56 protein-coding genes (1 of these 56 running past the window's edge) are annotated in these 57671 nt (G+C 35.7%); 23 read left to right on the top strand and 33 right to left on the bottom strand.

Annotated features, from left to right (window positions below):
* The 5 genes from asnB to EV197_RS14615 all read left to right on the top strand — a co-directional run.
* On the top strand, positions 1-1611 hold the 3' portion of the coding sequence (asnB, locus tag EV197_RS14635; RefSeq protein ID WP_130287548.1) for an asparagine synthase B. The gene continues 78 nt to the left of window position 1, outside the view; only the last 1611 of its 1689 coding nucleotides appear in the window; its start codon lies off the left edge, out of view; its stop codon occupies positions 1609-1611.
* Positions 1612-1936: 325 nt separating this feature from the next.
* Positions 1937-3877: a DNA topoisomerase (ATP-hydrolyzing) subunit B gene (gyrB, locus tag EV197_RS14630; RefSeq protein WP_130287547.1), complete on the top strand. Its 1941-nt coding sequence runs from the start codon at positions 1937-1939 to the stop codon at positions 3875-3877.
* Between the two features lie 92 nt (positions 3878-3969).
* Positions 3970-4971, top strand: coding sequence for a DUF6588 family protein (locus EV197_RS14625; RefSeq protein ID WP_130287546.1), 1002 nt, complete (start codon positions 3970-3972; stop codon positions 4969-4971).
* 117 nt (positions 4972-5088) lie between these two features.
* On the top strand, positions 5089-6015 hold the full coding sequence (gene mdh / locus EV197_RS14620; RefSeq protein ID WP_130287545.1) for a malate dehydrogenase: 927 nt from the start codon (positions 5089-5091) through the stop codon (positions 6013-6015).
* Between the two features lie 78 nt (positions 6016-6093).
* Entirely contained in the window at positions 6094-7023 is a 930-nt protein-coding gene (locus tag EV197_RS14615) for a SecDF P1 head subdomain-containing protein (RefSeq protein ID WP_130287544.1), read from the top strand.
* Positions 7024-7100: 77 nt separating this feature from the next.
* Here the strand turns inward: EV197_RS14615 and EV197_RS14610 are convergent, their stop codons facing one another.
* Entirely contained in the window at positions 7101-7598 is a 498-nt protein-coding gene (locus tag EV197_RS14610; protein ID WP_130287543.1) for a TlpA family protein disulfide reductase, read from the bottom strand.
* 119 nt (positions 7599-7717) lie between these two features.
* Here EV197_RS14610 and EV197_RS14605 point away from each other — a divergent pair, with 119 nt between their 5' ends.
* Together EV197_RS14605 and secDF are read left to right on the top strand one after the other, a co-directional pair.
* Positions 7718-8347: a hypothetical protein gene (locus tag EV197_RS14605; RefSeq protein WP_130287542.1), complete on the top strand. Its 630-nt coding sequence runs from the start codon at positions 7718-7720 to the stop codon at positions 8345-8347.
* Positions 8348-8506: 159 nt separating this feature from the next.
* The gene (secDF, locus tag EV197_RS14600; RefSeq protein ID WP_130287541.1) at positions 8507-11539 is read left to right on the top strand and encodes a protein translocase subunit SecDF; all 3033 of its coding nucleotides are present in this window, start codon (positions 8507-8509) and stop codon (positions 11537-11539) included.
* A gap of 75 nt (positions 11540-11614) precedes the next feature.
* Here secDF and EV197_RS14595 read toward each other — a convergent pair whose 3' ends face one another.
* From EV197_RS14595 to EV197_RS14565, 7 genes are all read right to left on the bottom strand, one after another.
* The gene (locus tag EV197_RS14595; RefSeq protein WP_130287540.1) at positions 11615-12115 is read right to left on the bottom strand and encodes a DUF192 domain-containing protein; all 501 of its coding nucleotides are present in this window, start codon (positions 12113-12115) and stop codon (positions 11615-11617) included.
* Between the two features lie 281 nt (positions 12116-12396).
* The gene (gene creD, locus EV197_RS14590) at positions 12397-13752 is read right to left on the bottom strand and encodes a cell envelope integrity protein CreD (protein ID WP_130287539.1); all 1356 of its coding nucleotides are present in this window, start codon (positions 13750-13752) and stop codon (positions 12397-12399) included.
* Positions 13753-13756: 4 nt separating this feature from the next.
* On the bottom strand, positions 13757-14419 hold the full coding sequence (locus tag EV197_RS14585) for a DUF1361 domain-containing protein (RefSeq protein ID WP_130287538.1): 663 nt from the start codon (positions 14417-14419) through the stop codon (positions 13757-13759).
* A complete protein-coding gene (locus EV197_RS14580) occupies positions 14416-14718 on the bottom strand; it encodes a hypothetical protein (RefSeq protein ID WP_130287537.1) in 303 nt (100 codons plus the stop codon). Before EV197_RS14580 ends, EV197_RS14585 begins: the two co-directional genes overlap by 4 nt.
* Positions 14715-15179, bottom strand: a complete 465-nt coding sequence (locus EV197_RS14575) for a Coq4 family protein (RefSeq protein WP_242610748.1) — start codon at positions 15177-15179, stop codon at positions 14715-14717. The genes EV197_RS14580 and EV197_RS14575 overlap by 4 nt, the downstream gene beginning before the upstream one ends.
* 39 nt (positions 15180-15218) lie before the next feature.
* Positions 15219-15512, bottom strand: coding sequence for a winged helix-turn-helix domain-containing protein (locus EV197_RS14570; protein ID WP_130287536.1), 294 nt, complete (start codon positions 15510-15512; stop codon positions 15219-15221).
* Between the two features lie 49 nt (positions 15513-15561).
* Positions 15562-16164 (bottom strand): hypothetical protein, encoded by a 603-nt coding sequence (locus EV197_RS14565; protein ID WP_130287535.1) that lies wholly within the window; start codon positions 16162-16164, stop codon positions 15562-15564.
* An 87-nt stretch (positions 16165-16251) separates the two neighbouring features.
* On the opposite strand from EV197_RS14565, the gene EV197_RS14560 reads away from it, so the two are divergent.
* A complete protein-coding gene (locus EV197_RS14560) occupies positions 16252-16620 on the top strand; it encodes a DUF1801 domain-containing protein (RefSeq protein ID WP_130287534.1) in 369 nt (122 codons plus the stop codon).
* On the opposite strand, the gene EV197_RS14555 is transcribed toward EV197_RS14560, so the two are convergent.
* From EV197_RS14555 to kdsA, 5 genes are all read right to left on the bottom strand, one after another.
* Positions 16617-17054 carry a hypothetical protein gene (locus EV197_RS14555; RefSeq protein WP_130287533.1) on the bottom strand — a complete coding sequence of 146 codons (438 nt, stop codon included), beginning with the start codon at positions 17052-17054 and terminating at the stop codon, positions 16617-16619. The two genes, EV197_RS14560 and EV197_RS14555, sit on opposite strands and share 4 nt — an antisense overlap.
* A 69-nt stretch (positions 17055-17123) precedes the next feature.
* The gene (locus EV197_RS14550) at positions 17124-17522 is read right to left on the bottom strand and encodes a DUF4395 domain-containing protein (protein WP_130287532.1); all 399 of its coding nucleotides are present in this window, start codon (positions 17520-17522) and stop codon (positions 17124-17126) included.
* A 49-nt stretch (positions 17523-17571) separates the two neighbouring features.
* Complete coding sequence (locus tag EV197_RS14545) at positions 17572-18090, bottom strand: UbiA prenyltransferase family protein (RefSeq protein ID WP_130287531.1); 519 nt, start codon at positions 18088-18090, stop codon at positions 17572-17574.
* 54 nt (positions 18091-18144) lie between these two features.
* A complete protein-coding gene (locus EV197_RS14540) occupies positions 18145-18627 on the bottom strand; it encodes a hypothetical protein (RefSeq protein ID WP_130287530.1) in 483 nt (160 codons plus the stop codon).
* Between the two features lie 32 nt (positions 18628-18659).
* Positions 18660-19484 carry a 3-deoxy-8-phosphooctulonate synthase gene (gene kdsA, locus EV197_RS14535; RefSeq protein WP_130287529.1) on the bottom strand — a complete coding sequence of 275 codons (825 nt, stop codon included), beginning with the start codon at positions 19482-19484 and terminating at the stop codon, positions 18660-18662.
* 283 nt (positions 19485-19767) lie between these two features.
* On the opposite strand from kdsA, the gene typA reads away from it, so the two are divergent.
* From typA to EV197_RS14520, 3 genes are all read left to right on the top strand, one after another.
* The gene (typA, locus tag EV197_RS14530; RefSeq protein ID WP_207224221.1) at positions 19768-21567 is read left to right on the top strand and encodes a translational GTPase TypA; all 1800 of its coding nucleotides are present in this window, start codon (positions 19768-19770) and stop codon (positions 21565-21567) included.
* Between the two features lie 234 nt (positions 21568-21801).
* Positions 21802-22035, top strand: coding sequence for a uroporphyrinogen decarboxylase (locus EV197_RS14525; protein ID WP_130287527.1), 234 nt, complete (start codon positions 21802-21804; stop codon positions 22033-22035).
* A 48-nt stretch (positions 22036-22083) separates the two neighbouring features.
* Entirely contained in the window at positions 22084-23013 is a 930-nt protein-coding gene (locus EV197_RS14520; RefSeq protein WP_130287526.1) for a GNAT family N-acetyltransferase, read from the top strand.
* On the opposite strand, the gene EV197_RS14515 is transcribed toward EV197_RS14520, so the two are convergent.
* Positions 23010-24161, bottom strand: a complete 1152-nt coding sequence (locus tag EV197_RS14515) for a glycosyltransferase (protein WP_130287525.1) — start codon at positions 24159-24161, stop codon at positions 23010-23012. The genes EV197_RS14520 and EV197_RS14515 overlap by 4 nt on opposite strands.
* A 150-nt stretch (positions 24162-24311) precedes the next feature.
* Between EV197_RS14515 and EV197_RS14510 the strand changes: the two genes are divergently transcribed.
* From EV197_RS14510 to EV197_RS14495, 4 genes are read left to right on the top strand one after another with little or no spacing between them, the layout of a single operon-like run.
* A complete protein-coding gene (locus EV197_RS14510; RefSeq protein ID WP_130287524.1) occupies positions 24312-25427 on the top strand; it encodes a DegT/DnrJ/EryC1/StrS family aminotransferase in 1116 nt (371 codons plus the stop codon).
* Positions 25428-25460: 33 nt separating this feature from the next.
* On the top strand, positions 25461-26735 hold the full coding sequence (locus tag EV197_RS14505; RefSeq protein ID WP_130287523.1) for an O-antigen translocase: 1275 nt from the start codon (positions 25461-25463) through the stop codon (positions 26733-26735).
* Positions 26722-27816, top strand: a complete 1095-nt coding sequence (locus tag EV197_RS14500; RefSeq protein ID WP_130287522.1) for a glycosyltransferase — start codon at positions 26722-26724, stop codon at positions 27814-27816. The genes EV197_RS14505 and EV197_RS14500 overlap by 14 nt, the downstream gene beginning before the upstream one ends.
* 1 nt (position 27817) lies before the next feature.
* Positions 27818-28225 (top strand): sugar 3,4-ketoisomerase, encoded by a 408-nt coding sequence (locus tag EV197_RS14495; protein WP_130287521.1) that lies wholly within the window; start codon positions 27818-27820, stop codon positions 28223-28225.
* Here the strand turns inward: EV197_RS14495 and EV197_RS14490 are convergent, their stop codons facing one another.
* Both EV197_RS14490 and EV197_RS14485 read right to left on the bottom strand, forming a co-directional pair.
* On the bottom strand, positions 28226-29113 hold the full coding sequence (locus EV197_RS14490) for a glycosyltransferase family 2 protein (RefSeq protein WP_130287520.1): 888 nt from the start codon (positions 29111-29113) through the stop codon (positions 28226-28228).
* Between the two features lie 11 nt (positions 29114-29124).
* Positions 29125-29808, bottom strand: a complete 684-nt coding sequence (locus tag EV197_RS14485) for a cell division ATP-binding protein FtsE (RefSeq protein WP_130287519.1) — start codon at positions 29806-29808, stop codon at positions 29125-29127.
* A gap of 248 nt (positions 29809-30056) precedes the next feature.
* Between EV197_RS14485 and EV197_RS14480 the strand changes: the two genes are divergently transcribed.
* The 3 genes from EV197_RS14480 (at position 30057) to EV197_RS14470 (ending at position 35764) form a co-directional block, all read left to right on the top strand.
* Positions 30057-33080 carry a tetratricopeptide repeat protein gene (locus EV197_RS14480; RefSeq protein WP_130287518.1) on the top strand — a complete coding sequence of 1008 codons (3024 nt, stop codon included), beginning with the start codon at positions 30057-30059 and terminating at the stop codon, positions 33078-33080.
* A gap of 26 nt (positions 33081-33106) precedes the next feature.
* Positions 33107-34855, top strand: coding sequence for a TonB-dependent receptor domain-containing protein (locus tag EV197_RS14475; RefSeq protein ID WP_130287517.1), 1749 nt, complete (start codon positions 33107-33109; stop codon positions 34853-34855).
* Positions 34856-34951: 96 nt separating this feature from the next.
* Entirely contained in the window at positions 34952-35764 is an 813-nt protein-coding gene (locus EV197_RS14470; protein ID WP_130287516.1) for a M23 family metallopeptidase, read from the top strand.
* A 4-nt stretch (positions 35765-35768) separates the two neighbouring features.
* Here EV197_RS14470 and EV197_RS14465 read toward each other — a convergent pair whose 3' ends face one another.
* From EV197_RS14465 to EV197_RS14455, 3 genes are read right to left on the bottom strand one after another with little or no spacing between them, the layout of a single operon-like run.
* Positions 35769-37085, bottom strand: coding sequence for an MFS transporter (locus tag EV197_RS14465; RefSeq protein WP_130287515.1), 1317 nt, complete (start codon positions 37083-37085; stop codon positions 35769-35771).
* Between the two features lie 29 nt (positions 37086-37114).
* A complete protein-coding gene (locus EV197_RS14460) occupies positions 37115-37663 on the bottom strand; it encodes a pyridoxamine 5'-phosphate oxidase family protein (protein ID WP_130287514.1) in 549 nt (182 codons plus the stop codon).
* Positions 37663-38091, bottom strand: a complete 429-nt coding sequence (locus EV197_RS14455; protein WP_130287513.1) for a PH domain-containing protein — start codon at positions 38089-38091, stop codon at positions 37663-37665. The genes EV197_RS14460 and EV197_RS14455 overlap by 1 nt, the downstream gene beginning before the upstream one ends.
* 208 nt (positions 38092-38299) lie before the next feature.
* On the opposite strand from EV197_RS14455, the gene EV197_RS14450 reads away from it, so the two are divergent.
* The 5 genes from EV197_RS14450 to EV197_RS14430 all read left to right on the top strand — a co-directional run bounded on the left by EV197_RS14450 (position 38300) and on the right by EV197_RS14430 (position 42972).
* The gene (locus EV197_RS14450; RefSeq protein ID WP_207224220.1) at positions 38300-39139 is read left to right on the top strand and encodes a hypothetical protein; all 840 of its coding nucleotides are present in this window, start codon (positions 38300-38302) and stop codon (positions 39137-39139) included.
* A gap of 125 nt (positions 39140-39264) precedes the next feature.
* On the top strand, positions 39265-39816 hold the full coding sequence (locus EV197_RS14445) for a hypothetical protein (RefSeq protein WP_130287512.1): 552 nt from the start codon (positions 39265-39267) through the stop codon (positions 39814-39816).
* 16 nt (positions 39817-39832) lie between these two features.
* Entirely contained in the window at positions 39833-40489 is a 657-nt protein-coding gene (locus EV197_RS14440; protein ID WP_130287511.1) for a hypothetical protein, read from the top strand.
* A 6-nt stretch (positions 40490-40495) separates the two neighbouring features.
* Positions 40496-41509, top strand: coding sequence for a DUF481 domain-containing protein (locus EV197_RS14435; RefSeq protein ID WP_130287510.1), 1014 nt, complete (start codon positions 40496-40498; stop codon positions 41507-41509).
* 20 nt (positions 41510-41529) lie between these two features.
* Positions 41530-42972 (top strand): hypothetical protein, encoded by a 1443-nt coding sequence (locus EV197_RS14430; RefSeq protein ID WP_130287509.1) that lies wholly within the window; start codon positions 41530-41532, stop codon positions 42970-42972.
* A gap of 4 nt (positions 42973-42976) precedes the next feature.
* Here EV197_RS14430 and EV197_RS14425 read toward each other — a convergent pair whose 3' ends face one another.
* The 14 genes from EV197_RS14425 to EV197_RS14360 all read right to left on the bottom strand — a co-directional run bounded on the left by EV197_RS14425 (position 42977) and on the right by EV197_RS14360 (position 57450).
* Positions 42977-44176, bottom strand: coding sequence for a formylglycine-generating enzyme family protein (locus EV197_RS14425; protein WP_130287508.1), 1200 nt, complete (start codon positions 44174-44176; stop codon positions 42977-42979).
* A 160-nt stretch (positions 44177-44336) separates the two neighbouring features.
* Complete coding sequence (locus EV197_RS14420) at positions 44337-45896, bottom strand: arylsulfatase (RefSeq protein WP_130287507.1); 1560 nt, start codon at positions 45894-45896, stop codon at positions 44337-44339.
* Positions 45897-46377: 481 nt separating this feature from the next.
* On the bottom strand, positions 46378-46746 hold the full coding sequence (locus tag EV197_RS14415) for a DUF2200 domain-containing protein (protein WP_130287506.1): 369 nt from the start codon (positions 46744-46746) through the stop codon (positions 46378-46380).
* Positions 46747-46869: 123 nt separating this feature from the next.
* On the bottom strand, positions 46870-48717 hold the full coding sequence (locus EV197_RS14410; protein ID WP_130287505.1) for a PLP-dependent aminotransferase family protein: 1848 nt from the start codon (positions 48715-48717) through the stop codon (positions 46870-46872).
* Positions 48718-48934: 217 nt separating this feature from the next.
* A complete protein-coding gene (locus EV197_RS14405; protein ID WP_130287504.1) occupies positions 48935-49594 on the bottom strand; it encodes a hypothetical protein in 660 nt (219 codons plus the stop codon).
* 146 nt (positions 49595-49740) lie between these two features.
* Positions 49741-50514 (bottom strand): hypothetical protein, encoded by a 774-nt coding sequence (locus EV197_RS14400; protein WP_130287503.1) that lies wholly within the window; start codon positions 50512-50514, stop codon positions 49741-49743.
* 162 nt (positions 50515-50676) lie between these two features.
* The gene (locus EV197_RS14395) at positions 50677-51255 is read right to left on the bottom strand and encodes a hypothetical protein (protein WP_130287502.1); all 579 of its coding nucleotides are present in this window, start codon (positions 51253-51255) and stop codon (positions 50677-50679) included.
* A gap of 1038 nt (positions 51256-52293) precedes the next feature.
* Complete coding sequence (locus EV197_RS14390; RefSeq protein ID WP_130287501.1) at positions 52294-52926, bottom strand: dioxygenase family protein; 633 nt, start codon at positions 52924-52926, stop codon at positions 52294-52296.
* A 139-nt stretch (positions 52927-53065) separates the two neighbouring features.
* A complete protein-coding gene (locus EV197_RS14385) occupies positions 53066-53563 on the bottom strand; it encodes a hypothetical protein (RefSeq protein ID WP_130287500.1) in 498 nt (165 codons plus the stop codon).
* 179 nt (positions 53564-53742) lie between these two features.
* Positions 53743-54210: a hypothetical protein gene (locus EV197_RS14380; protein WP_130287499.1), complete on the bottom strand. Its 468-nt coding sequence runs from the start codon at positions 54208-54210 to the stop codon at positions 53743-53745.
* Positions 54211-54362: 152 nt separating this feature from the next.
* Positions 54363-54980: a hypothetical protein gene (locus tag EV197_RS14375; protein WP_130287498.1), complete on the bottom strand. Its 618-nt coding sequence runs from the start codon at positions 54978-54980 to the stop codon at positions 54363-54365.
* A gap of 143 nt (positions 54981-55123) precedes the next feature.
* Entirely contained in the window at positions 55124-55600 is a 477-nt protein-coding gene (locus EV197_RS14370) for a hypothetical protein (RefSeq protein ID WP_130287497.1), read from the bottom strand.
* Between the two features lie 202 nt (positions 55601-55802).
* Positions 55803-56654, bottom strand: a complete 852-nt coding sequence (locus tag EV197_RS14365) for a DUF2199 domain-containing protein (protein ID WP_242610747.1) — start codon at positions 56652-56654, stop codon at positions 55803-55805.
* Positions 56655-56841: 187 nt separating this feature from the next.
* Positions 56842-57450, bottom strand: coding sequence for a hypothetical protein (locus tag EV197_RS14360; RefSeq protein ID WP_130287496.1), 609 nt, complete (start codon positions 57448-57450; stop codon positions 56842-56844).
* Positions 57451-57671 lie beyond the last annotated feature (221 nt).

Genomic DNA, 57671 nt, shown 5'->3' with positions numbered 1-57671 from the left:
AAGGTAAGGCATAGAGGTCCAGATTGGAGTGGAATATATGCGGATGAAAAAGCAATCCTGGCTCATGAGCGATTAGCAATTGTTGATCCAGCTTCAGGAAAACAACCTTTATTTAGTGAAGATAAAAAACTGGTGTTAGCCGCGAATGGCGAAATATATAATCACAGAGCTATTAGAAAAACAATTGGTGATACTTACAATTTCTTAACAGAATCGGATTGTGAAGTTATCTTAGCTTTATATAGAGCGAAAGGAAGCGATTTTATAGATGAATTGAATGGTATTTTTGGATTTGCCTTATATGATGCTGAAAATGATGCCTATTTAATAGCCAGAGATCATATGGGTATTATTCCCTTATATATGGGCTGGGATCAAAATGGAACATTTTATGTTGCGTCAGAGTTAAAAGCATTAGAGGGGTATTGTACTAAAATTGAACTTTTTCCTCCTGGTCACTACTTGTACAGTAAAGAGGGCGAGCTTAAAAAATGGTATGTCCGCGATTGGCAAGAGTATGATGCCGTACAAGAAAATGAAACTAGCATTGCAGCCTTGAGAGAAGCATTAGAAGCTGCTGTGCACAGGCAATTAATGTCTGATGTACCTTACGGTGTCTTATTATCGGGTGGATTAGATTCATCGGTGACCTCTGCAATTGCTAAAAAATATGCAGAAAAAAGAATTGAATCCGATGATACTACTGCTGCCTGGTGGCCTCAATTACACTCTTTTTCTGTAGGGCTAGAAGGGTCTCCTGATTTAGCCGCAGCTAAAAAAGTAGCAGATCACATTGGAACTGTTCATCACGAAATTAAATTCACTATCCAAGAAGGTTTAGATGCTATTAAGGATGTGATTTATAACCTGGAGACTTATGATATTACAACAATACGCGCTTCTACACCTATGTATTTGATGGCACGAGTGATTAAATCCATGGGTGTAAAGATGGTGCTATCCGGAGAGGGTGCTGATGAATTGTTTGGCGGATATCTTTATTTTCATAAAGCGCCGAGTGCTAAGGATTTTCACGAGGAAACCGTTCGTAAATTAGATAAATTACATATGTATGACTGTTTGCGAGCTAACAAATCTTTAGCAGCCTGGGGTATAGAAGGTAGGGTTCCGTTTTTGGATAAAGAATTTATGGATGTTGCTATGCGTATCAATCCGCAAGACAAAATGATTAATGGAGAGCGTATGGAGAAGTGGGTGATCCGCAAAGCATTTGAGTCATACTTGCCAGAAAGCGTGGCTTGGCGTCAAAAGGAGCAATTTTCGGATGGTGTTGGCTATAGTTGGATTGATACCTTAAAAGAGGTCGTTGAAAAAGAAGTTACGGATGAACAAATGGCGAACGCCCATTTTAGGTTCCCGATTCAGACACCTCAAAACAAAGAAGAGTTTTATTATCGTTCTATTTTTGAAAGTCATTTTCCTAGTGATGCTGCAGCCTTGAGCGTACCACAAGAAGCATCTGTTGCCTGTAGTACTAAAATAGCATTAGAGTGGGATGAAGCTTTTAAAAACATGAATGATCCAAGCGGTAGAGCAGTAGCCAATGTGCATACCGATGCTTATCAAAAAAAACAGGAATTGGTCGTATGAAGAGTTGCAACAAGAGCTTAGTTGCAAGTTGAGTTAATTGAGTTGAACACCTTTAGGCCACTAAAGGTGTTCTTTGCGTTGAAATACACCTAAAACAAAACGATTAGAGCACTTATTTATAGCGTCCGCATTTTGTTAGATTTATCTTAAATTCAATTTAAGCTGTTTTTTAGCCTTTTTAAGCCGTTATTTTTAAAATACAGTAGTCAATCTTAATTAATTGTTGATAACTCTTTAAATCATCTTTAATAAATTACTTTTAAGAGTTAACTGTTTTTTTATCTTTGTTCGTTGACCAAAATTATAGAAAAATAAAGCTGGTTTTATGAGCGAAGAAAATAAGAAAAAGGGATACTCCGCAGATAGTATTCAGGCATTAGAGGGAATGGAGCATGTACGTATGCGTCCATCCATGTATATTGGAGATGTAGGTGTACGAGGTTTGCATCATCTGGTATATGAAGTAGTAGATAACTCTATTGATGAAGCCTTAGCGGGTTATTGTGATACTATAGGGGTTATTATTAATGAGGATAACTCTATTACCGTAAAGGATAATGGTCGAGGTATTCCTGTAGAATTACACAAAAAAGAAGGCGTCTCTGCTCTAGAAGTGGTAATGACCAAAATCGGAGCAGGTGGTAAGTTTGATAAAGATTCTTATAAAGTATCTGGTGGATTACACGGGGTAGGGGTATCTTGTGTAAATGCATTATCAGAGCACTTACACGCCAAAGTTTACAGAGATGGTAAAGTTTGGGAACAAGAATATGAGCGTGGAAAAACCCTATATCCTGTGAAGTCAACTGGTGACTCTGATGACAGAGGTACTTTAGTTACTTTTAAGCCAGATACCACTATATTTCAACAAACTACAGAGTATAACTATGATACTTTAGCAAGCCGTATGCGAGAGCTTGCTTATCTAAATAAAGGAATTCGGATTACGTTGACTGACATGCGTCATAAGGACGATGATGGAAATGTAGTTTCAGAAGAGTTCCATTCTGAAGAAGGATTGAAGGAATTTGTTAAGTTTTTAGACTCAAGTCGAAATCCGATCATCAGTGCTGTAATTTCTATGGAAGGAGAAAAGAATGATATTCCTGTTGAGGTGGCAATGGTGTATAACGACTCTTATGCGGAGAATTTACATTCCTACGTAAACAATATAAATACGCACGAAGGAGGAACCCATTTATCCGGTTTTAGAAGAGGGTTAACCACTACATTAAAAAAGTATGCAGATGCTTCTGGAATGTTGGATAAATTAAAGTTCGAGATTTCTGGAGATGATTTTAGAGAAGGATTGACTGCGATTGTTTCTGTTAAAGTTGCTGAACCACAATTCGAAGGGCAAACCAAAACAAAATTAGGTAACCGAGAGGTAACGTCTGCAGTTTCTCAGGCAGTTTCTGAGATGTTAGAGAATTACCTGGAGGAAAATCCTTCGGACGCAAAAACGATTGTAGAGAAAGTTATTTTGGCGGCACAGGCCAGACACGCAGCTAAGAAAGCACGTGAGATGGTACAGCGAAAAACTGTGATGAGTATCGGAGGACTTCCTGGAAAGCTTTCGGATTGCTCTGAGCAGGATCCAGCAATGTGCGAAGTATTCTTAGTAGAGGGTGACTCTGCAGGGGGTACTGCAAAACAAGGAAGAGATCGTAATTTTCAGGCTATACTACCATTAAGAGGTAAAATTCTTAACGTAGAAAAAGCAATGAATCACAAGGTTTTTGAAAATGAAGAAATTCGAAACATTTTTACAGCCCTCGGGGTAACCATTGGTACGGAAGAGGATAGTAAGGCGTTGAATATTTCTAAGTTGAGATATCATAAGGTAATTATAATGTGTGATGCCGACGTGGATGGTAGCCACATTTCGACCCTAATATTGACGTTCTTCTTCCGATATATGAAGGAACTAATTGAAAATGGACACGTGTATATTGCAGCACCACCATTATACCTGGTAAAAAAGGGTAATAAAAAAGAATATGCGTGGAATGATAAACAGCGGGATGCATTAGTGCGTGAATATGGCGAAAACTCAAAGATTCAACGATATAAAGGTCTTGGAGAGATGAATGCAGAGCAGTTATGGGATACCACTATGAATCCTGAATTTAGAACCTTAAGACAAGTAAACATAGATAATCTAACGGAAGCAGATCGTATTTTCTCTATGTTGATGGGAGATGAAGTTCCGCCACGTAGAGAATTCATCGAAAAAAATGCAGTCTATGCAAATATTGATGTGTAAACCACATCTTGGATCATATTTTACAAAAAAATCCGTTAACTAATTGTTAATGGATTTTTTTTATCTTGCAACGCCTTATAAACCCAAAATCTATGAAGAAGCTTTTGTTGCTATGGATGGTACTAGTGTGTACGATTACTTTTGGTCAAAATGATATTGATCAAATATTAGAAATTGGTATTGAAAACGCTCAGCGATTTAGTCAGGATTATTTTGACGCTCCAGGGGAATCGTTAATCAACAATATGTCTAATGGATGGTATAATACCGCAAAGGTTAAAAAGCTGTGGGATTTTGAAGTTGGTTTTGTAGGTAATCTTTCTTTTGTTAGAGAAGAAAAGAAAAATTTTATACTTGATGTAAACGACTACCAGGACTTATCCTTCAGTAGTGGAGTAACGCGTGTCTATGTCAATAATGGTTTTGGGATGAATACAGAGGGAATTTCTGTGATTATTAATGAAGGGCAGGCTTCACAGACCGAAGTAGTTTTACCAGATGGTTTTAGTGGACAAGAGATTAATTCCGTTCCCGGAGGGTTTATACAAGCCTCTATAGGACTGATCCATAGTACAGAGATAAAACTTCGCTTTTTTCCTAAATATGAAATCAGAGAAAATACTAAAGTACAGATATACGGGGTTGCTTTTCAGCACGAAATTACAGATTGGTTTTTTCCAACAAAACGATGGCCAGTACGTATCGCCTCATTATTAGGGTATACTAATGTTAAAGGGTTTTATGATCTTACTACGGCTAGTGGAGTACCAGGCAGTGAGCAAGAGATTACCTTAAATTCTAATTCTTGGTTATTAGCTTCGATTGTTTCTACAAAAATGAAAACCCTAAATTTCTATGGAGGTATAGGTTATTATTTTGGTTCTAATGAAGCTAATTTATTGGGAACGTACCAAATTCAAAATGGACCATTTGCTTCTACTGTGGTTACAGATCCAATTCGTGTAACGGGTAAAGCTAAGGGATTAAAAGCCAATATTGGTGCCCGTGTGGCTTATGGTGTCTTCAAGGCAAACCTGGATTACTCCCTTCAAAACTACAAGAATTTAAGTTTAGGTCTCCAAATCGGATGGTAAACTCCGTCTGTTGTAGTTTAAAAAATAATTAAACCTGTAATTTATCAAGGGTTATACTGCATTAATTTGTATTTTCGCGAAACAAATTAAGTTTAATTTCAAACAAACAGATATACAATGAAAGTTACAGTAGTAGGGGCAGGTGCAGTAGGCGCAAGTTGTGCTGAATACATCGCTATAAAAAATTTCGCTTCAGAAGTAGTATTGTTAGACATCAAGGAAGGATATGCAGAAGGAAAAGCAATGGATCTTATGCAAACCGCTTCTTTAAATGGTTTTGATACAAAAATTACAGGAACTACTAACGATTATGCTAAAACTGCAGGAAGTGATATTGCTGTAATTACATCGGGTATTCCAAGAAAACCGGGTATGACCAGAGAGGAATTGATTGGAATTAATGCAGGTATCGTTAAAACGGTTTCGGCTAATTTAATTGAACACTCTCCAAATGCTATCATTATTGTGGTTAGTAATCCGATGGATACAATGACGTATTTAGTGCATAAAACCACAGATTTACCTAAAAATAGAATTATTGGTATGGGTGGTGCTTTAGATAGCGCACGTTTTAAATACAGATTAGCAGAAGCTTTAGAAGCGCCTATATCTGATGTAGATGGTATGGTTATCGGTGGACATAGTGATACAGGTATGGTGCCATTGACTAGGCTAGCGACTCGTAATAGTGTACCTGTTTCTGAATTCATTTCAGAAGAGCGTTTAGAGCAAGTTGCTGCCGACACTAAAGTAGGCGGTGCTACCTTAACTAAATTACTAGGTACTTCTGCGTGGTACGCACCTGGAGCAGCGGTTTCTGGATTAGTTCAGGCTATCGCTTGTGATCAAAAGAAAATATTCCCTTGTTCAGTATTACTTGAAGGTGAATTTGGATTAAATGATATCTGCATCGGAGCACCGGTAGTATTAGGACGTAACGGTATCGAAAAAATAGTAGAGATTGACTTAAGTGATGCTGAAAAGAATAAGTTGACAGAAAGTGCTGAAGGCGTTAGAAAAACTAACGGGCTTTTAGAATTTTAATACAGCAATTGAATTATATTCTATTTTAGGCCATCTATTCAGATGGCCTAAGTTTTATAAGACCATTACCTACTATTTATGAGAATTTCAATATCATTATGTTCTGCAGTTATTTCGTTGTTCCTGGTTAACTGTAATTTGCAGCCTAAGCCAGATAAATTTATATCACTTAAGCTAGCCATAGTAAAGCCTGAAGAAGCTGAGCAGAAAAAAACAGCTATTATCGAACTAAAATCAAGATGCGATAAAATAGGCATTGATTGCCGGGTATATGAAGATAAAAATAACCTTTTGGCAGTGGAATTGAAAACTAATATTGGAGTTGATAGCGCCAAAAAATTATTGTTAAGCACTGTGGATTTAGGTTTTTATGAGGTGTATCATTTAGATGAGATGATGCCTTATTTTATAGAACTAAACACCTTAGTTTCTGAATTAGAGGACAAAGAAAATGTATTCTTTGAAAAAGTTGTTAGTCAGGGCTATGTTGGTGGACCTCAATTGTTGACTTTCTCTGTAAAAGATACAACTGCTATTTCAAACTACCTTAGCTATAAAGAGGTATACCCTAAGCTACCTGTTTCTAAAAAAGATTTGTTATTTGCTTGGGGATTATCAAAAAGTAAATCAGAAGAATTAGCATTGTATGCTTTAAAAAAGGATAAAAAAAGAAGAGGTTCCATTATTTCTGGGAAAAGGATTAAAAGGGCTTTTCAAAGCTATAATTCTTTAGATCAGCCTGTGATTTCTATTGAAATGGATGAAAAAGGAGCATTAGAGTGGAAGGAGTTAACCACAAAAGTTTTTAGAGATCATTCGCAAATTGCTATTGTAATAAATGGAACTGTATATTCAGCACCTGGAGTAAGCAGTCCAATTGAAGGAGGTAGATCCGAGGTTTCAGGTCAGTTTACCGTACAAGAGGCTAAGGATTTAGCTTTTTTAATCGAATCGGGTAATATACCAACATTAAAAGTGTTAACTGAAGAAGTTAATAAATTGAATTAATCACTGAAATGCTTAGTATATTAGATTGGAGCTGTTAACCTTTAGATTATTGTCTGATAAAAATGCGCAGGGCTAGTTTATTGTAAATATCCAACAATCATTTCTTCCAACAATCCAGAAGAAGAAGGAGGACCAAACTTTATGAGCGTAGTACCTTCTTTGTTGATAAGTATAAATCTTGGAATTGACCAACCGACTACTTCTTTGCCATTTTCCTCAAATACTTCTGAAATATAGGTAATAATTTCACTATCCATCGGCACTATAAAATGATTGTTTTTTGATTTTTTCTTTTTTAAATAGGTTTTCCATTTCTCTTTATCCTGATCTAATGAGATGTAGAAAACATCCAGTTGATCGCTAAATTTTGTAGCTATTTCCTCAACATAAGGAGATTCTTTAATACAAGGTTGGCACCATGTAGCCCAAAGATCAATTAAGGTTACCTTATTAAGTTTGTCTTTAAGCACTACTTCTTTGTTTTCTTCTAAGCTATATGCATTAGGTAATGGAAATTTTTCTTGGGCAAGACCGCTTACTGCAACTAAGTAAACGATAACAATGAATTTTTTCATAGGATTGAATTTAAGCCTGTTAAAATAGTGATTGATATACTATTAAAAAATAAAAAAAGAAGCTAATTTCTATTTAGATAATGTTTTTGCATTAGGTTTTAATCTTTTATATTTGCCGCATGTCTAAAAAATGGTGTATATGGACTTTCCTTACAGCGCTTGTTTTGCTCATCGCAATTCAAGAGCGTGTTGACGCACCAAATCAAGAGATTATCCTTCATTTTCAAAGCGGTGATACCAATACTAATGAGGTTGCCGTTACTTTAGCTGCCGTAAAAGAACAACTGGCTCTGGTGGGTATTGAACCTGTTGCTGTAGTAAAGGATGAGGCAAACGGTATTGTTAGAATCCAATATTACAGTAGCCAAAAGGTTGAAGTCGTTAAGAATATTTTTTCGGGTAAAGACCCAATAGCTCTTCAGCATTTGGTGTATGACGCCAATGACAAGAATAACAATCCAATTCCTCAAGATCAAAAAGATGTACATGATTTAAGTATCAGCGTTCTTGAGATTCAACCTGTTTCGGGATTAGGAAATTTAGAATTTAACTGTATTCAGGTACCGGAAATTAAGTTTAGAACAGAAGGAAATCTGCATACTTATCTGTGGGCACTATCCGGAAATATTTCGCTTCCTAGACCAACAGTGTTGCAGGAAACCAAGATCAAGATCAATACTACTTTTGTAGTAAACATACACGAACGAACATACAGTATTCCTCAGGTCCGAGCGGGCCCCTTAGCATAGACTATTTTTATACTACAACTTAGTGCGAATTGAAAGTTACTTAAGATAGCTTCATAATTGAGACGCACTACACAACAAGAACACAACAAATTATTAATAATCTAACCGCCGGTGTATGTTATTTGCAACTACATATGCGGGCTTAATTAAATTTAAAAAATGCAAAACAAAGGTATCGTTAGGATATTTGCGATTTTATTTGGTTTGGTATGTATATACCAGTTATCGTATACGTATATAACCTATTCAGTAGAAAGCGAAGCTGAAGCTTATGCTGTGCAGCAAATTCCAGAAAGTGTAGAGAATTACTCTAAATTAAGAGAAACTGCAGAAAAAGAATATTTAGACTCTATCGGTAAAGATCCCATCTTTGCGGGAATTACTTATAATGACGCAAAAACTAAAGAACTTCAAAAAGGTCTTGACCTTAAGGGGGGGATCAATGTTATCCTACAAATATCAGTAAAAGATGTATTGAAAGGATTAGCTAATGACTCTAAAGATCCAGCATTTAATCAGGCGTTACAAGCGACTGATGAGGTGCAAAAGAACAGTCAAAATACCTATATTGATGATTTCTTTACTGAGTTTGAAAAAATACCAGATGCTAAATTAGCGTCTCCGGATATTTTTGCGAATAAAAACTTAAGTGATGATATCACTTATAATATGTCTAATGACGAGGTAAAACCAGTATTACGTAGAAAGATAGATGAGTCAATTGAATCTGCTTTTGAAGTTTTACGTAAACGTATTGATAAGTTTGGGGTTACGCAACCAAACATCCAACGTTTAGGAGAGTCTGGTCGTATCTTAGTGGAATTACCAGGAGCTAAGGATGTAGATCGAATTAAAAAACTATTGCAAAGTACAGCTCAGTTGGAGTTTTGGGATGTATATAAAATGGAAGAGGTTTTTCCTTTCCTTTTTGCTGCTAATAATTACCTAAAAGAGCAGGCAGATAATGTAAAGAACGAGGTTGCAGAGGAGCAACAAGATGCTGAAGTTGTAGCTGATTCTGCTGAGGTTGATTCTACAACAGTAGATTCTACAAAAACAGACGAGGATCAAGCGATTGAAGATTTATTAGCAGATGCAGAGGATTCAACTGATGTGGAAGCACAAGTGAATCCTTTATTTGATCTTATCGCTGGTCAAGGTGGACAAGGTGGTCCAGTAGTAGTTACTGTAGCAATAAAAGATACGGCTCAATTTGGTTCTTATTTAAGAGATCCGAAAGTAAGAGCTTTATTACCGGCAGATCAAAAATACTTAAGATTTGCTTGGGGTATGCAGGCCAAAGGGTCAGAATTTGTAGATCTGTATGCCTTAAAAGGCAATAGAGATAATCAGCCCGAATTAAGTGGTGGTGTTATTACTGATGCCCGACAAGATTTTAACCAAATTGGTAAAGTTAGTGTTTCCATGCAGATGGATGGAAAAGGAGCGAAGAAGTGGGAAGAAATGACAGGTAGAGCCTTTAAACAAGGTAGTCAAATAGCAATTGTACTGGATAACATTGTATACTCTGCACCTGGTGTTACTACTGGTGCGATTAGTGGTGGAAGAAGTGAAATTACAGGAAACTTTACCGTAGAAGAAGGTAAGGATTTAGCAAACGTGTTACGTGCTGGTAAATTACCTGCTTCTGCTGATATTATTCAGAGTGAAGTTGTAGGTCCGTCGCTTGGACAAGAGGCTATTGATAGTGGTATTATGTCTTTTGCTATCGCTTTAGGACTAATTCTAATTTGGATGGTATTTTACTACGGAAAAGCAGGTGCCTTTGCCGATGTAGCCCTAGTAGTCAATATATTATTTATCTTTGGAATGTTAGCAGGATTACCCGGTGCAGTACTAACTTTACCTGGTATAGCAGGTATTGTATTAACCATCGGTATGTCGGTGGATGCTAACGTGCTTATCTTTGAAAGAATTCGCGAAGAATTAGCTCGTGGTAAGTCGCAAGCAGATTCTATCAAAGATGGATTTAGCAATGCCTTATCCTCAATTTTAGATGCTAATATCACCACTGGTCTTACCGGTCTAATCCTATTAGCATTTGGTACAGGACCTATTAAAGGATTTGCTACGACCTTATTAATTGGTATCCTTACCTCTTTATTTACAGCGATATTCATTACAAGATTATTTATCGATGGGTATGGTAAAAACGGTAAGGAATTAGCGTTCTCTACAGGCGTAACCAAAAACCTATTTAAAAATGTAAATATCAATTTCTTAGGAAAAAGAAAGATTGCTTACGTATTCTCCGGAATTCTGATCGTAATTGGTCTTGGATCATTGTTTACGCAAGGATTGGATCAAGGAGTTGATTTTGTAGGGGGTAGAACCTATACAGTAAGATTTGATAAGGATGTAGTTCCTACAGCAGTTGAAAAGGATCTAGTGGCTGCTTTTGGTAGTGCTGAAGCTAAAACGTTAGGTGCTAACAATCAGTTAAAGATTACTACAAAATATAAGATTGAAGAATCTGGAGAGCAGATTGATGCTGAAATAGCAAATATGTTATTTACGGCACTTCAACCACATTTACCTGGTGATCTAAGCTATGAGGAGTTCGCTATTGGCGAGGATGATAAAACCGTTGGTATTATGTCATCTATGAAAGTAGGACCAACGATTGCTGATGATATTAAAAAGGCAGCATTTTGGTCTGTACTAGGGTCGCTGATCGTAGTATTCCTTTATATCTTATTTAGATTTAGAAGATGGCAATTCAGTTTAGGAGCAGTAACTGCAGTATTCCACGATGTATTGGTTGTACTGGGGATATTCTCATTAACCTACAAATTTATGCCATTCAATATGGAGATCGATCAGGCATTTATTGCAGCCATATTAACAGTAATTGGTTACTCGCTGAATGATACTGTGGTTGTATTCGATAGAATTAGAGAATTCTTTAAGGAGCATAGTAGCTGGCCGTTGGCAGACCAGGTTAATGGTGCATTAAATAGTACGCTAAGCCGTACGTTGAACACCTCATTAACTACCTTATTAGTACTTATTGCAATCTTTATATTTGCAGTACCACTAAGAGGATTTATGTTTTCGTTGATCATAGGTGTAGTTGTGGGTACTTACTCATCATTATTTATTGCTACTCCAATTATGACAGATACGGTAAGTAAAATTGGATTAAAAGAAAAGAAAAAAGCAGATGCCTAAGCATCGGTTTTTAGAACACTAAAAAAAACGTCCTGAACTATTCAGGACGTTTTTTGTTATGCTAAATTATAGTCGTTATTTTATTTTTTTAAAGGCTACGGAATCTCCTTTTTGAAGGTTCCATTGCTCTGACAACCCAGCATTAACTTCTAGCACATATCTCGCTGGTCCTTCGGACAACAACGATTTTTCGTTCATCGGTGCTGCGTTTTTCTGTATGCTTACTACTTTATGATCTGAATTGAGGAATATCAAATCCAATGCGATTTGTGTGTTTTTCATATAAAATGACCTTGGCGCATCTTCTTCAAAAACAAACAACATTCCACGATTGGGTTCCATGGTTTTACGATACATCAGTCCGGTCTGTATTTCATATTCATTATCCGCAATCTCTATTTCTAGTTGTGTAATTTTGGTAGTACTACTGTCGTTAACTCTAAAGAGAGTAGCTTCGCCTTCTTTAGTAAAATTTACTTCTTGGGTGAGATTTTTATCGGATTTTGAATCGTTTTTGCACGCATAGAAAAAAAGTGATAAGCCTAAGAGTACAATAGGGGTTTTTATGGTATGCATAGCTTTTGGGGTTAAATAGTACTGCAAACTATTAGTGTTATTGAATATGGTCTAATGGTCTAAAAATGAATACTAGTGGATACTAAGTAATCTCATTTTCTAACTTAAATGTACGTTTTTCTTCGCTAATTTTTTATGATAAAGATCAAAAACAGTTACTAAATTTATGTAATTGATAAAAAATAAGGGTGAATTTTATGGTTTTACTAAGTATTGTTCAGTTTGCTAGATGAAAATGCCCTCCCTTAGCGACTTTGTTTAGCTAAGAGAAGGCAATTACTTTAATTCGCTGACCAATCAATTTTTCTGGAGATCATCATAACAGTTCCGAGAATGATAAATAGTCCGATGCTCCCCACTAGTAAGGCATAATTTTCTAGTTGAATAATCACAAATATGAACCCGTACAAAGCCGTTAGCGAGGCTGCTACAAATAGCGGAAACTTCAAGCCTTTTAAAACAGCTTTACTGTAGATACTTATTAATGTAATTACCGATAATCCTGCAATTAAATAGGCAATACGAAAAGAACTGTGTTCTGATATAGAAATCAACAAGGTATAAAACATAGTTAAAGCTAGTCCAATCATTAAATATTGAAACGGGTGAATAGTTACCTTGCTGATACTTTGGATTAAAAAGAAAACTAAAAATGTCAAGGCAATAACCAGGTAGCCATATTTAGCAGCACGCTCGCTCTTTTGGTATTCATCTACCGGAATGAGTAAAGTAACTCCAAAAGCAGAGGATTCAATATCTGGAAGTGTTCCAAAAAATACCTGTTCGAAGTCTCGATTTATTTCTAAAACTTTCCAGTTGGCTTTAAATCCTTCTGAAGTAATTTGTTTGGTTTTTGTTTCAGGTAAGAAGTTACCATCAAAACTAGGCGTAGCCCAATCCGATTGCATACGTACTTTGGTTTCTTTTCCTACTGGGATAAAGCGAAGAGATTCACTACCATTCACAGTAAAATGTAGCTTAAAATCAATTGGGCCTTTCACAGCGAGGCTATCTTCCTTTAAAAATTGCGTCTCTAAGGTGCTTAATGAGCTGTTCTTTGCGTAGCGGGAGCGAAGCGGATAGGATTGATCCTTCAGTACAATATCCAAATTACTTTTTATTCCCTTTAGATTAGAAGATCGCAGTAGGATAGTTGCCTTATTCCATAAGATGTCATTCGGTTTTATACCTTGATTTTCAAAATTTGGACTTTCAAAGTTTCCGGTAAAGTCAATATCAGAAGTGTATACAACGGATTTGTAGATTCCCCGGCTCAATAATTCGGATTCAACATTCGTTGTAATGGACAATTCATTGGGAAAGAAATAAGCATATGCTGTTTCCACAATATTTTCTTCGGTATAAGATTTTGTCTTTTCGTCCCAAAGTTTAGCATTACGATGCGTTTGATACGGAACTTTGAGCACAGGTCCATAGAGCAATACTTCGTTACCCCATTTTGAATTGATTTCTTTAACCACTTCTTCTTGTCTAAATGATCTTTCGCGTATTAAACTTTCAATAAAAGATAGCGGTATCAACATAACAAGAATAAGAATGCCAATCATTGCCATACGGATGGTTAATGAGGTTTTGATCCATTGTCCAAATGATTTTTTTTGTGGAGGTGTGTTCATAGTATTATATTTTAGATTGAATTTTTGATGGTGTAGTATATTTTGGAAATAAATAATATAGTGTGATTAAAAAAGTTCCGAAAGCAAAAGTGTATAGGTAAGCTTGAAAATTATTTAGAGGGTGACTTACAATATATATAAGGTCTGTTAATAGCTCAAAAGGGTTATTTAGTATATCCCAGCTATTCCAGCGTAGTACTCTTCCTAAATAAATTCCAAATCCAGATAGATATAAGGAAAATATAATAATAAGGTGACTCAATAATCTAGAGGTTCTTTTGCACAAGCTTTGATGTACTAGTTGTATGGATCGAATACCAATCAATAAACCGTTCATTGCAAAAGTTGAGATTAATAGTGTGTCGTACCAGACTATGGTGGAGAGCTGATGTGTTAGGTGTTTAAAATCTGTTAGGATATAGGGGGCGTTAGGAAGAAAAAGTAACCAGCAGCCAAATACCAAATAAAAAGCTAAAGACCTTAGCTGAAAACGATTCAGGATATAAGAAAAGATATAAGGAATACAAGCTAAGAATAGGTTCCATATTAAAAATGTTAGAAAAAGAGAGTCTGTTTTTAATATACGGAGTGTAAGTAGCAATAGGCTAAAAAAAACTGCAGCAGTAAATCCTAATGTAAATTGAAGGTCTAGTTTGTTAGTAGTCATAGTACGGGATTTTTAATGATGATATGTATATAGCCTATAGCAATAGGAATATTGATGAGAAAGAGGAGTAGTGTTCTAAGATTCTCCTTATAATTCTGTAAATTGGTGATGGTATTTACCAGGATATGTATTAGCGTTATTGCATTTACAGCTAAAGCAATCAGGACATATAACAAGCCGCCAATCAATATGGCTTCAGCTCCAGTAGTTAGATAAAGTAGCAGTAGGGTAGAGCCTAGGATAAAGCTACTAGCTGCTACGGTTAGTGCTTTTTTATTGATTTCAAGTTGTATCTTCATAAGGATTGAATTAAAAAGGTAGATTGTAGTTTAGTAATATTGATGTTTAGCAATTTTTTATAGGGTAGATGATAGAACGGTAGGGCTTTTTTTCCTTTTTGATAGGCTTGTCTAAAGAATTTCCATTGTACAGGATAAAAGAAGGTGCCGATGAATAGTGTTCCTATCATAAAAAGGCTTCTTTTACCATTGCCTAATAGATAATACTGCATCGCAATTTCTTCTTTGACTGTAATACCAATATTGGTGAGCACGTGGAATACATCGTGATCTTCCAATTGCGGTTGGGACTCAAAATTATGTTGTAGTAAAAATGATCCCAGATGAAAACCCAGGCTCGTTTTGGGGTATTGCAGCAACTGTGCAATTGAAATGTCCCAGGGGGTTTTATGTTTACATAAGCGTTGATAGGGCATTTTGCCTAGCTCATATAGGGATTCAATTATAAATACTCTTATCATATAAAGTACTTTGAAATTCAAAGTAAATAGTTAAAAAAATTATTGTTTTAATAGTTTTTCGATGGCGTCTACGTGTTTTTGAAAGGCTTCACGGCCTTTTTTAGTAGCGCTATATCGTGTGTTTGGCTTACGTCCTATAAAGGATTTTTCCACCAAAATATAATCGTCTTTTTCTAAGGCTTTGGCGTGACTGGCCAGGTTACCGTCAGTTACGCCAAGCAATTCTTTTAAGGTTTTAAAATCAGCAAAGTCATTAACCATCAAGACCGACATAATACCCAGTCGGATCCTATGATCAAAAGCTTTATTGATATTGCTGATTATGTTTTTCATCTGTTCTATTGAAAAATCCTTGCAATGTTACTAAAATTTAAAAGTAACACTACTGCTCTTTAAAATAAATTAAACTACCATAAATAATGTGCATCACTCCAAATCCTGCTACCCAAAACCAAAAACCATAGCCAGGTAGCATAGCACAGATAAGTCCTAAGACAATTTCTATATACCCTAAATACTGCACGTTACCTATAGTATAACGCGAGGCGTTGACCAGTGCTAATCCATAAAAAATGAGCATCAATGAGCCTGTAAGCCCATAATGATTACTCGTTATTTTAATGAGAATATAAATTCCACCAGTAACCAGTGGAACTAAAAATGCGCCAATAAGTCTGCGCGAAGTAGCGTTCCAGAGAACTTCATGGTTCTTTTTAGCTTTGCGTGCACTTAACCATATGGCAGTTATGATACTCAGCAATGCCACTACGCCTAAATCGATGAGAACCCATCGAAAGGTAACTCCATCGAGTATCAAATAGTCTTTTCCGCTTATGCTTACTACATAATACGCTATTGCGGCTCCGATCAGGGCATAAAATCCGGCTAAAATACCAGATAACCCACTAAGAGAGAAAAACCGAGAGGATTTGTTCATCATATTTTTGATCTCGGAGATATCTTTTAAATAATCTTCTGTGCTCATATAAAAGTACTTTGAAAAACAAAGTAAGTTTAAATATTTTAAATATACAATAGTGATCGTAAAAAACTTAATTTTTATTTTTGAATAATGAACCCAGCTGAGGAGTACATATTAAGACAACCCGAACCTTATAAAAGCATGGTATTACAACTTCAGGTGGTGATTGAAAATGTATTACCTGAGGTGGAGCTGTTGTATAAATACAAAATCCCATTTTATTATATAGGGGGTAAACCATTTTGCTATCTCAACGTTACCAAAGGATATGTGGATGTGGGTTTTTGGAGTTCGGCGCATTTAACAAAGCATCAGGAGCATATGTACACCAAGGGTAGAAAAGTAATGAAGTCCTTGCGGTATTATACACCTGAAGCTATCCAAGAAGAGATTTTGATTGACGTACTACAAGAAGCTTATGCGGTTAGAGGGAAGGGGTTTTGGAAACCGCTTGATTAGTTGGTTTTAGCTACTATTTTTATTAGACTAATAATTACGTTAAGTGCAAAGAATACTTGCGCAATCAAAATGACTAGTGTAAGTATTAATGAACCCAAGGCTAGTCCACTAGGGAATATATATTCGTTTATTACGCTATGGTTAAATAAACCAAGTAATAATATTAAAACACTTCCAATCCAAGTGATATAGATATGAATAAGGATTAATGCCTGAAGTAGGTTGATTTTTAATACTTTAAAAATCCAATATAAAACACCCAATATTCCAAAAAATAGCGAAATCATTTTAGCGATATGCCAATAAGAAATCACATAATAGGTATCGTGAATATTGAGATCAAGCGTATTGTTACCAAACCAATATCCGAAAAGTAAGATTAATGGCACGGGAAGAAGGAAAATGAGATATGGGTATTTGATGACCTTTTTCATAACGTAAATGTAATCTATGTGTATTGAAGAAGCTATGTGATTTTAGAAAAGTTAATGTATTCTATTCTTTCAAATATTATGTGTCCTTCCTTTCAGCTTTCTTCTATTAAAATCACTTACTCTTGTCTGATCCTGTTTGTTTATGACAGCATAGATAAATACGGGTACTAGTAGAAAACCACCAACAATATAGATGACATAGTGACCTTTACTTGCGCTAAATATAGGACTAACAAAAAGAAAGGCAAGTGGTGTACCGATTAAAAATACCAAACCAGCAATGAGTTGTGCGAACTTAGAAGGTTTCGCATAAAACTCATCAGCAGTAAATGTTGATTGATGGTCACATTTTTTACAATTTAGGAGCTTTTGATCTCCTTCTTGCATGGCAAATTCTACTCTGGTGTAGGCGTTTGTTTTGTAACTTATTTCCTGAGCACAATGACTACATTTTACGAATACTTTCATTTGCCTTTTTTATAAGTTAATATTATTAATTACTTAAGGTCATTTCCATTTACTTTTTTATATTGAGATGTACAGCTGCCTCTTGAGTACCGTGATATGACTTGCCAAATTGTATGTCTAAATCATATTTGATATTGTAAAGATCAAGAATTTTATCGATTCTTTCTTTTTTGGATTTAGCTACTCTTAATTCCTGTAAATAAGAATTTAATGTGCCGAATCCCATAACAAAAGGCCCAAGAGACACACCCATAATTATAATAGGAACTGCAGATACTACTCGATTCCCCAACGCATATTTTCCCAGAAGAAATGCACTTGTAATAATGGCAATACCTACAAATACCATAACTACAAAATAGGCAATAGTCAAAGCTTTCTTTCTTTTTAATTGGTCGTACGTAATATTAATATCTTTTAATTGAGTTTCAAACTTGTCATTCAATTCTATTTTTGAGCAAGTCTTATTGAATTCCGGTTTTCTATCTGTAAGTGCACAAGTAGTACCTATTTTTAAATCAAATTGTTGATGATCGCATAATTCGCAATGGCTGGCTAAGTGGGGCATATGATTATGGTTAAGATGTACTAAGATGTAATAGTATTGTATTTTTTAATTTTTCTAATGCATACAACCCATATAGATCATACTTGATTTTATGTAGGCGTCTGGTATATGGGTTTGAACGTGATTTAATAATTTTTTCAAATCTTTATCAAAGTTTTGGGTGCTGGCAACCATAACAATATAATAACCTTTACTAAAGTTTTTATATCCATCGGACCATTCAATACTTACATAAATGCCATCATCATATCTGCCTCTTGGTATATAACAAGGGTATTCCCATCCATCACCTTCGCAGATTGATGCGGCCCAAGTCAGGCCTAACGTTTTATCATAAGCCTGTAACTCCCTTAAATCTAATTTAAGCGCTAATTTTTTAGATATGTCGTTAGCGTGATGAAAGGCTGCCTCGTAATTTTTAGTGGCGTATGTAATTAAAAAATACTTTTTAACCTCAGGATTAAAAGTTTCTGATTGTGCCTTTATGGATGCGTTACCCCATAAAAAAATACATAAAGCGGCGATTATTTTTTGCATAAAAGTTTTGGGGCTTATTGTAAAAGGTAAAATCAACTCCCTAACTCATTCACCACCTTGCGGATGGCCACCAAATTACTTAAGAGTTTTTCTAATTGATCCAGGTGTAACATATTGGCGCCGTCACTCTTGGCATTAGCTGGATCAAAATGAGTCTCCATAAATAAGCCATCTACTCCTGTTACAATACCCGCACGCGCAATTGTTTCGATCATATCTGGTCGACCTCCCGTTACTCCGCTAGACTGATTGGGTTGTTGTAGGGAGTGGGTAACATCCAATACCGTAGTTCCAAATTCTTTCATCGTAGGGATACCTCTAAAATCTACAATCATATCCTGGTAGCCAAACATGGTACCACGATCGGTGATCATCGCCTTGTCGTTACCACTGTCTTTTACCTTTTGTACGGCGTGCTTCATCGACTCCGGACTCATAAACTGTCCTTTCTTAAGGTTTACCGTTTTACCAGTCTCTGCCGCGGCAACGACTAAATCTGTTTGGCGTACTAAAAACGCAGGAATTTGTAAGATATCTACATATTCTGCCGCCATAGCAGCATCTTCATTTTCGTGTATGTCGGTGACGGTAGGAATACTAAACGTCTCTCCAACTTTGCGCAGAATTTGTAGTGCTTTTTCATCTCCAATACCCGTAAAACTATCGATACGGCTACGGTTAGCTTTTTTAAAGGAACCTTTAAAGACATAAGGAATCGCCAATTTATCAGTGATCTTAACTACTTGTTCTGCGATACGTAGTGCCATGTCTTCGCCCTCGATAGCACAGGGACCCGCCAATAAGAAAAAGTTATTGGCATCTAAATGTTTAAGGTTGGGGATATGTTGTAATTGCATCTTCTCTGTATTTAGTGATGCAAAGATAGTAGATTGTTTTTTTATACCATTAAAAACATTTGAGGGGCTAATTCCGCGTGAGGGATTGCAGTGGATATCTCGCTGGCTAGCCAGCGGAATAGTAGCGTAAAGCCCGACCCCAAGACAATGGGGGCACGCCCTGAAAATAAAAGCGAAACCATTAGGCAGGCTGACTACTTTTTTTATATTACAATTATTAGGATAGTAGTGTACAACCTGTAAAAATAAAACGTACCTTTGCACGCTTAAAAATGAGGCTATTATGACAGCTATAAAGAATATTGCAATTATTGCTCACGTAGACCACGGTAAAACTACGTTGGTTGATAAGATTATGTATCATTGTCAACTATTTAGAGAGAATGAGAATACCGGGGATTTGATCCTGGATAATAATGATTTGGAGCGTGAGCGAGGCATTACGATTACTTCTAAAAACGTTTCGGTTACCTACAAGGGAACCAAAATTAATATTATTGATACTCCTGGTCACGCCGATTTTGGTGGTGAGGTAGAGCGCGTATTGAATATGGCGGATGGTGTATTGTTGTTGGTGGATGCTTTTGAAGGCCCTATGCCACAGACCCGATTTGTACTACAAAAAGCGATTGACCTTGGTTTAAAACCATGTGTGGTTGTCAATAAAGTAGATAAGGAAAACTGTACGCCAGATGAGGTACACGAAAAAGTGTTTGACCTAATGTTTGAATTAGGGGCAGAAGAGTGGCAGTTAGATTTTCCTACCGTATATGGTTCTGCAAAGAACAATTGGATGAGTGAGGATTGGAAAAAACCATCTGACTCTATAGAACCCTTATTAGATATGGTGATCGAACATATTCCTTCTCCTAAGATCGAAGAGGGTACTACCCAAATGTTGATTACATCGTTAGACTTTTCTTCGTTTACAGGTCGTATTGCGATTGGTAGATTACAACGTGGTGGGCTTAAAGAAGGTCAGCAGGTTTCATTGGTAAAAAGAGATGGAACGATTAAAAAATCAAGAATTAAGGAAGTTCATGTTTTTGAGGGTTTAGGTCGTAGAAAGGTAGATGAAGTGCAGGCGGGTGATATCTGTGCTTTAGTTGGGCTTGAAGGTTTTGAGATTGGTGACACTGTTGCGGATTTTGAGAATCCTGAAGCCTTACAAACCATTGCTATCGATGAACCAACGATGAGTATGTTGTTTACCATTAATGATTCTCCATTTTTTGGAAAGGACGGTAAGTTTGTTACTTCTCGTCATATCAAAGAACGCTTGGAAAAAGAATTGGAAAAGAACTTAGCGCTACGCGTGCACAGTACCGATAGTGCAGATCGTTTTATGGTATACGGTCGTGGGGTATTACACTTATCCGTGTTGATTGAAACCATGCGTAGAGAAGGTTATGAATTACAGATTGGTCAACCACAGGTAATCATTAAAGAAATTGATGGTGTAAAATGCGAGCCAATTGAGGAGTTAACTATTGACTTACCGGAGCACGTATCTGGTAAGGCTGTTGAAATGGTAACGATGCGAAAAGGTGAAATGCTAAGTATGGAAGCGAAAGGAGATCGTATGGTATGCGAATTTTTAATTCCATCTCGTGGAATTATTGGATTACGTAATCAATTGTTAACCGCTACCGCTGGTGAAGCAATTATGGCGCACCGTTTTAAAGAATACCAACCGTTAAAAGGCGATATTCCTGGACGTATTAATGGTTCTTTAGTTTCTATGGAAAAGGGAACTGCGATTCCTTATTCTATTGATAAGTTACAAGAACGCGGAAAGTTTTTTATCGATCCGGGAGAAGATATTTACGAAGGTCAGGTAATTGGAGAGAACTCCAGAGGTGATGATATGGTAGTTAATGTTACTAAAACTAAAAAGTTAAGTAACGTAAGATCCGCTGGTGCGGATGATAAGGCAAAAATCGTTCCTGCAATAAAGTTTTCTTTGGAAGAAGCTCTAGAATATATCCAAAAAGATGAATATGTAGAGGTAACTCCTAATCACTTACGATTACGTAAGATTTTACTTACAGAAGTAGAGCGTAAGCGAAATAAAGCGATTTAATGTAAAGGTAATCGCTTGATTTAAAATTAAAAATCCCGGCTTTTGGCCGGGATTTTTTTCGATATTTTGGGGTAAAATTGGGGTAAAAATAATTTTGAAGGGCTAACTCTTTAATTATTTAACTATTTGAAAACAAATATGATACAAATATAAGCTCCTAAGTTGAACTTCACTTGTATAATCCTTTAAAATATCGGTAAAAAACAATAATTATCGACAAAAAACACTTTTTTGATGAATTTTAGTGAAAATTTAATAGTGGAGGGTATAGGATACTTGGCTTCTTTTTTGGTGCTGTTATCTTTTTTAATGCGTAATATCCGTAAGCTAAGAATGATCAATTCTTTAGGATGTATTACGTTTGTAATTTACGGGGTTTTACTTAATTGGTCTTGGCCAATTATCGTGACTAATGTGGCGATTACTTTTATAAACGCCTATTATTTATTTGTCAAAAAACAATATTAGTGGCTTCTCCCAATAATATTTACTATTTTTCCTTGATAAAGCAATAGTTTGAAGTTGTATTCTGTCCAAAAATATACTCCAGCGCATTATGAACAATGGAACAGTTTTGTAGCTGATGCCAAAAATGGAACCTTTTTATTCCATAGAGATTTTATGGAATATCACTCCGATCGATTTGAAGATCACTCCTTATTATTTTTTCATAAAGAGCAATTACGGGCAGTTTTGCCTGCTAATCGAGTAGGGGATACGCTTTATTCTCACCAGGGATTGACCTATGGTGGATTGGTATTGCACGATTGTGGAGGTAAAACCGTTCGAGATATCTTTCAGCAGTTGTGTACATATCTTAAAGGTAAAGGTTTTAAAAAATTAGAGGTTAAAGCTATTCCGCTGTTTTATCATCAACAACCGGCTAATGAGTTATATTTTGAAATTATTGATAAGGGTGGTCAACTATTTCGAAGAGATCTCAATCTGGCTATAGATTATCGCAATGAGCTGAAAATTCATAAAAGTAAAGTAAAGCATTTTAGAAAACGACAGGAGTTAGGATTTACAGTTTTGGAAACACCAGATGTAACCCCATTTTGGAATGAGGTACTTATTCCCAGACTTCAGGAAAAACATCAGGTACATCCTGTACATACTGTAGCTGAAATGAATTGTTTGCGTTCAAAATTTCCTAAGAATATCAAACAATACGAGATTTGGTTGGATGACAAGCTATTGGCAGGCATCACCACTTTTGAAACCGATACCGTTGTCAAATCACAATATGGAGCAACCACAGCTTTGGGAGAAAAGCATAGAGCCTTAGATTATTTATTCATCACCTTAATTGAAAAATACAAGGATTTAGGGTATCGTTACTTTGATATGGGCACAGTAACGGAAGGCAATATGGGATTACTAAAACAAAAGGAGGAATTAGGCTGCGCTATTTATACTCAAGATTTTTATGAACTCAAAGTTTAATACTTATTAACGGAATGCCAGCAGTCAAGATATTGTGCTGCGACTTTTTTATAATCGTGGTGTTGTTCCACAAACGCTCTCGCGTTTTCTCCTATTTTTTGTGCCCGCTCAGGTTGTAGAATTAGCGCTTCAAGCTGGTTAGCAATAGCATCTACATCGGGCTGTGTTGGGATCACCACTTGTTCTTTAAGATTGTAGTGCTGTTGAAAAGCATCGCCCGCGCCTGTAAAAACCACCTTGCCCATAGCCATAGCCTCTAAGGCATTAAACCCTTGATCGTGTGCAAATACTTGATCGAGTACAATATGGGCTTTTTGGAGCTGCGCAATGTATTCCTGGTAGGGCAGGCTTTCGGTGGTTATGATTTCTATTTTATGGTTGTATTTAGCTTTGATAATCGCCAAGGCTTTTTCAAAATAGTTATTTCCCTTTTTGTAATAATTGACCTTGTTAATGCCGTGAAAAATTAAAATCCTATCATCAATTTGTATGGGTTGATAACTAATCTTATCAATATTTATAGGATAAGGAATCATGGGTAATACCTTGGGGTGCTTTGCATAGGCAAGTTGGTATTCTACACTCGCAGGGATAACTCCAAGGATGTGTTCAAACATTAAGGAATGTGCATTTTTTTGAGCTTGTGTGACATACCTAAGGGTATGTTGATACCTTTTAATAAGCTTTTTGTTTTGTAAATAAGGGGTCATGGTACTGTAAGGCAATACATCAGTCATTAAAAAATTGATGAATACATAATCGTCAGAACAGCTGACTAAAAAAGCTTTTTGGTTATGTTGTAAGAGATAGCGAAGTATGTTTTTTTCTACCTTAAGTGAGATATTCAAGGGGGTTTCATTAATGAATTGAACGATATCAAATCCCGAAAGTTGTTTTTTTATTTGATTAAACCTAAGGTAAGTTTCTAACGATGCTATATCGAAGCGCGAAAGTTTATGAATAACTTTTCTGAGTATACTTAGGATACCATTACCTTTTAAAACCTTAGCGTCTATATTAAAATCTACAGGAAAATTTTTGAAAGAATCGCCGTGGCCCACAATAGTGACTTCGCAATTATGGTGCAAAAGACCTTCTTTTAATGAATTATGAAACCGGCTATATTCGCCTACTAAAAGTACTTTCATGCGCTAGTTAACGATCTTTTTTAATAAACTATGACTATTTTAGGTAATGCTGCTATATATGTATTAAAAAAAATATCTTTGCCGTAAAGGTATTTTATTAATAGGGAATAACAAATTAGTATTGAGTACCTTCTGTTGGATAACCTTGTTATGTCAAATCACGATCGATATATTCCTTTTTTAGATTTAAAGGAAATTAATAAAACATATGAAGCACAACTTGCTGCTGTCTTAGCCAATGTTGCGCAGTCAGGCACCTACATCAATGGTCCTAGAGTAGCTCATTTTGAATCTGCCTTTGCTTCTTATTGTGGCGTTACGCATTGCGTTGGAGTTGGGAATGGCCATGATGCCCTATTACTTATATTAAAAGGATATATTGCACTAGGAAGGTTACGTAAAGGGGATAAGGTCATCGTTGCAGCCAATACGTTTATTGCCACAATTTTGGCGGTTCTGAATGCAGACTTGATTCCGGTTTTCGTGGAACCTGAAGAAAAAACATTTAATTTAAACGCTGCTGCTATTGCTTCGAAACTAACAACAGAAGTACGTGCTATTTTGGTAACGCATCTATATGGTCAATTAGCCCCAATGGAAGAAATTAGGGAACTGGCCGAAACGCACGATGTTTTGGTAATAGCTGATGCCGCTCAGGCACACGGAGCAATGAAACATGCTAAAAAAGCAGGCAACCTTTCTAATGCCGCGGCTTTTAGTTTTTATCCTACCAAAAATCTAGGTTGCTTGGGTGATGGAGGTGCAGTAACCACTAATGATACTAAATTAGCGTCTATAGTTCGTCAACTGGGAAACTATGGTTCAGTTACCAAATACAATACCGAACTTTTGGGGGTCAATTCTAGATTAGATGAAATCCAGGCTGCAATTTTGATTGAAAAATTGAAATATCTGGATGAAGAAAATGAGCGCCGAAGAACAATTGCAAAACGATATCTTTATGAGATTACCAATCCAAAACTACAATTGCCCTATTGGGATGGTTCTGCTAATCACGTCTTTCACCTTTTTGTAGTAAGAACTGCAAATCGAGCAGCGTTGTTGAAACACCTGGATAGTAATGGAATAGGACACGGGCTTCATTATCCCAAACCTCCTCATCAGCAAAAAGGGCTAGAAGCTTATAAGGATCTTGAACTACCACTGACGGAACGTATGCATAATGAAGTGGTAAGTATTCCTTTGCACCCTTGCTTAGAGGATACTGAGGTTGATCGAATTATTACTATTTTGAATTCATTTTAGGTGAAAATTCCACTAAAACAAATACGACGTAATATGTTGCTTAAAGTTGGGGCCTTTAACTCAGTTGCTGTATTAATAAGGGCTGTGGCGGGAATTTTAAATGCTAAAATTATTGCTATTTTTTTGGGCGCTGAGGGTATGGCGTTGATGGGTAATCTGAAAAATTTTATGAACTCATTGCAATCCTTAAGTGCATTGGGATTGTATAATGGTCTGGTTAAATATGTCGCTGAACACGAAAAACGAAGTGAAGCGTTATCCAAAATCATGGTAACCAGTTTGATTATCGTACTATTAATAGCATTTCTGCTTGCTCCAATCCTATATTTTGGTGCCAATTATTGGAATAAGTTAGTGTTTGGCGGCTTAACTGAATATGATTTAATTTTTGAAGTACTGGCAGTAGCGACACCATTATATGCGCTGAACATAGTGGCTACAGCCATTATTAATGGCTACAGGAAATATAAAATTTATTTGAGTATAAATATCATCGTTAGTATCCTGAGCCTTGGTGTTATGCTGTTTTTAGTTGTACATTACAAATTAAAAGGTGCCTTTTTTGCGGTGCTTCTAACTCCTATACTTTCATTTTTGTTTACCGGATTTATACTTATTTTCAAATTGAAAATAGTGAGATTCTTTCATTGGGGGAGTTTTTCTTTTCAGTTTTTAAAGAAGCTAGGTGGCTATTCCTATATGGCATTATTATCGGCAATTTTTGTGCCGCTATTAATGATAGCTATTCGAAATTATATCATTACGGTAGATGGGGTAAAGCAAGCCGGGTATTATGAAGCTATGCTGCGTATCAGTGGAAACTATATGGCATTTTTAACGTCACTTATCACATTATATCTACTACCCAAACTAGCAGTGGTTACCAAAGCGATGGATTTTAGAAGACATATTTTTGGTTTTTATAAAATTATCATTCCTATTTTTATCGGTGCATTTATTTTGATATATCTGTTACGACATCATCTGGTAAGACTACTTTTTTCAAAAGATTTTTTGGCAATGTTACCGTTGTTTAAGTGGTTTATAGTAGGGGATTTGTTAAGGATATTTGCTATGGTATTAGCCACACAATTTGTAGCAAAGCGCATGCTTTGGTATTATACAGTAACGGAATTAGGCTCTATTCTAAGTTTATACATATTAAGTGTTTATTTTATCGCAGATCAAGGTTTTGTTGGAGCTTCAATAGCTCATTTTTGTAATTATGCAATGTATTTAATTCTTATAATTTTTCTTTTACGTAAAGAGCTCTTCACCTCAAAAGCATATTACAATGAAGGAGCATAAAAAAGTTTCGGTAGCCATTATTGTTGCATCCCTGGGTATTGGTGGAGCAGAACGTTCTAGTGCCATTTTATCAGAAATGCTCGTGGATCATGGTTATTCGGTAACTATTATTAGCGAGTTCGATACGGTAGCTTATAGTTATAAAGGAGAATTGCTTTTTCTTAAAGGGAAAACAAAATGGTATTGGAATAAAATAACACGCTTATTTCGCTTACGAAAACTAATAAAGGCAGGAGATTATAACTATATCATAGAAACCCGAAGTCGTAAGAGTTCGCTAAAACAAGTGTTTATGAATACGCTGGTTTTTAATGGTGCTCGTACCATTTTTATGATTCATAATTATAATTTTAGGCTATACTTTCCTAAATACAAATGGCTTACGCGATTTTTGTATCAAAACGCGTATCAACTTGTCGGTGTTTCTAAGGCTATTGTAGAAAAATTCAGCACTACCTATGGTTTGGATAATTGTCAATGTATATATAATGCACACGATCTTGCTCAGTATGAAAGGCTCAGTAATGCAGTAGATAATATTCCTGATGTTCCGTATATTATTTCATATGGTAGAATTGTAGATGAATCCAAGGATTATTCTTTCTTATTACAAAGTTATGCCAAGTCAGATTTGAAAGCTTTAGGGGTATCACTTTTGATAGTAGGGGATGGGCCAGATAAAGAACGACTTAAACAAAATGTCAAGGAGCTAGAGCTTGAGAATTGGATTCTATTTAAGCCCTTTGCGGCGAACCCGTTTGCTTTGGTAAAACATGCTCTTTTTACCACACTGACCAGTAACTATGAAGGTTTTCCAATGGTGCTAGTAGAATCAATGGCTGTTGGAACACCCATAGTTTCTGTAGATTGCAATTCTGGTCCAGCAGAGCTTATTCAAACCGGTAGAAATGGCATTTTAGTAAAAAATAAAACACACCAGGAGTTTGCATCTGCGATGAATAAAATGATTTTAGATAAAGATTTTTATTATACTTGCAAAGAGGGGACAAAACAAAGCATAAAGATATTTTCGAAAGAGCGTATCATAGAATATTGGAAAAATATATTGGTTAGGTATTAAGATGCTAAATTCAAGAGTAGAAGATTGTAAAATTATTGAAATTCCAAAGGTGATCAACCCTGAAGGGAATATTGGAATCTTAGAAAATGGTTTTTTGCCATTCGAGACGAAAAGGGTTTATTATTTATATGATGTACCCAGTGATGCTGTAAGAGGCGGTCATGCGCATAAGGAGTTATACCAGTTTTTAATCCCGGTTAGCGGAAGCTTTGATGTAATGCTGCATGACGGAATTCAGCAAAAAAGGGTGTTTTTAAACAAACCAGACAAAGGATTGTTAATTGTTCCTGGGATATGGAGAGAATTAGAGAATTTTGCTTCAGGTTCGGTGTGTTTGGTATTAGCATCAAATAATTATAAGGAATCTGATTATATACGCGATTTTGATCAGTTTTTAAAACTTCAGTAATTAAGAGTTGCTTTTCAGTTGTAAATAATGATAAAGCTTATAAAGATCAAAAATTAATAAGTTAGGATTTTTGGAGCATAAGCGGTCAGCCATCACAGTATTATACTTCGAAATAAAATATAACAACGGTTTGGCAAGAAATAAGGTGCTAATAAGATTGCTTTTTTGTTGTATTGGGCGATAATTTTTAGGGATGAATCCCTTTGTTTCCAATTCATAGGTAGTTCGTAGGCCACGCTTTGTTTTTACCAGGTAATCCCTGTTTTTTTCGAGTCCTAAATGCTCTGTAGGATTTTCAATATGCAGTATAGCAACTTTGTGTTCTTTCAATAAGTAGGTAAAAAGAATATCCATACCGTATCGGTCTAAATCCATTATAGTAAAAATGGTTATGGCAGTTTCTTTATGAATAAAAAAATGTTGCGAAATAATCGAGGCATAAGGTTGTTTGATGCGTTCTACTAACGATTTCGCTTCTCTTCGTTTTCCGTAATTCCATCGTAAACTGTATTCACTCTCGGGTGGGTCCTTAGCATAAACAATACCTCCAAAGATCAGGTCGTATTTATGGGAATTGACGGATAAAAATTTGGAAATGAAATTAGGGTAAACAGGTAGTACATCTGCGTCTAAAAATAAAAGACATTCGAATTGAGCTTGCTTGGCAAGCTTAAGACGAGTAGCAACTCTACCAAGATTACTATTATTTTCTAGATAGATATGATGCTTTGCTCTGGATTTATTTTGGGCTTTTAGCCTTTCATCTGTGGAACAATCGTCAAGAATTATAATTTCAGTAGTAACGTCTAATCCAACAAGCTCTTGTTCTAGCTTCTCCAGCAATTGTGATATGTCATAATTATAAACCGGGATAAGGATTGATACCATAGTAAATAATTTTACCCCTTTCGCTGCACCACCTCAAATACTTTATTGCCGTCGCACTTAAGGGTTTTAGAAGGATATTTTAATAGTAAAGCGTAATCGTGGGTGGCCATCAAGATGGTATTTCCGTTTTTATTGATGTCTTGTAACACTTCCATAACTTCTACGGAGGTTTGTGGATCTAGATTTCCTGTAGGTTCATCAGCCAGAATCAGTTCTGGGTCATTAAGTAATGCTCTGGCTATGGCAATTCGCTGTTGCTCGCCACCGGATAATTGATACGGATATTTAAAGTCTTTGGTTTTCATACCAACTTTATCCAGTACATCATCAATTTTACTTTGCATTGCTTTTTCATCCTTCCAGCCAGTTGCTTTTAAAACAAACAACAAATTACCCTTAACGGTACGATCATTAAGTAATTTAAAATCTTGGAAAACGATACCTAACTTTCGTCTTAATTCCGGTATTTGTTTTTCCTTAAGTGTTCTCAAATCAAAATCTACAATGCTTCCTGTTCCCTCTACCAAAGGGATATCTCCATACAGGGTCTTCATAAAACTACTTTTCCCTGTACCTGTTTTTCCAATAAGGTAAACAAAGTCACCCTTATTTACTTCTACATTTACATTTGAAAGTATGAGGTTTTCTCTTTGATATATAGCAGCGTCCTTTAATTGAAGCACAGGAGTTGACATAAGTTGTAATTTTTTAGTAAAAGTAAAAAGTTTTCAGCGTTAAACTAAGATAAGCACTATTTTTTGGAATTGTTTTTGTTATAAAAAAGAGTAAAACTAAAAATATTTCCAAGAATGGATACAATTAAGAGCTTAGATATAATTATCGCCCAAATGATTCGTTATGCTAAGTAAGATTAGCCTATCTTTAACACAAAATTCATTCGCGGGAAACGATATTTACTTTTTACTTATAATTTGTATATAAAATGAACAGATTCATCTTTTTGATTCTATTTGTAATAGGTATACTTAGTATACCCTCAACCCTTTTTGCTCAACAATCTGCAATCTATACTAACGACTTAGTAACCTATAATAAAGCCTTAGAGTTGTATAATAACAAACAGTTCTTGGCAGCGCAACGACTTTTTGATTTTGTAAGAGATGAGGTTTCAGATGAAAATATCAAAGCAGACTGTAGTTACTATATCGCTAATTGTGCAGTGTGGTTAAATCAAAAGAATGCAGATCAATTGATGGAAGATTTTGTAACCCAATATCCTACGAGTATCAAAAAAAATGCAGCTTACCTGGATGTAGCAAATTATTATTTTGATAATGGAAATTATGCATTTGCCAGAAAATGGTACGATAGAGTAGACCAGTCGCGTTTAAGTAGGGCGGAGCAAGAAAAGTACAATTTCAACAACGGGTATGCATACTTCAAAATCCAGCGTTTTAATGAAGCACGCAAATATTTAAATAGAGTTCAAAATTCAGCGCAGTACGGTTCACAGTCTAAATATTATTTAGGTTTTATTGCTTATGAAGGTGATGACTATCAAGAAGCTACAAAACTATTTGATGAAGTTCGGGATCTAAAGGAATACGATAAAAACTTATCTTATTTTCAAAGTGATATGAGTTTTAAGTCGGGTAATTTCCAGGAGGCGATTGATGAAGGCCTCAAGCAATTGCCCACAGCAAAACCTACTGAAAAATCAGAATTGAATAAGATCATAGGCGAAAGCTACTTTAACTTACAAGAATATGATAAGGCTATACCTTATCTACAGGCGTATCAAGGAAGAAAAGGGAAATGGAATAATACTGATTACTATCAATTAGGATATGCCTATTATAAACAAAGCGATTATCAGAGCGCCATTGCTGAGTTTAATAAAATTATATCGGGTAATAACGCGGTAGCCCAGAATGCCTATTATCATTTGGCTGAATCGTATTTAGAAACGGGTAAAAAACAGGAAGCACTTAATGCGTTTAAAAATGCGTCAGAGATGGATTTTGATCCAAAAATTAAGAAAGATGCTTTTTATAATTATGCTAAATTGAGTTATGATATCGGAAACTCGTACGAAAGTACACCCACGGTATTACTGGCATTTTTAGATCAATACCCAGATTCGGTTTATGTAGAAGAAATTAATGAATTATTAATAAGTTCTTACATCACTTCCAAGAATTATAAGGAAGCCATGACCTTGTTAGAGACAAGTCGCAATTTTGAGAATAAAATAATTTTTCAAAAAGTAGCTTTTTATAGGGGGATCGAGTTATTCAATAAAGGGGAATATACAGCCGCCAAGAAGCATTTTGACCTGTCGCTATCACAACCAAGAGACCAAGGTTATGTAGCAAAAGCAACCTACTGGAAAGCAGAAAGTGATTACCTACTGCAAAACTTCAAGGAAGCACTAATCGGTTATAAAGAGTTCGAAGGGCTTTTAGAAGCAGAAACAACCGAAGTATTTGATAATTTGTATTACAATATCGGCTACACCTATTTTAAAATCAAACAATACGAACAAGCGGCGGAGGCCTTTTCTAAATTTGCAAAACAGTCGTCTATTCCAAAAGAAAAACTAGCAGATACCTATCTGCGTATTGGAGATAGTTATTTTGTGTCAAGTAAATATTGGCCGGCAATGGAAGCCTATAATAGTGCGATTAAATTGGACGGGAAGGATGCTGATTACGCCCACTATCAAAAAGCGATAAGTTATGGTTTTGTAGATAGAAACGAACAAAAAATCAAGGATTTAGAATTATTCCTAAAGCTTTATGAGCGATCAGTCTACAAAGATGAAGCACTCTATCAATTAGGAAACACCTATGTCGCTGTTAACAAAATTGCGGATGCTATTGCAGCATATAATAAGATTATTACTACCATGCCCAATAGTATTTATGTACCTAAAGCTTTGTTGAAACAAGGGCTGATTTATTATAATGGAAATGATGGGGCTCGCGCTTTATCCAAATTCAAAAAAGTGGTAGCTGATTATCCAGGCACGCCAGAGTCCATACAAGCAGTAAGTACAGCTAGATTGATTTATGTAGATTTAGGAAAAACAAACGAATACGCTAGCTGGGTAAAAGGGTTATCCTTTATAGATATTAGTAATGAAGACTTGGATAATACTGCCTATGAAGCTGCCGAAAAGCAATATTTAGACGGAAGTGATAATGCTGTGCAGGCATTAGAAGCCTATCTAGAGCAGTTTCCTAATGGTATTCATCAACTTAAAAGTCATTTTTATCTGGCGCAATTGTTGGTTATGAATGGACAAAAAATGCAGAGTATACCCCATTATAAAGCCGTAATAGCCTATGAAAACACGGAGTATACTGAAGAGTCATTGGCTAAATTAGCTCAGATTTATCTTCAGGATAAAAAGTACGAAGAAGCCATACCAATTTTGGAACGTTTAGAGCAAATGGCTGATCAACCAGAAAATATAGTTTTTGCTCAATCTAATTTGATGAAGTCTTACTATAGCTTGGTTAATTATACTAAAACTCTAGCGTATGCCCAAAAAGTATTGGCTAACCCAAAAGTACAGGAGGATGTTAAAGCAGATGCCAAATTGTTTTTAGCAAGAGCAGCAATGCAAACTGCAGATGAAGCTACAGCTGAAAAAGCGTATGCTGAAGTAAGAAAAATAGCTAGTGGAGAAATAGCAGCTGAGGCACTGTATTACGAGGCCTATTTTAAACATGTAAAAAAAGAGTACAAAAGCTCTAATGCTTCCATCCAAGAATTGGCCAAGAATTATTCGGGCTATAAGCTATATGGAGCAAAAGGATTGGTGCTTATGGCGAAAAACTTTTATCAACTTGGTGATGCGTATCAAGCTACGTATATCTTAGAAAGTGTCATTAAAAACTTTACTGCCTATCCAGATGTTATGGCTGAAGCCAAAAAAGAATTGCAACAGATTAAAAGCGAAGAGGCAAAAACAAATTCATCAATCCAAACAGAGCAATAAAAGTGTTATATAATAGTAATTGTTTTATGCAAAAAAAATGTAAACAAGCGGTGTGGCTTGTCTGTATATTTTTAACTAGTCATAGTGTACTAGCACAAGATAAGGATCAGGAGGACAAAAATATTGGAACCGAAAAGGTGATGATCGTTAAAGCGTATACACCAACCATACAAGATGCCTCTAAGATTAAAACGAATCCCAAAATTGAAGACTCTATAACACAACAGAAAAAAGCGGTACAATACAGTATTTTTTCGGTTCCGGTAGCGTCTACTTTTACTCCGGCAAAAGGTAGAGCAGCGAGCATTGATCGCCCTAAAAAAGCAACCATTTATGATAATTATGCTACCTTAGGTTTTGGTAATTACACCTCAGTTTTAGGTGAGTTTTATAGTAATTTTGAACTTAATCGAACAGATAATGCAGGAGTATTTTTGCATCATAATTCCTCTCAAGGGGGGATTGATGATGTAGCGTTGGAAAATAAATTTTATCAAACGTACTTAGATTTAAATTATACCTCTAGAGCGCGGAAGTATACGTATGGAATTGGGGTGAATGTTTCTCATCAGCTTTTTAATTGGTATGGTTTACCAGAAGAGCCAGAGCTTACAGCTGAACAAATAGCTGCAATTGATCCCGAACAAAGTTATTTCGGAGCGGGATTAACGGCTAAGGTTAAATTTGATGATGCGATTTTTAAAGAAGGCGAAATCAGCTACAACTATTTTGGAGATGCGTATAATTCAATACAACATCATGCGGTTGTTTCTCCTACCTTACATCTTGAGATTGGAGAGGAATTGATAACGACCAACATCATTGTAGATTATCTATCTGGTAGTTTTGAAAGAGATTTAAATCAGTCTTTACAGATTCCAAATGAATATGGTTTTTTAAATCTAGGTGTAAACCCCAATGTGTCTATTTTACGGGATAATCTTAGGTTAAACCTTGGAGCTTCTATTTACTTTAGTTTGGATACCGAAAATAGTGAGTCTGATGTGTTCATTTATCCAAATGTAACGGCATCCTATCAATTACTGGATGATATGGTAATCGCCTATGCAGGTATTGAAGGAGAACTGAAACAAAATACTTATGAACAAGCAGTTGAAGAAAATCCTTTTGTGTCGCCTACCTTGTTTATAGCGCCTACAAATAAACAATATGATGCATACTTGGGGCTGAAGGGAAAGATCAGCGACCTCGTAAATTATAAAGTAAAAGCAAGCTATACTGCTGAAGAGGGAAAACCTCTCTTTGTCAATAACCGCCCTGAAGTGATTCAGCTTCAGGATTTTGATTATGGAAATTCGTATTCGTATCGCTACGATACTGTAGAGCGTTTAGGGGTTTATGGAGAATTAAATTTTGAAATTAATAAAACCTTTACCCTTGGCATCAATGGTACCTATGCCAGTTACACCACGGATAACGAAGCGGAAGCCTGGAATTTACCCGAGGTAACAGCTACTCTTATGCTGAATTATCAAATTGATGATAATTGGTCGGTTGGCGCTCAGACATTTTATGTAGGAGAACGTATGGATATTGATTCTACAGAAGCACCTACGCCTTCAAATCCTGATCCTTCCATAACCTTAGATAGTTATATGGATGCCAATATATCGGTTAGGTATCGATTTAGCGATCAACTATCGGTATTTGTAAAAGGAAACAATTTGCTCGGTAACAACTATGAACGTTGGGTGAATTTTCCGGTACAAGGGATACAGGTGCTTGGTGGACTAACGTATAAGTTTAATTACTAACTACGCTATATCTCGATTTTTTGAACTGATTTAAGTTACTGTTTTACAGTTGTTTATTTGGTATAGTTATTGCTCAGTAATATCGTAAAAAAAGAAATGAAGCAATTGTTCTTATGGGTTGTTTTTTTGATGGTTTGCAGTGGCATAGCTCAAGAAAATTTTAAGATTTATTATCAGGAAACGGCTGACGGTTTTTTAGTAGTAGCTGATAATAAGGAATACGCACCGGTCTCTGCCGAATTAAATCTCAAAATCGCCAATCTAACGAGTTCTCAGGGAGATAAAAAAATATTTGTGATTCCTGCCCAATCTAAGGCTTATCCTATCACAGAATTAACCGTAATAGACCGAAAGAAACCTATAAAATTTGGCTTTGCCACAACGTATAATTTTGGAGATCATGAGCTTAAAACCTATGATCAGGATTATGCGTATAATTTACCTTTTGGTACAGGAGAAACCTTTTGGTTGACACAGGGGTATAATGGCTCCATTTCGCACGCCAATGAGTATGCTTTGGATTTTAAAATGCCAATAGGAACAAAAATTTATGCAGCCCGAGAGGGTATTGTTGTTGATGTAGAAGAAAGCTTTTCAAAGCGTTGTACCGATCAATCCTGTGCAAAATATAATAACTACATTACAATTTATCATCCTGATGGTACTTTTGCAGAATACACCCATATCAAAAAAGGTGGGGCTAAAGTTGAGGTAGGGGATGCAATCAGTAAAGGACAATTTATTGGATATAGCGGTGATGTCGGTTGGGCAACAGGCCCTCATTTGCATTTCATAGTATATACCCAACAAATAAAAAGTATGAAGACTATTCCTACCAAATTTCGTATAGGAGAAGGTAAGGAAGCGGTTCAACTACAGGAAAAAGAACAATACACAAGGGCGTATTGATGCGTTATTCTACATTAGGTAATTGGTAACTTTTATAAGCGCCCACTAGTCCTAGTAGCGATAAAACTAAAATGATACCTTCTGTACTGATTGTAGAAGCTAAGGCACCAATGCTTCCGGTTACTAATAAAATAAATCCGATAAGGGTATTGCTTACCGCAACATAATCGGTTCGTTTATTGCCCCCTGCCATATCTACGATATAGGTTTTTCTACCTAAACGTACACCACTGTGTGCTATACCTAAAATAAAAAATGCAATTGGGTAGGTCCATACCAGAGTTTTGAGAGTGGGTATCCAGGTTACAATGATAAAAACTAAAATACCTAATATAGCCGTAACCAATGCTGCTTTACTCATCACATCCTTACTGGAGCGATCCGCCATTTTCCCCCATATGGGAGCACTAATTATCGAAGCAATCCCGTTAGAAATTATAAATAACCCTAGTATATAGGATTCTGTACCGGTGTGTTGCTGTGCTAAGACTACGTAATATGGAGCAGTAAGTGCCGAGCAGAGCAATAAGGATCGCGAAATCACAAAATTTCGGAATTGCGTGTCGGTTTTGATTAATTTTAATTTTGAAATTGCTTCAGTAAAACCATTAGCTCCTCCATCCGTTTCACCTTTTCTTTCAAATATAAAACTATAGATGAGTGCAGCTATGATCCATAAGGAAGCTGCAAAAAATAGGATATAGCTATAAAAGCTTATCGTGGACTCTTCTTCGGATTTAAATAGTAAATACAAACCAGCCACTAATACCAATACACCCGAGACCGAAACGGTATAGCCTTTTAATGTTCCGCGTCGTGTTTTAGGGATGGTTTTGCCCAACACATCTTTAGAGGCCACAGAGCATAATCCTCTGGATAGACTGAAAACAACGAGTAGTCCAACAATCAACCATCCTGCTAACGTACCCGAATAATTTAAAGCGGTAAAGCCCATTCCTACCAATGCAATGGCTTGCAAAATTGATCCAATTACCCAAATCCATTTTCGAACGGGTAATTTTCTGATGTAATTGGCAATAAGGATTTGTGGTAACATTGAACCCGACTCCCTAATCGGTACTATGAAACTAATTAAAAATACTGGGGCGTTGATATAATTCATAATCCAAGCCAATACAGTTTTAGGATTACTTAGCGTATCCCCTAATTTAGTTAGGGTATTGCTGAAGAGTATTACAAAATAGTTTTTAGGGGTATACTGACAGGCACTATCAGGAATATCTTTACAAATTCGCGCATCCTCTTCATTATTCACTAAGTCGTATAATTTTTCTAAACTTAATTTGGTTTTCGTACTCATGGAGAAAGATTGTGTTAGGTGTGCCTAAATTAAAGATACTCGCTCATATTGGTTTCAAAACCATCAATGCTTTTTTTGTTTTTTTCTTGCCAATAGGCTTTAATCTTATCGTCACCTTTTTTCGTTGCCCAGGATTTTAATTGAGTGCGTTCTTCTTTAAAATCCATGAAGGGTACTGCAAAGCCACAGGAGGTTTGTACTTTTTCAATCTTCATTTCGATAATTTGTCTGGATCCAGGTATATCAGGAAAAAGCGCTATGTTAGTATCAAAACCACGTTCTCCGTGATGAAAAATTTTAGCCTGTCCATACAATCTTAAAATAAGGGGTTTACCCTCAAAAGCACAAAAAAGAATAGTCATTCTCGAATTTTGTAGCAAATGTGCTGCGGTTTCATTACCACTTCCGGTAAGATTGAGCCACACAATTTTGTTAGCATCGATCACCCTAAACGTATCCATACCCTTTGGAGATATATTGACGCTACCTGTAGTAGCAGCTGTTCCGACAAAAAAGATTTTTTGAGCCTTTATAAATTCAGTATGCTGCGGTGTCAAGGCTTCAAATTGTTTTCCCATTAGTCTACGATGATTTTAGGGTTTAAGGAAGTCAAATAATCTGCAAATGACTGGTTTGAAGATGGAGAAATATAAAGTTGGTCAAATTTTTGGTAATGAATGATGATCCCTTTTCGTGCCATCGCTGGCCTGAAACCCACCCAAAGCGTTTTATGAAGCGTTATTTTGTTAATATCCTCAATATTGATGGTTCCTCTAATGGGTCCACAGATATATTTCAATTTATCGTTGGTGATGATATATCGGGTATCCAAATAGGACCAAATTAAAAATATCAGTACTACAATCACTAAGGTCGAGGTAAAAATATCCGCGGCTTCAAATGTTTCCATTTCTATAACCGCAATGGTAAAGATATAAACAAGAAATATAACCACAGCAAGTAGTATCAATGAAAATAGTGGATCTCTTCGGGTTTTAAAAGTCATGGGTTAAAAATTTCATTGTGTGACTAGTGCTGTTAAAAATACAAATAACTATAGAAGAAAATGTATAAAAAAGATAGAAGTTTAAGGGTGAATTACTATAAATCCCTATTTTTTCTACGGTTAAAGTATTGATTATTAGTTTTTTGTTTAGAAAATGTTAAACCTTTTAAGAGCCATAGGAATTAACAATAACTTTAAGAAAAAACGTATGAAATGTCATTTACTAGTCCGTAAAAATTTTGTCATCTTCTTACTTATTGTTTGCAGTTATGGTAACCTTGTTGCGCAAGGCGATGGGGTATCCACCGAAGAATTAGCCAAACAGTTAGCTAATCCTGTTGCCAGTTTGATAAGTTTACCATTTCAAAACAATTTTGACTTTTCAGTGGGGCCTAACGAGGGATTCCGATATAATCTTAATGTTCAGCCCGTAATACCTTTTAGTATTGGTAAAGACTGGAACTTAATAAGCAGAACTATTGTTCCGTTTATTGACCAAAAGGATGTTGTGTTTGACGGAAGTTCCAACTCGGGCTTAGGTGATATTACCCAAAGTCTCTTCTTTTCGCCAAAAGAAGCCACTTCTTCTGGACTTGTTTGGGGAGTAGGCCCTGTGTTGCTTCTACCAACGGCAACAGAAGATGCTTTTAAAAGTAATACGTGGGCTGCTGGGCCAAATGCTGTAATTTTAAAGATATCAGGCCCTTATACTTTTGGAGGTTTAGTCAATCATCTCTGGTCCTATGCTGGGGATGGTGAAGAGCTTAGTGTTAGTTTTATGCAACCTTTCTTTACCTATGCCACACCTAATGGTGCTTCCTATACGATAGCATCGGAAAATACCCAAAGTTGGGAAAATGAAATATTTGGTGGGGTCGTAGGGTTTTATTATGCTAAAGTTACCAAGTTTGGCAAGCAATTAGTACAACTGGGAGGAGGACCCAAAGTATATTACGGTAATAATACGTTTAACCCTGATTTTGGTTTTCGCTTTAATCTAGTGTTGTTGTTTCCTAAACGACCGAAGGTTGAGAACGAAGCACAATAACCAGTATGTAATAATTGATTGCTGATCCCTTACCAGGAGATTAAGTATCAAAGTTTATCGTTTCGTCAGTAAAAGGAGCTACAGGCTTTTAAATTATGTTTCATATCAGATTACTAAAATAGTAGATGAAAGTAAATACTAGTATAGTAAAAATTATAGGCTGCATTATACTGTTCAGTACGCAACCAATCTTAGCCCAAGAAGAAGAAGAAAGAATCGATGTAGCATCACATAGGCATAAACTCGGTATATACACAGGGTATTCCTGGATACCAGAAGGAAGAGACCCTGAAACGAATAAGAAAGAGTTTATTGTCGCTCCTTCTTTTGGGATCGCATATGAATACTGGTTTACTAAGCGATGGGCTATTGGAACCTATAACAATATTGAAATCATAAATATAGAGGTAGAGAAAAGCGATAATGTGTTTATAGAACGTGAAAATGTATTGGTAATATCCTTGGGGTTAGCCTATCAGGTAGTGCCAAAATTGTCTGTGTCCATAGGAGGCGGCATAGAGTCTGATGAAAATGAAACCTTGGGGGTAGTCAGGATAGGAAGTGAATTTATAGTATTAGAACATAGGGATTGGGAACTCTCTGTTGCACTTGATTACTTACATAAAGAGATTTATGATGTCGGTGGTGTAGGTTTTGTACTGAGCAAAAAATTTTAATTTAACATACTAACTTATGAAATATCCAATAGGCATACTACTTAGTTTATCATTGTTGATGCTATCTTGTGGAGGGCTGAATACTAAAATGACAGGCTCCTGGACTAATACCGAATTGTTGAATACTAATCAATACGGTAGTGTTTTTATTGAGGTTATGGGACCAAGTCCACAAATCAAAAATAAGCTCGAAAGTAATCTGGCGGCAGAGGCTAGACAGAGAGGTCTTAAATCTATTGAAGGTAATAAGGTCTTTAAAAGTTCTTTTTTTACTTCAGAAACCCCATCCAAAGAACAAGTATTAGAGAAGATTCGGTCAACGGGTATGGAAACCATTTTTACGGTATATCTAAAAGATAAAGAAACCGTAACTCGATATGTTCCTGGAACTACAACATATGCTCCTGCAGGGTTTGGGTATTATAGAAATTACTATGGTTACTATACTAATTTTTATCAGGTAGCCCAACAACCAGGATATTATCAAAATACCAATGTATATTATGTAGAGAGCAATTTATATGATGTAAAAAATGAGGAACTTCTTTGGTCTGCTCAATCCAAAACCTATAACCCTCAGAGTGCAGAAAATTTTGTAGAGGGATATACACAAGCCGTAATCAATCAATTGTTAAAGGATGGAGTTTTACAAAAAGATAAAGTCGATAAGTAGAGCATTATGAATCACTGGCTTTGTGTGTTATTTTTCTTTACTGCTACGCTTGCCCATTTTGGTCAAACGGATAGCTTATCCTTAAAAAATGGAGATCATTTAATAGGAGAAATAAAAAAGATGGAAAATGGAATCCTAACGTTTGAAACCTCGTATAGTGATGATGATTTTACAATTCTTTGGGTAGATGTTGTTGCTATAAGTAGTAATCAGATGTATCTCATCACCTTAAGCAATGGAGATCGGTGTAACAGTGAATTAAAATCACACGATAAACAAGGGATAGTGAATGTATATAGTAATGGGCAATTTAGAGAAGTAAGTATAAAAGATATTGTATATGTCAAACCGGTAAAATCTAGCTTTATTTCCAGATTAGATGCTTCACTGTCATTTGGATTAAATTTTACGAAAAGTAAAAACTTAAAACAGCTTACCTTACGAAGTAAATTAGGCTATTCAGCTAATTTTTGGCAATTGACAGGTGCCTATGACTATGTAAGAAGTAGTCAAGAAAATATACAAGAAATAGAAAGGATTGATGCTCACATGCAGTTTACTTACTTTCTTCAAAAAGACATTTTTGCCTTATTTAGGTCAGATATATTATCTAATGACGAACAAAAGTTGGCATTACGGGTCAACAATAGATTAGGAGCAGGTAAATATTTCATCCATTCTAATCAATTATATTTTGGTGCAGGAGGAGGCTTAGCCTACAATAATGAAGAATTTTCTGGTTCGACTCAAGAAAGCAGGAGTAGTTTAGAGGCATTTTGTACCGTAGCCTTAGATCTTTTTGATATTAGAGATTTTGAATTGGTGACCAATTTTACTGCATTTCCGAGTATAACAGAAAGTGGACGTTGGCGGTTTGATTACAAATTGGATTTAAAATATGATTTGCCACTGGAGTTTTTTATCAAGATAGGGGTGACTTATAATTATGATAACCAACCTGTAGAAGGAGCTTCAGAAAATGATTATATCCTACAAACCACTTTTGGTTGGGAACTTTAATTAACCCAAAAACTAATCTTATGATACGTAAAAGTTATACATTATTCATTTTTCATATTTTGGTAGTAGTACGTTTTGTTGGGTATGGACAGGATACCCATTACTGGTCTCAGCAATATGGAACCCGGACCGCATTACTATCTGGCGCTATTTTAGGAGGGGTAAATGACAATACCATTATCTATTATAATCCAGGGGGTTTAGGCTTTATTGAAAACTCAAATATTTCTGTGAATGCAAACGCATATCGGGTGGAGAATATCAAAATCGCTAATGCATTGGGAGAAGAGTCTGATTTTAAAAGCTCTAATTTAGGATCCATACCTTTGCTAGCAGGTGGAATGATCAATATAAAGGATAAAAAATGGAAATTGGGTTATGGTTTTATGGCTCCTGTGAACTTCAGCTTTAAAGGTATTGCCAGAGTTGACGGCGATTTTGATATCATAAGTGAAGCCGAAAGTCCTGGGGCTGAAGAATTGGTAGGAGAAAGTAGTGTCTCTACAGAACTAAATGAAGTGTCTATGGCCTTAGGATTAGGAAGGATGATTTCTGAGAAGCTCTCCATAGGGATTACTAATCTCTTTACCGTAAGATCTCATACGTATAATAGGGGATATGCAGCTTTTGTCTTTTTAAATGATGGGTCACAGACTTTAATAGGTGGTAATTTTACCCAAAATGCAGAATATTATAATGTTCGCTATGCTGTGAAAATCGGTGTAGCCTATAGATTAGAACGATGGAGTGGAGGTGTAACACTAACGACGCCTTCTATAAATTTGTTTGGGGTTGGCAGTGTGGCATCGAGTATCAATGCCCGAAATATACGATTTGATCCAGCTGGAGATCGACTCAGCGGTGTAGCAACTGACCGGCAGGCTGAATTAAAAACAACTTTTAAATCACCTTTATCTTTCAGTGCAGGGATTAATTATAACGATGGAACTTCTTTTATTGGCCTTTCTGTTCAATATTATGCGGCTATTGATCCTTATGATATGGTAAGCGTTAGTCCTAATACTTTTGTTAGACCGGCAGAATTAGCACCAGAACTAGGTAGTGATCAATTTTTGAATATGCGAGCTGGTGCAAAATCAGTATTCAATATAGCTTTAGGGTATGAGTATAGGATAAAAGAGTCACTCTCCGTGGTAGGAAGTATTAGAACTGATCAGTCTTTTTTTGATGACTCCTTGAATGATACTTCAGGTATTAAGACTACTATCAGCTCCTGGGATCTCTATCATTTTTCTGCAGGTACAACTTTTACCTATAAAAATAGTGATCTTACATTAGGTTTATTATTTAGTACGGGACGTAAAGGTAATTATGAACAAGTGGGTAACTTGAGTAACCCCAATGAAAACAACTTACTACAAGGTGCCACAAGTATCACCAATGCCAATTATAATTCCGTTGGATTATTGTTAGGATATACGTTTAACTTTAAAAAGATTTAAATGCCTATTGATTTTTAGGTACCGATCGCACGCATCGAAATCCTACGTGTTGCATACCAGAGTCTGGACTAAGTCGCATTCTTCGAGCATTTCTATAACCAGAACACCAACTATCATTACATAAAAATGAACCACCACGAACCACTTTGTTTGTCGCTTGTTGTTGATACACCTCAGTAGTTTTGGTAGGACCTTTTGGATTATACGATAGCTGAGTGTTTTGGCTAATATGTTTATAATAATCAGCGCCATACCAATCTAGGGTCCATTCCCACACATTACCTGCAATATCATATAAGCCATAGGCGTTAGGTGGAAAAGATCCAACCGGAGCTGTACCGATATATCCATCTTGTCCGGTATTAGTATACGGAAAGTTACCTTGCAAAAAATTACCATAGGCTGTTACGTCACTTACCAAACTATCACCCCAGGGATACATAGTATTGGCTGCTCCAGCTCGCATGGCATATTCATACTCTGCTTCTGTTGGTAGTCTTTTGTTAGCCCACTTGGCGTATGCCATGGCATCGTACCAGGATATTTGAGTCACCGGCATATTGAGAATAACATCTAATGGAATTGCTACTCCACTAGGATTTTTCCAATTGGCACCTGCTTTAAAATACCACCAATTTGATAAATCATCTTTAGGAGTATTTTCAGGAACATATTGAAAAACCAGCGCACCTGCTCTAAGTAGACTGTCGTGTGGTTTAGGAGTACCTGAAGGGACTTGTTTTTTTAATTCCTCCCAATTGATGTCTTGTTCAGCAACGGTTTTATACCCTGTTTCCTTGACAAATTCTAAGAATTGCCCAACTGTAACCTCGTGTTCATCCATATAGAAGTTATCTACCTGTACGGTGTGTTTTGGAAATTCGTCGGGTTGAGGTAAGCCGGTTCTAGGCATTTGCTCTGCGTATTCAGGTATATCACCTCCCATTTCAAAAACTCCACCTTCAATAAATACCATTTCCGTAGTATCTTGTAATTTGTTTATGTTAGGGGTTATGGCGGCTATGTTTTTTAGAAATTTATTTTCAAGATAGACTTTACCTAGTAATGAATCTGATGGGACGTAGCAGTAGAGCGTGGTATTTTTTTGTAATGGATCACTACTCGTTGGTTTGTTTTTACAGCTTAAAATGGTCAAAACACTTAAAGGAAATAGTACTAAAATCGGAAATAAAATTTTGTTCATTATAGAGTTCTTCAGGTATAGTTTTTAGTGTAAAGGGTTTAGCAAAGTGATTTTTTACTGCATAAACAAGGGTAGTTAAAGCTATTTTACCAAATATAGTGAAGTATAATAAACCTTAAATACCCTTATTTTTAGAATAAAATGAGACAGCGATGATGAGCTATTGCCTAGCTTTGGATCTTAAAATAGCTTCAATTGCCTTATTTATATCCAAAGAAGCCGATGCTTGTCTTGGAGGATATTCTTTAAAAGTGGCTAAATGATCATTCAATAACCCAATTGCAGGCTGCATTACCCATGATTTTTCCATTATCAATTCAAACCCCTGTATGTCATCATAGTGTTCAAAAGGATCTTTTCTGAGGTTGAATAGCTGTGGCATGGTATGCGGAACCATATCATCAAAATAACGTTCTTTGGTTGCAAAATGCATTTTCCAGGGACCCACGCGCATTGCAGTTAAGCCTGCCTCGTAGTAATAAAAGAAGTGATTACGTGCAGATTTATCCGTTTTGCCCATCCAGTAATCCAAATTGTTGAAGCCATCAATATATACTTTGTAGGTCATATCACCAGCCTTTTTACCTTTTTTCAGCTCGTCTTTGATCGAGGTGTTACCCACGGCAGCCATAATGGTAGGTAATACGTCTTCATGAGCTGAGATTCCATTTCGTATTAAACCTGCTGGTATTTTACCTGGCCAACGCACTAAAAATGGCGATCGTAATCCCCCTTCATAAGTTGTCATTTTTTCGCCCCTAAACATAGTAACTCCTGCGTGCGGAAAAGTACTTTGTTCAGGGCCATTATCAGTAGTATAAATGACAATAGTATTTTTGTCCATACCAAGTTCTTTAAGGTAATCGAGCAATTCTCCTACGTGACCATCATGCTCCATAAAACCAGAACCAAATAAATCCATATCCGTACTTATGGGAGTAGCCAGATTTCTTGAAGCTTCTTTTAGGTGCGTATATACGTGCATTCTACTTGTGGCGTGCCAGATGAAAAAGGGTTTGTTAGCATCCTTTGCCCGCTTCATAAAGTCCTTACTCAGCGCAACCAGTTCATCATCGAAGGTCTCCATTCGTTTGGAAGTTAAGGGACCAATATCAGTCACTTTTTGTTTTCCGATCACTCCAAACCTTGGGTCTACCGTATCATCATAGGTGTCAGTAGCATACGATTTTATGATTCCTCGTGGACCGTATTTTTCAGCAAATTCTTTGCTTTTTGGGTAATCTGCTTGTTCTGGTTCTTCAGAAACGTTAAGATGATACAAATTACCAAAAAATTCATCAAAACCGTGTACAGTAGGCAAATGTTCGTTTCGATCCCCCAAATGATTCTTACCATATTGTGCAGTCATATAGCCTAGAGGCTTTAATAACTCCGCGATGGTAGGATCCTCTTTTTTTAACCCAAGAGGGTTACCCGGCTGACCAACAGTGGTTAGACCTGTTCTTACTGGTTTTTGACCTGTAATGAATGCAGCTCTACCGGCCGTGCAGCTGGGTTGTGAGTAATGATCGGTAAAAATCACTCCTTCTTTAGCAATTCGGTCGATATTTGGAGTAGGGTACTGTAACCCCAGTGAATAGCAGCTCAGCGCATTAGGCGCTACATCATCAACCATTATTACCAAAATGTTTGGTTTGTCGGATTGAGCAACTGAAAAAAAACTAACGAGTACTAAGACTAAAAATAATTTGTGCTTCATTGTAATTTAGTTTATGAATTAAAATTTACTGTATTCCTAATTTCAATTTTTTTCCAAACTAAATCTTGACGTGTATAAAGCTAAGGTGTTTTATATTTTAAAAGTATTGAATACCTAATTACCAGGTGCGTAAACGTAGTTAAACAATAAGTAGCCTTGCGTGCACATCATTGTATACAAAACACTTGATGATATTCTACCTCTAGTCCCTTACTAGAATTGTAGTACATCTGGTTTTAAATTTTACTACTAAACTTACTTGGTAATCCTTTCCTAATCACTTTAAATTTAAGAAAAAAAACGCTAGAATTTCAGTAAGCTTAAATCTTAGCTTAAAATTAGCATTTGTACAAAGTGTGGTGATCTTTCGAAATTCTTGTCCTTTTTACAAAGCGAAAAAGATTACATTTTGTAAGGTATTATTAGAAAAAAGTCAATTTGTTTTCTCAGAAGTGGAGGGGTTATAGCGAGACAGGGGTAATTATTTTTCTTTCCTTAAAATACTGTCCATTTTTTTACCTTTTGCCAATTCATCTACTAGCTTATCCAAATAGCGTACTTTTTGAGTTAATGGATTTTCAATTTCTTCTACTCGATATCCACAAATTACACCTTTAATTAGTGTTGCATTGGGGTGTAAAGTCGCTTGATCAAAAAATGTTTCAAAGGTTGCTTTACTATCGATAAGTTCTTGCAACTTAGTTTCATTAAAGCCCGTTAACCATTCTATGACCTGGATTAGCTCTTCTTTCGTCTTTCCTTTCTTTTCTACTTTGGCTATATAATGCGGATAAACCGAGGCAAAGGACATTTTGGCAATGCGTTCATCATGTGCTGCTGTGCTTTTCATACGCTACGATTTGATAGTAAGATACTATTTTTTTTTCATTGTATTGTACACCGTGGGCAGTATAAAAAACTAATTTTTTAGCAATTAAGGCTTTGATTAATAGTTGTTTGTGTTCTTTTGTTTTTACATTTGGTTGACAAATTCAAGAAACACTTCTTTATGCTTTTCTAAATCTAAATCTGGAGAAACGGATACACGAGCGATGTAATCCTTATCTTTTTCTTTGGTTGTCCCCTGCGTACTCGTGGCAGGAATTGTCCAGTAACACCCTTTGAGTTGCCCGTAACTCACACAATATTTACTATCCTTTGGAATTTGCGTAATCATCATATCAATCAGCTTTTGATTCAACGCTCTTTTGTGGGCTTCTTTTTCTTCAGCGGTAGCACCTTTAGTAGGTAAATCCAGCGAAAAAACGGAAGGTGTAAATCCTTGAGCGGCTAATGTTTCGGATACGAAGTTTATTTTGGCCTCAGGTAATTTTTCTTGAATGAAGGTAACAAATTCGCGTGTGTTTACATAGGCCTCTTTTATTCTTTGATTCATCGAAGGTAATTGAGCAGCCAGTATTTGTAGCTGAAGATCCGTAGCACCATTGTCGCATAATCGTAAATGGGTTTCAATTTTTTGCAATAAAGGAGCTGCTAACGTATTGGCTACACAATAACCAGCAGTACATTTTCCTCCACTAGGAAATTTGGAACCACTAACGTAGGCGATAGCTTTAACGTCTGAAAGTATTTCGCCTTCACCTAAAAAATGAACGTTTGGGCAAAAGGTTTGATCCAAGATAAAAACCGGAGCTATGGCTACTGAACCACTAGGAGTATGTCGCTTTTTTTCAAGAGCTTCCTTCAGCTTTATTAGATTAGGAACTTCAACTCTTGGATTTGTTGGTATTTCTGCAATGATATAAGGTACCGCATCTTGTTTGGCGACTTCTTCCAGCACTTTATCTACACTTTGCACCATATCGTTATCGCGGTCAACCGGTAAATCCAATACCTCAGCATTAGCGATACTAGCTGCGACCCGACGAGCTTGATCATTTGTACCTCCATAACAATTCGGGGGAACGAGAAACTTAATAGGTTTGCCTTTGTGTTTTTCTAGGGCTTCATCTACCAAACCCATCATTATGGCATACTGAATTGATAATCCGCTCGATCCTAGTTGTGCTTGGGTATTGGTACCAGTTATTTTTTTGATTTCTTCAATAACCTTATTCTTAGTATTTGCTGACTTCGTATCAAATGTTGGACGATCAGAAGGATCCACGACAAGTGTTCGGAGCACTGTAAAGCAATCCGCTGGTGTCATCGCAATGCTTTCTCGTCTTCGTACATGTTGAATTTCACTGATGTAGCTTTCGGGTTCACCACTTTTTACAATAATGATGCTACCGAGATTAGGCTGCATATCGATAAAAAAATCTACCGTTGCAGGAATGGTATAACTCCCTATTTTCTCTTGATGAGAGAGAAACACTGTACTATGTGCTAATTTTGGTATGTCTTCCATGCGATTTACCGCTACTAGTTCAAAATCATAGCCATACACTTCTTGTAGTAGTGTTGCATCTATAAGTTCTGGTAATTCACCTTGAAAAAAAACTGTTGTTTTCTGACCTTCCAAGGCATTTTTGCGGAGTACCGCCAAAAGAGGCATGGTCTGAGAAGAGAAACTGATTACCTGGTTTGAAGCTACGTCGTTTAATTGGCCCAGAACCCATTCCAATACGGAGGATAAAGGATGCCCTAATCGAATATAGTCATAGGCAGTAGGTAAATTGCTTAGTGCCGTTTCAGAAACTTTGTTAGCTGAATAAAGACTTTCTAACGCTGTAATGAATTCTGTTTTGGCCAACTTCTCATTATATATATCAAGTCTGTGGGTGGTCAATTCTACCCAGTCTTTAGGCATATTATGTAAAACTTCTTTAAGGAAATAAAGCAATTTTGTAGTATCCATGTAGTGTTTCTTTTGATCGGCGAGAAATATACATTAATTAGCTTTTTTTAAAAAACGTATTAACTAACATTTACCAGGCATTTTTAAAGCTTTTTTTATTTTGTGTAATTTGAGATGACATATAGGTTACCACACAGACAGTTAAGCTAGAAAAGTAATGCTGGATTATGGATTATCAGATCCTGAAAGAATAATGACTTGTGCTAGTATTGATTCGCTAGTTCGCTAAATAGTTGATGAAGGCCTCTTTGAAAGCTTCAAAATCTTGCGCTGCATTGTTACCATATAGCGGAATACTGATCGTGGTTTCAAGACGACCCTCTCTACCGCTCATAAATTCTCTCCATAGGGTGTTGGATAAAATGGAGTTTTTTTTACGAGCAATAACAGTTGCGTTTATACCTATACTTGCTGTAACTCTGGTTTTATAATCATAGGTAAGCGTACAATCCAGTATAGAGAACATGCCATAGGAGTTTGAGGTGGTTGTTGTATTTGGTGCTGTCTTTGTGTTTTTTTGGTCGGTGTCAAATAGCATAAGGTACTGTTCAGCAGATGTAGTATTGGTATCCGCCCAATTGGTTATTCTTTTATTGGCCCAGGTGCAATCAAATTCAAAATAATACACCTCTTCGGTTTCTGTATAAGCAGCTGTTTTACTTTTGCTTTTCTGCTGATGTGCTGTACAGACGGTTTCTTTTACCTGGTATACACAAAACCCTATGCGGTGTGCAGCGGCTTGTAAATTTTGCCATTTTTCCTCATTTTTTTGTAAAGACTGGGTATATGCAGGTAAGCAGCAAAGTAAAACAATGCTATAGGTTACTAACTGTTTTAGCTGTTTTATTTGAAGACCTCTATTTGATGTTACAATCATGGGTACTAGTGTTTTTGAACTTATGGTGATACTAATTTCATCATAGTATATCCTCCAAGTTTTTGATTGGAGTAAATTAATGCAATGCGTAAACATTAAGACTTCATACTTTGCAAAATACATTTTTCGGGTAAATAATTTAGATTTTAGTTTTGCTTAGTCAGTTCATCTTTCATAAAAGGACTAGTAAATGCTATCCAATCTGTTGTAGGTAAAGATTTACCATCAATATTCATAGGGGTAAATCTCACTTTGTAGGTTGCTGTTGGTGTAAATGTAAAGGCACCTGAGCACATATCATGACCTACATGTAGTTTTTCAAACCAAGGGGTGATATAATATAACGATGTGGTAGTAGCGCCTACTTCTTTGACTTCTGTTTTATACCAAATCTCAGCCTTGGGTTTATTGGTAATTGCAAAACTAGCATATGCCTCGGGTCCACAACCATACTGAAAGACTTCTGTTTTTTCAAAGGCTATTGATAATGAATTCGTTAAGGGATCTACGTGATGTTGATCACTTGTTGTCCAATACACTTTTTCTTCCTTGTTATCGTAATACTTTATCATTTCTATGGTTTCCGCTTCCGTTTGATTTTCATACGTTAAGAAATAAGTGGTGTTAGGCTCTAATGAAGAAGTGGTATAGAATATGGCTTGCGTTAGTTGAAACTGTCCTTTAAACATTTCTTGAAGGCGTAATTGGATTCTATCACCGGTCTCACTTACTAGATAAACTTTTCTGTTCTCAAAGCTGTTTACCGTTTTTTGACTTTCGGCATAGCCTTGAATGATAAACATCGGATTAAGACTGATTTCTTTTTGTGTAGGATAAAATTGCATGCCACTTTCTGTACACTCTGCTACAGCCCAATTAATACAACCTATAACGAGGAGGAGGAAGGTGATTTTTTGCATCAGTTTTGTTTTTTTAAGGTATATCAAATAGTATACCGATACTACAAAATTTTCGTATTAATTGATTAAATCGATTACGAAATCACTATAGTAATAATTGTAGCTGGCACGCACACTATAACAATTAAGCTATGTACGGGTTAACCAGGATATAGTAAAAAACTAGTCTTTGGTATTGATGGGAAAGGTAAGTCCAAAACTAAGTGCCGCAACACCTTGTTTAACCGTAGGCTGATAATACAAAGCAACGCCCACATCAACATCATGGTTTCTTCCTAGCTCTAGTCCTAATGAAAAGGGGATATGAGGTATAATACCACCCTTTTCAATATCGTGGTAAAAGGTTAGTGTTTCAAATTCACCAATGGAAGTTCCGATTCCTAATTCAAGATAAGGTGCTACCCAAGGGATAGGAGCTCTAACACGTGCTTTTCCGCCTAATAGTACAGCTTTAGATTCAGCTTTTTCGTCGGTTGGATTTCCATTCACATCTTCTCCATCGGAGCTCGTTGAAATAAATCCTAAATAAGGCCTTAACTCAAACCAAGAAGCAGCTTTTAATACTAATTCTCCCTGAGCAAAAAAACCAGAATTTACAATTTCATCGCTACTTCTATACGGTGCAGTGCTACCAAAACCTATTTGCCCCTGGATCGCAGTTTCTTTGATAAACTGGGCTTCTATAGAATTTGAAGCTAATAAAAACAAAAAAAGTATTCCTTTGATGAGTTTGTTGTTCATGGCTTTTTAGGGTAATAAATAAGTGAAATGATGTGTGTGATTAATTAAAAAAAAATTGTGTTACTGGTCGGCGAAGATATAATCTTTAATTTTTTTGAACCTCACGGAAAAGGGTGAGAACTTAATTTATTCTTTTTTAGCGAGCATTTTTGAGGAAGTTTACGAAAGCGTTTCCCTTTTTATGAAGAATGATTAGCCCAAATAATATCTTGACGGAGTGTCTAACTTTCATTTTTAGCGCAACTTGGACGATTCCAGGTTGCCCTCTATTTTATTTGATCGTTAGGTAAGGGGCGCTTTCAAAAAAAGTAGTTCTATAATTTCTAAGAGAAGCCTACTTAGTCAAGCTATTATTTTTAAAAATGAATTAGTACAAGATGTTTTACTTTTTTATTCTTTTCCAGAAACGAACCTTCAATTAGTCCTACAAGTAAGCCTAAGCTTGAGTCAAATATATTTCCATAAACTATTCCTGATTGTAAATCTAAGATTGGTCCAAAGGTAATACCAAGTCCAGTTCCGAATGCTAGCCAAAGACCAGTTAGAAGTGTTTGATAATATTAAGCTGATACGAATCCAAATGCTTGGGTTAATAGGTTTTTTAACTTCTTAAAACGTTTATTTGCTTGTTGTTCTATGAGCATATTTGTAAAGTTTTCACCGATTCTATTTCGTTTCTCTATTTATTCGCTTTCGGAATTATGTTTTCTTTCTATTTTTGTGTTTAGGTTTAAAATATGCGCTCACATTTTTTTATACCCTACGTTTTCAGTTTCACTTTTCAATTTTTGAATTTTTTATTGCCGAATCTAGGGTTCTTGCCTAGCTCATCATAGATTTTTATTGTGTCTATAACGCTTGCTTCATTTTATGAAATAAAGGATAAAGTATTCGCAAAATCTAAAAGGATATAGGTCTATAAATTCTTAATTACTGCTTAAACAATCTGTAATGAACATAAAGAAAACGCTAAATAATGCTTTATAGGTTAAGTGTCGAAAGATAGGGTTTAAAAGCAGTGGGTAGTGAATAGCCTATCTATTCATAATCAGGTATATTCTTTCCTAGAATTAAATTTCTATGCGCTGTCCAAATGCCATCTTTCTTTTGGAGTGTTACGATTCCTGACCCACCTCTGTTTTTGTGGGATTGTTTCTTTTCCTCGGTTAGCTTGGGGTCACTTTCAAAAAAATAGCTGTCTAAATAATAGGGAATAGTACCCGGTTCTTTAACATATACGTGGATGTGTTCAGGTTCATTTACTTTAGGGTAGGGAGCTGGTCGGAAGGTATAAAACGAAAACTTTCCATCTTTACCAGTTTTCAACCAAGTTCGATACTGACCGTGAGTTTTTTCCCAGCCGAAAGGATCTTCTCCAGCTTGATAAATTCCGTTACGATCGGTTTGATATAAGTAGAGTATCACATTTTCTGCTGGCGTTTTACCATCTTTTTGAAATACAGTTCCCGATAGTTTAATTTTGGGGTCATTCTTTTCAAAACCTATTATGGTGTCCGTTGATTTGAGTGTGCTATTTAGTTTGGTAAAGTCCATCACCGCCTGACAATCCTGGCAGGGTCCGCCAACGTTTCTTTCTGTCCTGTTGTTGGATTGTCCACTGCAAGAAATTGTAACTATACTCAAAAGTAATATTCCCCAATATGTTCTCATTGTTGTTTGTTTTAAATGGTGTATTAAGTTATGGTGTTTGAGCAGTAGCGTTTACGAAACACATTCGTTTCGGTTAGAAAGATAGCAAAATCCGTTGAATTCCGTTTGTGCTCTGAATCTTCGGGACAGCTGCAATGAACTATAGCCGGTGTTGTGTACTGTGCTTTTTATTCATCGTTATGGCTTGCCACAAAATGATGATTCCAGTTAATAATATTATCAAACCACCTATTAGAAAAGCCATTCCATATCCTTTAGCAAATAATCCGCAAAAGTAATTCAAGTATCTGTTTATAATTCCAGATGAGTAAATTCCAGATGAGTAAATTCCAAATGTCAGAATTAGAACTACTATTGAGTTGATAATTCCAAATTTATACTTCCAATTTACCAATCCAACTGCTATAACTCCGATTATTAAACTGGCTAAAGTCCAATAAGCTTGGTCGGCGAAAAATTGTCCAATCCGCACTTCAGTCAGACTGTCAAATTTTTCCCAATCCTCATTCATCAATGCATCGAATTGTTTTCCATTATATGCCACGTACAATCGGTCAATTCCGCTAATGATAAAAATAAGAGCAAAACATTCTAATAAAATCAGTTTAAGGTTAAATTTCTTTATCATTTTTGGCATTGTACACAACGTTTAATATATGTGTCGTAGCAGGGCAAAATGTTACCTTATTTTTTGATTTTTCTGCGCATTGTTTGCTAACTTTCACTTTCTGCAAGAATTGCGCCTTACCAAATATACAAGAACCATTCGATTAATCACTTAGCTGCTATGATCACATATATGTTGTTGTGGCCAGTTTATTTATTTAATCTCGTGATCATAATCATAATATTCCAGAGAGAGAATAAGTCACTTCCTTTTTTCGTAATAAAAATCGTTTCTTTCCCGTCAAATTCAGTAACTAATAATTCGCGTTCGTTGCGTTTTTTAATTTTTTTGAGTTTAGTTTCACCAGCTTCTGCTTTTTCGAAATATTCTTTCCGATTTTTAGAGTCCACATCTTCAATTGAATCTAATTTTACAGAGTTGAGTTTTGTTCCATCATACCCAATAATTCTTTTTGTTCCTAATGCTGTCCAATTATTCTTTGAATCCGTAAATAGTAAGATTATTTTTCCGCTATCTTTTTCGTCAAAATGATTTAGGTATTTCATTTTAACTTCGTCAGTCAAGTTCTCAAATAAAAAGGTGTTTTTATTCGGTAGATTATGTTGAGAAGCTCTCCACTTAATTCTATCTTCTATAAATTCGACTGTTTTTCGCATTCAGTTTAATTGGCTACAACGTTTATGTATAAGATTAGTGGCGTGTTTAAGTACTAAAGCTAGCAAATACAACACAGATAGAATATTCCGCAGGAATGTTCGTAAGTAGGCTAGAACTAGCAATAAATTATATACGGTGTTAGCAACTGTATTTATATTATTTCGTTCATTATTTTAAAAATCTTTTTCGAGTTATCCGCCTTCTTGTTGTCACATTTCTCAAAGTTATGATTTATAATAAACTTATTTGTCTTATTCCCGTTTGTAAATTCAACAAGATAAACATCTGCACAACCCAAAAAAGGTTCACAATATTTTTCGCTATCTTCAGTTTCAATAAATTCAGAGTCGGAGATTATTGATTTTAATTCGCTGATAATTCTTTTTTCGCTAATTTTTTTCGAGAAATTTAGTTTAGACAATTGGTTTTCTTTTTCATACTCAAAATCCTCAATTAAGTATGAGTGAAATGTCAGTTCAGAATTACTTTTATTAAATTCTAACATTTGCTCAAAAACAGCTCCACCTCCTGGAAATCTCCAAATTCTTAATGTTTCAGATTTTAATTCAGAAATAGGTTTTCGATTCAGTTTCTTTAAAGGATATTCAATCTCATTATCAAGATGTTTCTTAAAATTCCATTCTTCGTTTTCTTCTTTAACCTTTTCTTTCAATTCAGACCTTTCATTTATTTCACTTTTTTTCTTTTCAGAAATGCTGTTACATCCGAAAATCATTAAAATTAATAAAACTGAAATTAGTCTGTTCATATTGTTGCAAACGTTCTGTGTATAGCTTGTTGCGGGATTTTCCGAAGGAAACATTCCGATAAGTCACTAAGGCAGTAAAATTGCAATGAATTCCGATTAGGAATTCAGCCGCAATGAGCTATACACTTTGTTACCACATGTTTTTAAATTCTAATTTTACCTTGATCATAAATTTCAAATTCGAAAATATCATCAGGTTTAAATCCATAAACTTTTTGAAGAACCTCGAGAACTATTCTGTTAGCCTTTTCTAAATTATTTCCGAAGTTCACTGCAAAACACGGAATTCCATCCCATTCATAATTTATGAATTCACTTGCTATTTTTAATTCCCTGAAACTATTTAATTCGTCTATTTGGTTGTCAAAAGTTAGATTTAATGAAAAATTAAATTCATTTTTAGGAGTACTTGTTTGTTGTATTAAAGCTCCGTGAACAATTTGTATTATCACAGAATTATCTTTTGCCAAATTAATTAAATAGGCATGATTATCTTTTTCAAATCGGTCAGCGACTAATTTCAAAGTATTTCTTAAGCCACTATCCAGTTTTTCCGTTTGGGATTTAACTCCAAAATTAATACCCAAAGCAGCCAAAACTGCTAATAAAATTCTCTTCATTCTTTTTTTATAATATGTGGTAACGTTTAGCTATGCCTAGTGCGGAAGCAGAAAATCACTGGTTTTCTGAGCTAGCACTTAGCCAAAGTTTATGTTTTGTTTTTATCTTTTCTAAAATACTTAATTTAAATCTTTGGTGACAAACCAAATAGGCAAGAGCCATAAGAGTTAACCTAAACTCCGCATTATCGCATAGGTGTTGTTACCCAAGGTTTTTTATCATTTCGTTTATTCTTTTTTCCGCATCCTTTTTGGTTATTCCGTAATAATAGTCTCTAACAAATGGATGGTCAAAATCTTGATGAGGAAAAATTTCAGGCCTACTATTTCCTGTTCTTGTCATTACGTCGCAAGGAATCGAAATTGTTTCACCATATTGTGGGATGTTGCTGCATAACCAACCAAAATAGCCAGTTTTGTGATTCGGATTATTGTAATTTTCTTTATAGTCTAAATAACTTTTTTCGCTTAATGATACCCAAAGTCCATATTCCAAAGTTTCACAAGCGTCTTTTACTTTTTGAGTAAGTGTTACTCTTATAAATCGGTCAATTTGGTCTTTGTAATGAATTTCGCAAAAATCAGTATCCAATTTTCCGATTTTAGACTTTTCATCATCAGAAAGGTTATGATAATTAGCTGGCGAACTGAAAGCTAACGCAGGCCATTCAGAATGGACTTTTCCACATTCAGTACAATTAAATACACCTTCTGTTTTTATTCTGCTAAACAACACCGTTTCATTTCTTTTGAAAGGTGATTGTGCTATAATTCCTTCCCAATTTTTATCTATTTCAGGGAACTTATTTAGCAATTCCGTCATAAATTTTCTCCAACCTATAAAATCCTCTGTTGCAATTGCTATTTTATTTTCCGCCTCAATATTTAGGCAAATTTCGTCAATCGTAAGCCTATCAAATTTGAAACCAGTTAGCTTGTCAATTTCATTCCATTCGAATTGAGATATTTCGCCATTATAATTAATGAGAAATCCGTTTTCGGTCAAATCAACCGTTTCGATTCGTTCTTTCTTTTTCCATTTTTTCCAAAACATTGCTGTTGGTTTTTCAAATGTTGGGTAATGTTTAATATATGTGTCGTAGCAGCACAAAATGTTACCTTGCTTTTTGATTTTTCTGCGCAGTGATTGCTAACTTTTCTCTCGAGCAAGCATTGCGCCTTACCAAAAATACAACAACCAATCGATTGATCACTTTGCTGCTATGAGCACATATATTTTGTTATCGACTTTTTTCTTTACAGGATTTTACTATTTTAATTCCGCTAATCGTATCATTTGATATGGTAAAGCTTGACTTATATTCTCCCAGTTCTGCATATAAAGTACTTCCTTTTTTATAATGAAAACTAGTTCCTATAAAATCTAGCAATTTACTTTTTTCAGTTCCAATTGCTATACTATCCCATACTTTTATATCATCTGTTTTTAATTCAAGAATAGATAATGATTCGTTCTTTGAGTTAAATTTCCAGCTTTCAGGTTTGTCCGTTGTATATACTGTTAACATTCCTATCATCCGATACTTTTGGTCTTTATTTATTAAATGGTAAAAACCATAAAACCCTTCTTTTTCTTGCTTACATAAAGATTCAAGATCAGAATGCGGAACAACTCCAGAGGTAGTCGTTAAGAATTCTAAACTTTTAGTTTCCGTTAAATTTATTAGGTCAGCAAATACTCTTATTGGTATTTCAGGATTATTTTTTTCAATAGAGTTTGCTTCCAAAGTTTCTATTTTGTTTTCAATTTTAATAGATTCCTTTTCCGTTTCTTTTTTACAGAAAACAAGTAAAAAACTCAATAAGACTAATATTAAATATCTTTTCATTCGAATTGTCGATAACGGTCTCGGCTATGATTTCGTTGTGGAATCGTCCGCAGGACTATTCCGCCGAAATCCAGACGTTTGATTTATAAATTAAGCTTTGTTTTAACTTTATGCCACAATGAATTATAGCATCTATGTAAAAGCAGCTTATCGTGTATCTTTAAGATGTACTAAAAATTAAAAGATATGAAAACACAACAAACTGCTACTGCTAAGTTATT

Origin of the sequence: Aquimarina brevivitae (assembly GCF_004216895.1) — a bacterium.
Lineage (GTDB): Bacteria > Bacteroidota > Bacteroidia > Flavobacteriales > Flavobacteriaceae > Aquimarina > Aquimarina brevivitae.
Note: the sequence above shows the minus strand (reverse complement) of the source record. Positions and strands in the feature narration are given on the sequence as shown.

Excerpts from the sequence above, each read along its gene's own strand:
- gyrB (WP_130287547.1), top strand. The coding sequence starts at position 1,937 with ATGAGCGAAGAAAATAAGAAAAAGGGATACTCCGCAGATAGTATTCAG.
- EV197_RS14625 (WP_130287546.1), top strand. The coding sequence starts at position 3,970 with ATGAAGAAGCTTTTGTTGCTATGGATGGTACTAGTGTGTACGATTACT.
- mdh (WP_130287545.1), top strand. The coding sequence starts at position 5,089 with ATGAAAGTTACAGTAGTAGGGGCAGGTGCAGTAGGCGCAAGTTGTGCT.
- EV197_RS14615 (WP_130287544.1), top strand. The coding sequence starts at position 6,094 with ATGAGAATTTCAATATCATTATGTTCTGCAGTTATTTCGTTGTTCCTG.
- EV197_RS14610 (WP_130287543.1), bottom strand. The coding sequence starts at position 7,598 with ATGAAAAAATTCATTGTTATCGTTTACTTAGTTGCAGTAAGCGGTCTT.
- EV197_RS14605 (WP_130287542.1), top strand. The coding sequence starts at position 7,718 with ATGTCTAAAAAATGGTGTATATGGACTTTCCTTACAGCGCTTGTTTTG.
- secDF (WP_130287541.1), top strand. The coding sequence starts at position 8,507 with ATGCAAAACAAAGGTATCGTTAGGATATTTGCGATTTTATTTGGTTTG.
- EV197_RS14595 (WP_130287540.1), bottom strand. The coding sequence starts at position 12,115 with ATGCATACCATAAAAACCCCTATTGTACTCTTAGGCTTATCACTTTTT.
- creD (WP_130287539.1), bottom strand. The coding sequence starts at position 13,752 with ATGAACACACCTCCACAAAAAAAATCATTTGGACAATGGATCAAAACC.
- EV197_RS14585 (WP_130287538.1), bottom strand. The coding sequence starts at position 14,419 with ATGACTACTAACAAACTAGACCTTCAATTTACATTAGGATTTACTGCT.
- EV197_RS14580 (WP_130287537.1), bottom strand. The coding sequence starts at position 14,718 with ATGAAGATACAACTTGAAATCAATAAAAAAGCACTAACCGTAGCAGCT.
- EV197_RS14575 (WP_242610748.1), bottom strand. The coding sequence starts at position 15,179 with ATGATAAGAGTATTTATAATTGAATCCCTATATGAGCTAGGCAAAATG.
- EV197_RS14570 (WP_130287536.1), bottom strand. The coding sequence starts at position 15,512 with ATGAAAAACATAATCAGCAATATCAATAAAGCTTTTGATCATAGGATC.
- EV197_RS14565 (WP_130287535.1), bottom strand. The coding sequence starts at position 16,164 with ATGAGCACAGAAGATTATTTAAAAGATATCTCCGAGATCAAAAATATG.
- EV197_RS14560 (WP_130287534.1), top strand. The coding sequence starts at position 16,252 with ATGAACCCAGCTGAGGAGTACATATTAAGACAACCCGAACCTTATAAA.
- EV197_RS14555 (WP_130287533.1), bottom strand. The coding sequence starts at position 17,054 with ATGAAAAAGGTCATCAAATACCCATATCTCATTTTCCTTCTTCCCGTG.
- EV197_RS14550 (WP_130287532.1), bottom strand. The coding sequence starts at position 17,522 with ATGAAAGTATTCGTAAAATGTAGTCATTGTGCTCAGGAAATAAGTTAC.
- EV197_RS14545 (WP_130287531.1), bottom strand. The coding sequence starts at position 18,090 with ATGCCCCACTTAGCCAGCCATTGCGAATTATGCGATCATCAACAATTT.
- EV197_RS14540 (WP_130287530.1), bottom strand. The coding sequence starts at position 18,627 with ATGCAAAAAATAATCGCCGCTTTATGTATTTTTTTATGGGGTAACGCA.
- kdsA (WP_130287529.1), bottom strand. The coding sequence starts at position 19,484 with ATGCAATTACAACATATCCCCAACCTTAAACATTTAGATGCCAATAAC.
- typA (WP_207224221.1), top strand. The coding sequence starts at position 19,768 with ATGACAGCTATAAAGAATATTGCAATTATTGCTCACGTAGACCACGGT.
- EV197_RS14525 (WP_130287527.1), top strand. The coding sequence starts at position 21,802 with ATGAATTTTAGTGAAAATTTAATAGTGGAGGGTATAGGATACTTGGCT.
- EV197_RS14515 (WP_130287525.1), bottom strand. The coding sequence starts at position 24,161 with ATGAAAGTACTTTTAGTAGGCGAATATAGCCGGTTTCATAATTCATTA.
- EV197_RS14510 (WP_130287524.1), top strand. The coding sequence starts at position 24,312 with ATGTCAAATCACGATCGATATATTCCTTTTTTAGATTTAAAGGAAATT.
- EV197_RS14505 (WP_130287523.1), top strand. The coding sequence starts at position 25,461 with ATGTTGCTTAAAGTTGGGGCCTTTAACTCAGTTGCTGTATTAATAAGG.
- EV197_RS14500 (WP_130287522.1), top strand. The coding sequence starts at position 26,722 with ATGAAGGAGCATAAAAAAGTTTCGGTAGCCATTATTGTTGCATCCCTG.
- EV197_RS14495 (WP_130287521.1), top strand. The coding sequence starts at position 27,818 with ATGCTAAATTCAAGAGTAGAAGATTGTAAAATTATTGAAATTCCAAAG.
- EV197_RS14490 (WP_130287520.1), bottom strand. The coding sequence starts at position 29,113 with ATGGTATCAATCCTTATCCCGGTTTATAATTATGACATATCACAATTG.
- EV197_RS14485 (WP_130287519.1), bottom strand. The coding sequence starts at position 29,808 with ATGTCAACTCCTGTGCTTCAATTAAAGGACGCTGCTATATATCAAAGA.
- EV197_RS14480 (WP_130287518.1), top strand. The coding sequence starts at position 30,057 with ATGAACAGATTCATCTTTTTGATTCTATTTGTAATAGGTATACTTAGT.
- EV197_RS14475 (WP_130287517.1), top strand. The coding sequence starts at position 33,107 with ATGCAAAAAAAATGTAAACAAGCGGTGTGGCTTGTCTGTATATTTTTA.
- EV197_RS14470 (WP_130287516.1), top strand. The coding sequence starts at position 34,952 with ATGAAGCAATTGTTCTTATGGGTTGTTTTTTTGATGGTTTGCAGTGGC.
- EV197_RS14465 (WP_130287515.1), bottom strand. The coding sequence starts at position 37,085 with ATGAGTACGAAAACCAAATTAAGTTTAGAAAAATTATACGACTTAGTG.
- EV197_RS14460 (WP_130287514.1), bottom strand. The coding sequence starts at position 37,663 with ATGGGAAAACAATTTGAAGCCTTGACACCGCAGCATACTGAATTTATA.
- EV197_RS14455 (WP_130287513.1), bottom strand. The coding sequence starts at position 38,091 with ATGACTTTTAAAACCCGAAGAGATCCACTATTTTCATTGATACTACTT.
- EV197_RS14450 (WP_207224220.1), top strand. The coding sequence starts at position 38,300 with ATGAAATGTCATTTACTAGTCCGTAAAAATTTTGTCATCTTCTTACTT.
- EV197_RS14445 (WP_130287512.1), top strand. The coding sequence starts at position 39,265 with ATGAAAGTAAATACTAGTATAGTAAAAATTATAGGCTGCATTATACTG.
- EV197_RS14440 (WP_130287511.1), top strand. The coding sequence starts at position 39,833 with ATGAAATATCCAATAGGCATACTACTTAGTTTATCATTGTTGATGCTA.
- EV197_RS14435 (WP_130287510.1), top strand. The coding sequence starts at position 40,496 with ATGAATCACTGGCTTTGTGTGTTATTTTTCTTTACTGCTACGCTTGCC.
- EV197_RS14430 (WP_130287509.1), top strand. The coding sequence starts at position 41,530 with ATGATACGTAAAAGTTATACATTATTCATTTTTCATATTTTGGTAGTA.
- EV197_RS14425 (WP_130287508.1), bottom strand. The coding sequence starts at position 44,176 with ATGAACAAAATTTTATTTCCGATTTTAGTACTATTTCCTTTAAGTGTT.
- EV197_RS14420 (WP_130287507.1), bottom strand. The coding sequence starts at position 45,896 with ATGAAGCACAAATTATTTTTAGTCTTAGTACTCGTTAGTTTTTTTTCA.
- EV197_RS14415 (WP_130287506.1), bottom strand. The coding sequence starts at position 46,746 with ATGAAAAGCACAGCAGCACATGATGAACGCATTGCCAAAATGTCCTTT.
- EV197_RS14410 (WP_130287505.1), bottom strand. The coding sequence starts at position 48,717 with ATGGATACTACAAAATTGCTTTATTTCCTTAAAGAAGTTTTACATAAT.
- EV197_RS14405 (WP_130287504.1), bottom strand. The coding sequence starts at position 49,594 with ATGATTGTAACATCAAATAGAGGTCTTCAAATAAAACAGCTAAAACAG.
- EV197_RS14400 (WP_130287503.1), bottom strand. The coding sequence starts at position 50,514 with ATGCAAAAAATCACCTTCCTCCTCCTCGTTATAGGTTGTATTAATTGG.
- EV197_RS14395 (WP_130287502.1), bottom strand. The coding sequence starts at position 51,255 with ATGAACAACAAACTCATCAAAGGAATACTTTTTTTGTTTTTATTAGCT.
- EV197_RS14390 (WP_130287501.1), bottom strand. The coding sequence starts at position 52,926 with ATGAGAACATATTGGGGAATATTACTTTTGAGTATAGTTACAATTTCT.
- EV197_RS14385 (WP_130287500.1), bottom strand. The coding sequence starts at position 53,563 with ATGCCAAAAATGATAAAGAAATTTAACCTTAAACTGATTTTATTAGAA.
- EV197_RS14380 (WP_130287499.1), bottom strand. The coding sequence starts at position 54,210 with ATGCGAAAAACAGTCGAATTTATAGAAGATAGAATTAAGTGGAGAGCT.
- EV197_RS14375 (WP_130287498.1), bottom strand. The coding sequence starts at position 54,980 with ATGAACAGACTAATTTCAGTTTTATTAATTTTAATGATTTTCGGATGT.
- EV197_RS14370 (WP_130287497.1), bottom strand. The coding sequence starts at position 55,600 with ATGAAGAGAATTTTATTAGCAGTTTTGGCTGCTTTGGGTATTAATTTT.
- EV197_RS14365 (WP_242610747.1), bottom strand. The coding sequence starts at position 56,654 with ATGTTTTGGAAAAAATGGAAAAAGAAAGAACGAATCGAAACGGTTGAT.
- EV197_RS14360 (WP_130287496.1), bottom strand. The coding sequence starts at position 57,450 with ATGAAAAGATATTTAATATTAGTCTTATTGAGTTTTTTACTTGTTTTC.